Genomic DNA, 57,671 nt, shown 5'->3' with positions numbered 1-57,671 from the left:
TTTTCAGGCTGGAACAGGTCCGCTTCAGGCCCTGTTTTTTTCTTTCCCTTTATAGCAGAAAACAACTGGCCGTCAGAATCGGTCAATTGTTTCTCTTGCTTGCGTTTTTCATCTGCTAATTTTTTCTGATCCTTCTCATTGAAAAGAGACTCAGTCGCATCCAATTGGCCCCCAAGTGTCTTTTCCTGCTCGGTCTCAAGACGTGAGTTGTTGACCTGCAGACGATTATCAATAAAATCATCTGCAGAAACAGCAACTACTGGAATGAGACTAAAGACAAAGAGAAGATACATCATTTTTTTCATAAGCTTGATTCAATTTCCTTTGTTTGAGTAAACTTCTTTGGAATGAAGATATTGGCAACCGCCAAAAGTCCGAAGAAGACCAACAATCCGAAGAAGACGCCGATACCGGCTGTTTGTCCATCAAAGTAACCCGCAAACTGTCCTTCTAAAATAGAAAGGAGGTTAACATTTTTCACCAGTGCTGGAAGGCCTGACAAGGTCGCGGTCGTTCCGATCGCACTTGATAGGTAGACATAGCTGATCAACATGAAGAAGGCCAGTCCCATTCCAATCACACGGAAGTGTTTCAAGAGAAGGTATTGCAGTTGTACCAAGACAAAGCTTGCTAGAACCGCTAAGAATACCCATGAAGGTACATATTCACGACCAACAGAGAGTTGAATACTTGAAATCATTCCGATCACCAGTCCAAGGATGAGAGAAAGTCCCACAAGGACACCGACAGACAAGAGATCTGATTCTTGCAAACGATCCAATTTGAAACGATCCTTAACCTTACGGATGATTGGCTGAGTCGCAAAGAGATAAGCTGTAAAGAGGCTCAAGACTTCCAACATAAAGATCCAGATAAATGGACGGTAGACGTTGATGGTCGCTTTCACAGAAGACGATTTCTCTGCAACTGGATTTGACAAGAAGTCAAGCAAGACTTCATTCGGCACTCCGTTTTCATAGGCATTGTTGAAGACCTTACGGAAGGCTTCGACGAAGTTCCCGTTTTCAGACAATTCCTTGTCGAATTCACCCATCAAACTTTCCGCATTGCTAGACAATTTCTCTGTATTGCCTTGGGCTTTTTCCAATTCTTTGTTCAATTGACTAAAGATTTCATTGGTAGAGTTAGCAGCTTCTACATTGCTACGAGATGAGCTCTTAACGCCTTCTGTCGAGCTCAATAATGACGTGTATTCAGAACCAAGAGCTGACAAATCTGCATCGGTCTTGGTTTGAGCCTGTGTCACTGTTTCCTGCGCTTTTGAGATCTCTTCTAGGCGTTTTTGAAGGTCTGCATACTGCTTCAATTGATCGTTGATATTTTGGGTTAGATCCTTGTTGGTGTTTTCGATTGCTTGAAGATTTGCCTGCAATTGTGGTCCCAAGTCTTGCAACTGTTTAAGTGTACCATCTAACTGGGCTTTCACACTCTTCGTTGCATCCCCAGATTCATCCGTTTCAATACTCTTACGGTAGTCCTTCATGTTACTTGAAACGGCAGCCTTCACGACATCGACCAAAGCATTTGTCAAATCCATATCTTCGATCGGATCATAGAGCGAATGACGATCTCCCTTGTCATCTTTTGGATAGTAAGCATCGATCAATGCTCCCGCGCGTTGATAATCCAGGGCGATTTCACTAGCTTTCGATGCATAGTTAGCGACAGCTGTTTTCAAGTCTTCTGCAGATACAGTCACACTGGTTGAAGAAACTCCATTCACAAGGACTTCAACATCAATCGCGCTTGGCATAGCTCCTCCATCTTCAACAAGGTGAATTTGAATTTGTTTGCCATCTTTCAGTTCGACTTCCTGCTCACCACTGCCTGCATAAGTCTGTCCATCATAGGTCCAAGTATCAACCTTGACCCCTGCAGGGACATGAATACTAACTTTCTGTTTCCCAGATTTAGCATTAAGGACATCCGCAACTGCCGTTAATTTGGCATCCACTTCAGCAGCCAATCGTTTTAATTCATCGGCATTCCCTTTTGCTTGCGCCTTCGTTCCAGCAAAAGCACTATCAAAATCAATCGCTGCGTTGAAATTCCCATACTTATTCAAATTCAGACTAGCAGGATCTAAAGACGGAAGTTTTTCAATTGCTTTACGAATATCTTCATCCGCTTTATTACGTGCTTCACTTAATGTCTTGATACTCGTCTTTCCAAGCAAGGTACGAAGAGTGACTTTGTCTCCTTCTTTTAGACCATAGTAGTCAAGGATCTTCGCTTTTACAGTAGACTCGATGTTCTTTTCGTGCTCATCTAATTTGTCGCGTTCTGCCTTGATCCCTTTTTCGAGGTCTGCCACACGATCATTCACATCTTTTGTCAAGCCTGCATAGGTCTTGGTCCCTGAAGAATCTCCTTCTGTTTCAGTTGGTTGACTCAATTGTTTGGTAATTGCTTCTTGGTTTTGTTGTAGATTCTTATACAACTCTTGGGTCTTTTCACTGACAACAGACTGGTTCATAGACATCAGCTGGTTCATGAACTCTTCATGGCTGATCTTATCCTCAGAGCGTTGCTTGATCAATGTGTCGAAGTTTTGACCGTACTGATCCTGAGATTGGGTCAATTGATCAAAAGCCTGTGTATAAGACTCAAGGACTGTCTTCAAGGCATTGTTCGACTCGACAGAAGACGTAGACAAGCTATAGAGACTTGGGAAGATATTCTTGGAATCTAAAGCTGAATCCAGCAAGTTACTCCGGTATGAACCAATGTTGGTCGATTGGATCTTGTTACTTGTTTCCACGTTCTTCTGAGCTGTATAAAGGTTGCTCAAAATGCTAACCATATACATATCAACCAACTGGCTATTCAAGTCTGAAACGATATCTTTAGCGACTTTATTGGCCTCGTTTTCAACCTGAGAATTTCCAGCCGCATTGACCTTATACGTCACCATGGTCTTCTCTGCATTTACCGCGTTCACTTCCAAGACCTTCTCTGAGAAATCACTTGGAATAACGATCATCAACTGGTACTTGCCATCTGCAAGCCCTGACTCAGCAGCTCCACGAGGGAGTACAGACCAGTTTTGCGAATTATCCCGCTCGATATTCTTTACATAGCTAGCCCCAAGGTTATATTCTTTATCATTCAGTTTAACCGCCTTGTCTTCGTTGACAACTGCAATATTGAGCTTGGTGTTTTCTGTCGTTTGTACGGTCTTGGCTTCGTTTTGCTTTTGGTCCTTTTGAACCGTCGTATAAAGACCCACTACAGATCCCATCAAAAGGAGCACAACCGCACTCTGACCGATGTATTTTAACCATTTTTTATTTTTAACTTCCATACCTTTTCCTTTTTCTAATTCATAGATACAAAATAGGGGTTAGGAATTAAGAATCTAACCCCTATTTTCTATATATCAAAAGACAAAAGGGTGATCTACCTACAAGAAGTAAGATCACCTCCAAGACTATCTTAGTGGATTTGTGCAGCGATATCTTGGTCAGTTTGTTCAACGATATCAGCAACTTTGATCAATTGACCGTTGATGTCTTCCAACAATTGAGCGAATTGTTTGATTTTTGGAGACAATTCGTTGAATTGTGCTTCAAAGCTATCAAATGCAGATCCATCCCAGTTTGCGTCGATGACTTGTTGTTCATGAGTCAAAGTAGTAAGGATTTGATCGATTTCTTGAGAACCTTGTGCATAACGTTGTGCTGAAGCACGTAGGTCTTCTGGAGTTAATTTAATTTGAGCCATATTTTTCTCCTTTTGGGCTGATACCCTTATATTTTTTTCATAAACAATACATTTTAGTACGAATTAGTAAAATGCCAGATAACTGTATATTTTACCTTTTTCTCCCTGTTTGTATTATTTACTTAAAAATATCTTAATGAAATATTGCCAGAATGTCAAGTTTAGAGGGCTAACTGATAAAACATTGTAACTTTGTTACAATTGTGTAACATTTTGTCATAAAAGTGTAACATGTTTCCTGGATTCCTTGCCCCAGTAGTCTCTAACTAGTATTATTTCTGAGAAGAAAAGAAGACACTCTGTCCTTTTATATTAACTCAACACATAGATAAAAATTGTTGATTTTAGGTGTTTTTAAAAGCAAATTTTGAAGATTTTTGTATATTTTTTCATTTTTAAAACTTTTATGGTATAATGAAACCTGTTCAAAACTTGTTTCATACAAGATCGAACACCATTAACCTATAAGGAGTATATATGAAAAAATTTCTACTTGCCTCTGTCTGTCTACTAGCTCTTACCGCTTGTAGCCAAGGCCAACAAGGCAAAGGAACTACTGCCGCTTCTCCCAAGCAAGAGGCCACTCAAAACAAAAAGGAGCAAGTCCAAACAAAAACCTTTGTTAGTGACCTCGGCGATCACCACCAAAACAAAATTCAAATTGGCTACAAGAAAGAGGAAATTGTCTCTTTTACTTTCCTTAGTTTTGAACCCATTTCCTCAGATTTGCAAGACATGGATCTTCCTGAATTAAAGGAAATCTACCAAGAAGAATTAGAACATAGCGATATCTATAAAACCTTAAATGGTAAGCCTGGACTTAGCTTCCGCATTCAAATTTCAAAAGATAAACAATCCTATGCTAAAGTCTTACAGGCTGACTTCTCAAAAATCAAGAAAGATGAGTTTGCTACCATCTACGGAGATCAAGGGGAGGAAGAAAGAGCCGAGTTCAAGAAATACCTCAATGGCAAGCCCCAAGATCTCTTTACCTATTTCAAAGATCAAGGTCTCAAAGAAGAAAAATAAAAAGAGCTTCCTGAGTTTCATCACCACACTGGTGAGGGCTCAGAAAGCTTTTTCTTATTTGTTCAAGATTGAAAGAGTTTCAAGGAGATTGTCCGCATGAACTTCAATGGTATCTCCTGTCGCTTTGATTTTCACTTCAACGATGCCTTCAGCTGCTTTTTTACCAACTGTTACGCGGATTGGAAGTCCAATCAAATCACTATCGCTGAATTTGACACCAGCGCGTTCATTTCGGTCATCCACCAAGACTTCGTAGCCTTTATTCACCAAAGCTTCTTCGATCCGATTAGTCAAAGCAAGGCTTGCTTCATCCTTAACATTGACTGGAATCAAATGCACATCAAATGGCGCCAATTCTTTAGGGAAGTTAATTCCCCAAGCGTAACGGTACTCCCCTTTTGGAGTCTTATTGACAAAGAGGCGAGCATGTTGCTCCATAACGGCTGAAAGAAGACGGCTGACACCGATTCCGTAGCATCCCATGATGATTGGAACCGCACGACCGTTTTCGTCCAAGACATCTGCTCCCATGCTAGCGGAGTAGCGTGTGCCGAGTTTGAAAATGTGACCGATTTCGATCCCTCGTGCAAAGTTCAAGACCCCTTTCCCATCTGGTGAGATTTCGCCTTCACGAACTTCACGGATATCGACGTATTCTGCAGTAAAGTCACGTCCTGGGTTGACACCAGTCAAGTGGTAGCCTGTTTCATTGGCACCGACTACTGCATTGCGGCTGTCTTGGACCTTGCGGTCTGCGATAATCTTAACATTTTCAGGAAGATCTACTGGACCGAGAGAGCCAAAATCAGCTCCTAATAATTCTTTCACTTCCACTTCGGTTGCAGGTTCAAAGAAGTCTGCGCCGAGGTGGTTTTTCAACTTCACTTCATTGAGCTGATCATTACCTACGAGAAGGGCAACAACAGGCTCACCATCTGCGATGTAAACCAAAGTCTTGATAGTAGCTTCTTCTGGAACATTCAAGAATGCAGCTACTTCATCAATCGATTTGACACCTGGTGTTTCCACGCGCTTCACTTCTTCTTCTGCTACGACACGGTTACTTGGCTTGTATTCGTTAGTAGCCATTTCCAAGTTCGCAGCATAGGTTGATTCACTTGAATAGGCAATGGTATCTTCACCAGAGACCATCCATTTGAGCAATTCTGCTTTGATTTCTTCTTGAACTTCTGCTGGGATCTCGTCAAATGATGCAACAGACTTGTCTAACACCACCCAACGGTCAAGGTCTGTACGCGAAGGTGTAATGGCCATAAACTCTTGGCTATCTTTTCCACCCATGGCACCACCATCACCGATGATGGCTTTGTAGTCGATGCCACTGCGTGTGAAGATCCGCTCATAAGCTGCCTTGTATTCATCATAAATAACGTCCAAGCTATCGTAGTTGGCATGGAAACTGTAACCATCTTTCATGATGAATTCACGGGTCCGAAGAAGACCGTTCCGTGGGCGTTTTTCATCGCGGTATTTTGGTTGAATTTGGTAGAGATTCAACGGCAATTGTTTGTAAGATTTTACGGAGTCGCGCACAATAGCGGTAAAGGTTTCTTCGTGAGTTGGACCTAAGATAAAGTCAGATCCTTCACGGTTTTTCAACTTATAGAGGTCTTCCCCGTAAGTTTCGTAACGACCAGATTCACGCCAGAGATCCGCACTCAAAAGGGCTGGAGCAAGCATTTCTACTGCTCCAATTTTTTCAAATTCTTGGCGCATGATGCCTTTTGCTTTTTCAATCACTCGATTTGCTAAGGGCAGATAAGAATAGACACCAGCTGATACTTGGCGAACATAACCTGCACGCAACATCAAAGCATGGCTAATGACTTGGGCATCGCTTGGCATTTCGCGAAGCGTTGGAATCAACATTTTACTTTGTTTCATGGACAATATCCTTTTCTATTTCAAAAATAATTTCATAATATCATTCCAGGTGACAGCAATCATCAAAATAACCATTACAGCTACACCTGCAAGCGTCATATAGGTTTCTACTTCTTGTTTCAGTGGCTTTCTCCGGACGACCTCGATCAAATTGATCAAGATTTTTCCTCCATCCAAAGCTGGAATCGGGATTAGATTGAAGATCCCAATATTAATAGAGAGCATGGCCATAAGAGATAAGACTGCCGGAATCCCTAATTGAGCAGCTTGTGAGCTGGCATTGTAAATGGCAACCGGACCACCCAATTTATTGAGACTAAAGTGGAAAATGATATCTTTCAAAGCTCCCAAAATCCGTGTCGCTGTATTCCAGGTATCTGTAAAACCAGACAAGAGTTTATCCACAAATCCTGTCTTGAGGCCGTTTGTCACACCCAGATAGTAACGATTCCCTGACTTGGTTGGCTTTACTTTAACTTCTTTTTCTTGGCCGTCTGTTTTGACTTTCAGGGTCAATTCAGGAGCCGTCTTGCTGTCCTTGGTTGCTTTCTCAACAGCGTCTGTCAACTCATCCCAGTTGCTAACGGTATCGTTGTTGACTTGAAGGATCTGAACATTGCTTTTGACACCGACCTTAGCCAGCGCCCCATCAGGTGCCACCTGAACATTGTTGCTGTAGTAGTCAATCGCACCACCACGCATAAAGGCTAAAAGTGAGTAGACGACAATACTGAGGATAAAGTTGTTCATAGGACCCGCAAAGTTGGTGATCAAGCGTCCCCAAATGCTGGCATTCTGATACTGAACATCTCTCGGCGCAATCCGCACTTCTGTCCCATCTTCCTCAACGATGGTCGCATCATGATCGACATCATAAGTCTTGGTCTCATCGAGAACCAAGCCCGTAATTTCCAGTTTGTCTTCAAAGTCAAACTGGGTCACATTCATGGGAAGGGCTGTCTGATCCAGATTCTTTCCTGAAAGATTGATCCGGACAACCTTGCCAACCTCATTTAGCGTCAAGCTGACAGGCGTTCCGGTTTTAATCTCAGTTGTATCCTCACCCCAGCCAGCCATACGAACATAGCCACCTAAAGGTAGAATGCGAATGGTATAAGCTGTTCCATCTTGACCAATATGGGCAAAGATCTTGGGACCCATCCCGATCGAGAATTCTCGCACCAGGATGCCCGATTTTTTTGCAAAATAGAAATGACCAAACTCGTGAACGAGAACGATCACTCCAAAAATAACAATAAAGGCAATAAATTGCATCGTTCTATACGTGGTTTCCTTTCTATCTCTTCTGTCTTAGAACAAGCCCAAGAAATGCATCAAGGGAAAGACAAAAATCAAACTATCAAAGCGGTCTAGAACACCACCATGTCCTGGAATAAATTTCCCAGAATCTTTCACACCGAAATGGCGTTTAATCGCGCTCTCTACCAGATCTCCAAACTGACCTGCAATACTAAAGAGGATGGTAAAGAAGATCATAGCAAGAAAACCATGTCCACCTGCCACAGAGCGATCCACGATCATATAGATCACAGTTACCGCAACTGCAGACAAGATCCCCCCAAGACTGCCTTCAATCGTTTTATTAGGAGAAACCGCAGGCATGAGCTTGCGTTTCCCAAATCGGCTTCCTACCAGATAAGCACCTGAATCTGTAGCCCAGACAATAAAGAGGGCCAATAAGACCTTATCAATACCAGCGATTCGCGCATCTACTAAGGAATGGAAACCAAGTCCAACATAAAAGCTGGACGCAATGGGGTAGACCACATCTTCATAATTGTAATTCTGAGCAAGAACAGTTGTCCCCATGAGAATCAAGACAACCAGACCATAGGCAATCATATTGCCATCTGCTGGAAGGTAAGGGAGGTAGTCCTCGATCGGCAAAGTCAGGACGAAGGCCGCTAACATGGCTAGCGCTCCTTCAAAAGTCGCTGTCTCAAGCCCCTTCATCTTGAGCAATTCATGAACCCCTAGCATGGCGATCAAGCCAATCACAATCTGGAAGAACACCCCTCCAACCATTACTGTTGGAATGAAAAAGAGCAGGGCAATTCCTCCAAAAATCACACGTTTTTGTAAATCTTTCGTCATCATCTTCTCCTAAACACCACCAAATCTCCGATGGCGATGGCTATATTCTACTATGGCACTTCGTAGTGCTTCCTCTCCAAAATCTGGCCACATCACATCTGTGAAATACAACTCACTATAGGCCGCCTGCCAAGGAAGGAAATTACTCAAACGGATCTCTCCGCTGGTACGAATAATCAAATCTGGATCCCTTAGGACGCGTGGCAAACTCTCGGTATAGAGAGAATCTGCGATCATCTCTTCTGTGATATCTTCTGGACTGAACTTCGCATCCAAGACTTCTTGGGCGATCTGCTTCACGGCCTGAGTGATCTCAGCACGTCCACCATAATTGAGTGCGAAATTCAGGATCAAGCCTGTATTGAGATGGGTCATCGCTTCTGCTCTTTCCAAAGCCTCCAGCGTTTCTTTTGGTAATTTCTTGGTATCACCGATCATTTGAATCTTGACATTGTTGCGATGCAATTCGGGGACGAAACGATCATAAAACTCGACCGGCAAGTGCATGATGAACTTGACTTCATCTTCAGGGCGTGTCCAGTTTTCGGTCGAAAAGGCATAGACAGTCAGGACCTGAACCCCCATATTTTTTGCTGCAATCGTCACTTCTTGGAGAGCTTCCATCCCCGCCTTATGACCGAAGACGCGCGGTTGCATCCGCTTTTTCGCCCAGCGACCATTGCCATCCATAATGATCCCAATGTGTTTCGGGACTTCTAAAGGTATCTCGATTTTTTCTTTTTTCTTAAAACGAAACATGTTTTTCTACCTATTTCAATATTTATCGCTTCATTATACCATAAATCCCCATAAAATAGGGACTCTGGCCTCTTTTTCGAACCAGCAAGGCTTTCCTTCATCACATCGTCCTATTTGCCCACCAAAAAAGAGGCCTTTGCCTCTTCTTTGATGATTATTCTTCGATGGCTGAATCGGCATCTGAGCTAGCACCTTCTGTAGCAGTAGCTGAGATTCCTTCTGATACAGGAAGAACTGTTTTGATCGCTCCCAATTCAAAGGTCAGGTAGACACCATCAACATCCAAGACAACGGTCTTGCGGTCTGTGTCGACTTCATCGATGGTTCCGTACAAGCCACCAATCGTGATGACTTCATTTCCTTTTTGAAGTTTATTCAAACTTTCCATCCGTTTTTGGTACTGTTTCTTTTGGCTACGGCTCATGAAGTACATCAAACCGACCATAAGAACGAGCATAATTAGCAAACTTCCGCCTTGCATATGTTTCTCCTTTAATTTTCATATATGCTATACTATATCAAATTTCGCCCGTCTTTTCAAGTTTTCCCATCCTCTTCAAGTAAAATCAGACTCCAGTCTCAGAGAGGAGGCAAGTTTTGATGAAAAAGAAAAAAACCACGAAAAGTGGGCTACTGACTAGTCAATCGTAATGCCATACTTTTCATGATTCTCATCATACCAATCAATCAAGGCCAAAGCCGTTTGATAGGTAATATTTTTGATTTTACTCGTTCCCTTCGTCAAAGTCGCCAAGCTCATTTTGCTGATGTTTGTTTCAGTTGCGACACGATAGCTCGTCAAGCGACCGTCAACCATCAGTTGAACAACGGCTTCCACTTTTCTGTATTCGGGAGTTGAGTAGATATCAATTGTATTGCTCATCTTACTTCCATTCCTCAAATTTTATTCTTGTATAGATTATATACTTATTTTCTTTATTTATTAATAATTTTGCTCAAATTGGATTAATTTCACTAATTATTGATGTTTTTTTAGCTCAAATAGGAGGATTTTGGCCTTATACGGCGAATAATTTCCCCCAGGTGGGAAGAAAAAATAAAGACTGCTATATGATAGCAGTCTCTATTTTTCACAAACTAATTCGCCTTAATCTGCTTGTTTATCAGCGTTTTCTTCCTTCTTTGTGTCTTTTTCTCTGATCACAAGGACACCATCTTCCATGTCTGCTTCGAGATGTTTGGCATCCAAGTTATCCAAGTGGAAGTCTGTGACTTTGTCACGGATTTGTTGTTCAACTACCCGACGGAGTGGACGAACACCCATCACTTCATCATAACCTTCTTCAGTCATGTATTCTTTAGCTGCATCGCTCACTGCCAAGTCGATTTCTTTCTTAGAAAGGGTCTTATTGACATCTACCAACATCAAATCAACAATCTTAGAAAGATCTTCCTTGCTCAAGTGTGAGAATTCAATGACAGCGTTGAAACGGTTCAAGAATTCTGGACGGAAGTAAGGTTTCAAACGATCCATGAGTTCTGGTTTATCCGCATCTTCTGTCAAGTTGGCTTCGTAACCAAAGCCAGCGTTTGAAGTGGCGATAATCACAGTGTTCTTGAAGTTGACCGTGTTCCCTTGACCATCTGTCAAACGACCATCATCCAAGACTTGAAGGAGAAGGGTGATCACTTGAGGATCTGCCTTTTCAATTTCGTCAAGAAGGACGATTGAGTAAGGGTTACGGCGAACACGTTCTGTCAAGGTATTGCTGTTATCATCGTAACCAACATAACCAGCTGTTGTACCAATCAATTTAGAAACGGCTGTGCGGTCGCTGTATTCTGACATGTCCAAACGGATGATGGCATCTTTGGTTCCGAACATATCAAGAGCCAATTGTTTAGCCAACTCAGTTTTACCAACACCAGTAGGACCTACAAAGAGGAAGCTACCGATTGGACGGTTCCCTTCGTCAAATCCTGCACGGTTCCGACGGATAGCACGCGCTACTGCTTCAACGGCTTTATCTTGACCGATAACCTTAGTTTGCAAACGGTGACCCATATCTTTCAAACGTTCGATATCAGTTGCACCCATTTGAGACACTGGAATACCCGTCATCCGTTCTACAGATTCAGCCACATCGTTGATTGTTGCTGTTACTTTATGGTCTTCCGTATGATTAGCAATTTTCTTTTCAAGTTCTTCGATTCGAACTTTTGCTTTCAAAGCTGCTTCGTAATCTTCTTTAGCCGCAGCTTCTTCTTGTTTGGTTTTTTCTTCTTCAATTTCATGTTCCACAGCATGAACATCCGTTACTGGATGTTGGGCTGCCAAGTGAGCAGCTGTCACATCGACTAAGTCAATGGCCTTATCAGGCAAGCTACGTTGTGGAATGTATTGGATCGAATAATCAACCGCTGCTTTCAAAACTTCATCTGGCAAGATGACATTGTGGTGTTTTTCATAAAGATCACGGATCCCTTGGAGGATCTTGAAAGTATCTTCGGCTGATGGAGCATTGACTTTCACTTCGTTGAAACGACGAGCAAGAGCCGCATTCTTCAAGATGGTGTTACGGTATTCATCTTGAGTCGTTGCCCCAATGACTGTCAATTCCCCACGTGAAAGAGCAGGTTTGATGATATCCGCAAGACCTTTAGATCCTTGACCATCACCTGTGCTACCTGCACCAAGGATTTGATGGATTTCATCAAAGAAGAGAATAACATTTCCCATAGCCTTGACTTCTTGGATCAGATTTTGAATATTTTCTTCAAAGCTACCACGGTATTGCGTACCAGCTTCTAGACCAGAAATATCAATCGAGATGATTTCTTTGTTCTTGATAGCAGCTGGAACATCCCCGTTCACAATAGCTTGTGCCAAACCTTCTACAACTGCTGTTTTACCAACACCGGCATCCCCTACAAGGACAGGATTGTTCTTGGTACGACGAGACAAGATTTCAGCAGTTTCTTGAATTTCTTTATTACGTCCGATGACTGGATCCAATTTTCCTTCACGAGCTTCTTCGGTCAAGTTGCGACCAAGTTTTGCAAGGATCCCATCTTGTTTCATTCCTTTACCTTGATGGTGTTGCACTTGCTCGCTTCCTTCATTTGGAAGTTGACCGGTTTGACGGTAAATAGCGAATTCTTCAGGTGTCACTTCACGACCGTTGATCATGTAGCGACGGCTTTCAGAACGAAAACCACCCATGTTTCCCATTAGTTGATTGAAAAGATCATCCATATTGTTAAAGTTGTTATTCATATTGTGTACCTCTAATTTACATAATTTTAATTCATTCTTGAAAATTAGCAGACCAATTGACTGCCGTTTGATTGTTTACATAATTTTAATTCATTTATTTAATAATAGCCCTACAGGCTAACAGTTTCTATTTTTCCTTTTATCAATTAGTTGTCTTAATTTTGGAAATAGCATATCACCATCTCCTTTCCACTATTGATCTTGTAAACTAGTAGGTTTTTTCAACCTCTTTTTGTTTACATAAATTATTATAACGCAGACTGATTTCTTTGTCAACACTTTTTTACATAATTTTTTAAATTTATTAAAAAATCTGGATGTCACTCCAGATTCCATATTTAAATAGAAGTTCTTGGCTAGATAGATTTAAATTTACCAGCTTTTTCTTGAATAGCTGTCTGTACATTTTTAGCAAATTGCCCCACCATGGATTGGTCTAGTTGCTTCCCGACCACTTGGACGTCTTCTTCAGCTACTGTTGCAATCGCAGTCAAGCCATCATTGTAACGCTTCTCAACTCCTGCCTTGCAGGTCAATAAAACGGGCGCATAGACAACCCGGATTAAATCTTTTTCAAGTTTCTTTCGGCTTTCGATGATCCTCATCTTATCTTTCATATCTAAATCAAAGAAATCTTTGACTGGACTATCACCCATACTTCCTCCTCTTCTATACTATGAAACTTTATCTTGTGCAAACTCCTCTTCCAGTTGGCGTCTATCTTTCCGGTAGGATTGCCATAAATTCTCTTCCTCGATTTCGATCTGTTTTAAAGCTACTTGTGCAGCTTCTCTAGCTTCGATATCATACTCTTCGATACAGCGATGGAGGGACTCCCATCCACAACTGTTATCAACTTCCTGCTCTTGTAAGAAGGAAGCTGCCATCGCATACTCTTCTTCCAGCATCTGGGTGAAGAGCTGCTGTTTTCTTTCCACTAGGCAACGCTTTTCATCTAGCTCCAAGCGCGCTTTTTGGAACTCTCTTTCCAAGTGATCTAGTTTCTTTTCCTTTTTTGAAAGAGTAGATGAAATTAATAAGCTAGTTGTTCCCACTGGTTCATTTCTCCTGCTATTTTTTGATCTTTTGCTTTTAAGAGCTCAATTCCTGCATTCACTTGCTCGTTTAAAGCATGAAATTCATTCGATAAGGACTGATATGCAGCCAAACGATTGTCGAACCTTTCTCTTACTTGAGTGACAACTGTTTGCCTTGTTGCACCAGCCTGTGCATAGGCCTCTTCTACTTCGGAAAGATTGAGAATGAAGCCTTTCGGAACGGTCTGTAATACTTTCTCCAAAGCTTCTAAATCTGTATCCAGTCGTGCCTTAGATTTCTGAGCTTGCTCCAGCCCTTCATCCACTACTCGAATCAGCTCATCAGAAGCCAAGCGTGCCTGCAAGGCATCGAGATAGATTTGTTCACTCGAACTCAGTCCACCACCTGTTTTTTGTAATTTATCCTTTAGGCGATAGTAAACCTTCATCCGCTCTTCAATGATTTCCTTGCGAGTGATGGCTTCCGTTCCCTTTTCAAGAACCAAATTCCCATCCTTATCATAGATATAACCATGCATCATGTGCTGCAGGCCAGTATTTATCAAATTTTTAGTTTTGAGGTGCTTGACAATCCCACTGGATTCCTTGCTTCCAGAATCCTGATAGCCCAAGCTAACCAAATCTTTATGGTCAATGTGGTTGTAAATTTTGTACTTCAGCGAATCTATACGCGATTTTTGCTCGGGTGTTAAGATGGAATAGGCATTAGGGCCATTGTATAGATGGACAGTCCCAATATGAGAAGCTTCCTCTTCCGTCAAACAGGCAAGCGCATACTGAATATTCATAGACCCCAGAGAGTGACCGTATAGATCGATCTTGGCATTGGGGTATTTTCGGATCACCTCTTTCAAATGAGCTGCAGCATCTTTAAACTGCGGAGGCGGGAAAGTACCGTTTTCATCATTGTATTTTTTTAAAAAAGCAGCTCCCATTAAAGCAGGAAATTTAACCTGTTCTTCGGCTGTTCTTTCTGCAAAAAAGCCGACCGCATCTGATGCTTTTTCCTGTATGAAATTGCTGACAGGATTGTCCATCGCTTTTTGTATGAACCTACCTAAGGGAGTGGCCTCCGGTGGAAGATTAACAGATGTAGGAATAATTGCATCTTCAAAAGCTTCTACAGCATTGTTAAAACCATTTTTAGCCTTATCTCGCGCATAATTCTTCGCATATTCTGTTGCATACTCGCTTGCACCACCAGGGTTCAAAATATTGGAAGCTGCTGGCAAATCTGTCTTTACCCAATCCGTATATGTATCATGGAGTAATTTTTGTGTACTTATTTCAGTTTCAGATCCCTTCATCAAGACAGTCACGTCATGGATTTGGGCACGTTCTTCATCTGAAGCAGTATAGGGGACTGGATCTTGTTCAACACCCTTGCCACTATCCGTTAGTACGAAGACTTGTTCTTCATTGCCATTTACACTATCATAAATGTGAGAAACATTACCAACATATTCACTACCTTCTTTAATTTTTTGATTTTTTCCTAATTTTAATGATCTATATTCAATTAATGATGCTTCTACATGCTGTCTGTCTGAAAAATTTGTGTTATTTACCATATTCATCTCCCCTCAGTAAACGACTTAACTCTGCAGAAATACCATAACTTCCAGCCTCAAATTCTCCCGAATCTTCCATATGAACAGTAGTATCAATAGTTAGTTTTTCATCATTATTGACTTCCAAATATACATTCATCCCACCCATTGGATTGTATTCCAATTGATTTTCCAAGATTTTATACGAGTGTATTTTCCCCTGCGGAGTTAATGCTTCAGGATCAATATCCTTTAACATATTTTCAATCGCTACCTTCATCTTCTTACTCTCCGCGATTTGAATCATTTCTTGTTTCTTGGCAGATTGTCCATTAAAAAAGCTACAGCCTCCTAAGCTCAGGCTAAATACTACCATTATCAACACAATAAATTTACTTTTTTTCATCTTCTTCCCATTCTTTCTTCAGGTTTCTTAGAATTTATTATACAAAATTCTATTCATACCTGAAATGTTACTTTTGTTAAAAAATGTTGCCAAATCGTTACAAGCACTAGCTATTGATGTAACATACCAGCTTTGATCCAGAATTGTTTCTATTTACCTATATTAGGGGTGTTTACCTGAATGAGTTTATTTCCCAGCATCTTCTGCTTCACTTAACAGATCATCTAATCTTGCTGAAATACCATAACAAGCTACTTCGAACTGTCCTGAATCTTCCATTTGAACAGTCGTATCGATCGTTAACTTTTTATCGCCATTGATAACGAGAGAGACATTCATCCCTCCCATTGGATTGTATTCCAATTCACCTTTTATCAGGGTATAGGAGTGAATGACTCCTTCTGAAGTGAAAGCTTTCGGATCGATACTGATTAACAAGTGTTTTATCGCTCGCTCCATTTTCGTACTTTCTGCGATCTGAATCATTTCCTTTCTCTCAGCAGCTTTATCCGTAAAAAGACTGCAACCTCCTAGAAACAAAGTCAGTAAGAATAGTAGTACAAATCGTTGTTTTTTATCAGTCATATTTCCCTCTCACTTATATTATTCGTAATGATTTTTAAAAAATGAGCCAATTTTTAAAAATTTTTTCCAGAACCTAAAAAACACACCCTTACTAGGTGTGTCTCTTGTTAAATCATGTATTCGACGCTATAAGTAGCATCAGATAAAATCCGTGAAAGGAATTGTTTGGTTCGCTCTTCCTTTGGACTATTAAAGAATTCATGCGGTTCATTTTCTTCGATGATGTGTCCGCCATCCATAAAGATAACGTGGTTTGCCACATCACGCGCAAAGCCCATCTCATGGGTTACGACAACCATGGTCACTCCTTCTTGGGCCAATTGCTTCATGACATCTAAGACATCACCGACCAACTCTGGGTCTAGCGCTGAAGTCGGTTCGTCCAGCAAGATCACGTCTGGTTTGACCGCGATAGCACGCGCAATCCCGATCCGTTGCTGCTGACCACCTGACAATTGAGAAGGATAGTAATCCTTATAAGCGAGGAGGCCGACTTTTTCAAGGGCGGATTCTGCCCGTTGGATGGCTTCTTCTTTTGGAATCTTCCGAGCCACAATCAGGCCCTCTAAGATATTTTCAATCGCTGTTTTATTAGCGAAGAGATTGTAATGCTGGAAGACAAAGGCTGTCTTTTGGCGGATTTCTAGAATCTCTTTTTTGCTGAGTTTTGAGAGGTCATACTCTTTTCCACCTAGGGTTAGGTGACCTGTATCTGCCTTTTCCAAGTGATTGAGGCAGCGAAGGAAGGTTGTTTTTCCTGATCCAGATGGCCCCAAAATAACGACGACATCCCCTTGGTTGACCTTGAGATTAACATCCACCAGCACTTGGTGGTCCTTAAATTTTTTCGATACGTGTTCTACTTCTAACATCTTCTTATTTCTCCTTCTTCTATGCGAGTGTCAGGCGTTTTTCTAAGCGATTGAATCCCCACTGAATCACTCCACAAATGACAATATAAAGAATAAAAATCACTAGATAGGATTCAAAATATTGATAGCCATAAGAGGCTTCGACCTTGGCAATTGCGGTAATATCCTTGATGGTCATGACAAAGACAAGGGAAGTTCCTTTGACCAAGTTGATAACCAAGTTACACAAATTAGGAAGGGCTGCACGCAAGGCTTGTGGAAAAACAATGCGGATATAGGCTTGGCGATTGGTCAAACCGATGGCTTGCGCTGCTTCAAGCTGGCCCTTATCCACCGTCAGAATAGCTGACCGTAGAATTTCAGCAAGACTCCCCGTTGTCATCAAGCTAAAGATGATAAAGGCATAGTAAATGGGATTGATCTCAAAGACATTAAAGTGACTGCCAATACTCTTAAAAAAGCTATTTAAGAGGCTGGGAAAGAGACTATAAAAGAAGAGAATCAAGAGAATCGGAGGCGTCGCGCGGATAAAGGCTAAGTAAATCACTGAGAAACTGCGAACACCTTTGACCTTATAGATCTGACCGAGTGCCAAAAAGAGGGCTGGAAAGAAACTCAAAAGAATCGATACGACCATGATCAGAAGGGTCACTGGAACACCACCCAAGGTGGCTAGAAATGCTTTACTAATAAAATTGAAATCCATAAGCTACCTTTCTGTTACACTGAGTCGTTTCTCAAGGAGTTGAGCGGAGAAGGAGATCACAAGGGCAATTGCCCAGTAGATCACTGCTACGGCTGTATACGTCTCAAGGGAATAATTTCCGAGATTGCGGCTGATCAAATTATTTCCTGCTCCCATGATATCGATAAAGCCAATAGTATAAGCCAAAGCGGCGTCGCGCATGAGGTTCAAGATAGCCGTCGTCATATTTGGAAGAGCCACGCGAAAGGCTTGGGGAAGGACAATCCGCCAAATGGTTTGAGCTGGCGTCAAGCCGATACTCAAGCCAGCCTCCATCTGACCTTTGGGAATGGCCAAATAGGCTGCCTTAAAGACCTCAGAAATCATCGCGGCAAAGAGAAGAAACATGGCCACAAGGACAAAGACAAACTTGGACCAGTGGTCAATGTCAATGCCCAACCACCAGTTCAAAAATTGGGGCAGTCCATAAAAGACCAAAAAGAGCAAGACAATTGGAGGGGTACAACGCAAGGTAAAGACATAGCCTTTTGCCAGACTTGCTCCTACCTTCTCTTCTGATACTTGTGCCCAAGTCAAAACCAAGCCAAATGCAGAACCAAGAAGCGTCGTTAACACCATCAAAGCTAAGGTCGCTGGTAGAGCTTGGACCAAGGTTGGAAGAAATGACCAGACCTTGGAAATGTCGTATGAGACCATGTTTCTTTTCCTTTCTGTATCCGGATAGAAATAAGGAAGCTGGGGCTATGCGCACCCAGTTCCATCTTATTTCTCTTTATCTACATAACTGAAGACATCTTCACCGAAATATTTTTTCGACAATTTAGCAAGTGTCCCATCTTTTTCCAATTCTTTGATAGCCTTGCTGTATGCTTCCGCAAATTTTTCGTTTTTCTTATCCTTATGGATCAATGGGTAAGTTGGAATTCCTTTGTAGGCAAACCAGCTAAGTTTGTCCGCGTATTGGTGGTAAGAACCATCTTTATCTGTGACAGCTTTTTCAAAGGAAAGTTTGATGTCAAAGAAGGCATCGTAACGTCCTTCAAGAACCCAAGCATAGGCATCTGCGACTTTGAAAGATTCCGCAGCTGTTAATTCGATTTGTTGGTCCTTATGCTTTTCATTGTATTCTTTAATAACATTCCACTGCGCATTTTGTGGTGAAATTGGAACCAATTTTCCTTTTTCTTTAGCGAAGTCATCGATGTTCTTGTATTTATTCGCATCTTCTTTCCGTACGGTAAATCCGATGATACTTGCTCCAATTGGTTCTTTTGGAATGATAAATTTCTTAGCACGTTCTTCGGTATACCAAGCTCCTTTGGTTCCGATATCGTATTTACCAGATTCTAGACCGATTAAGAGATCGTCATCACTTGTTCCAGTGTACTCAAACTTGTAGTCTGGTAGTTTTTCGTCAATGGCTTTGAGAACGGCTACTTCATAGCCATCTGATTCTCCTTTTTCATCAACGAAATCATACGGTACATAGTTTTGAGTGTGGGCTACTTTCAAGGTTGTTACCTTGTTCGTTCCTGTTGAGCCTTTGCTGTCGTTTGCATGGTTCAAGCTCCGTCCAAGAATGGTTGCACCTGCAATGGCAAGTACTGCTACCCCACCGATAATCCATGTTTTTTTACTCATACTCTGTTCTCCCTTTTCTATTTTCCTTATTCTGCTGCAGCTTCACGAACCCATTCGATTCGTTCTTCATCAATGTCACTTGGAATCGTACAATCCGCACCGATGACCAAGCCTGTGGTTCCGGTTTCTGCGATGATGCGTTTGGTTTCTGCTTGGATCGCAGCCTTATCTCCTGTGTAAAGAAGACCATTTTTACCATTTTCAAAGCCACCAAGAACCGTGCGTCCACCGAAGATTTCGCGTCCTTCTGCTAGGCTGATTCCTTCTGGTCCGACTGCCCAGTTAATGACTTGGGCTGGGTAGTCTGTGAAGAGATAGATATCATTGCGAGCTCCTTCGTAGCCACAGATATGAAGAATATTTACGCCACCGGCTTCATTGGCCGCCTCTAAGACATGGAGTTCACTCGGTGCAATAATGTTTTTATAGACTTCTTGTGTAACCCGCGCATCTTGGATACTTTGAACACTGAGGTAGATCCCGTCTGCTCCTGCTTCTTTAATGATGCGTTGGCTCAAACTTGCAATATCTTGGCCAATTGTATCCAATACTTTTTTAAGAGTTGCTGCATCTTGATCGATAAAGTTGGCGATCAAGTCATCTCCTCCTGAAACTTCTCCGACCAACCATTTGAAGTAGGTCACCGGAGCAAAGATATTGTAGATAGCCACAATGTCTTCTTCAAAACCGGCACGGATTTTTTTAACGAGCTCTACTTGCTCTGTGATCCATGGATGATCTGCTCCGAGTGGTTCAATCCCTGCTAAGTCAGAGATGTTTTCAAGGCCTTTGTGAATGGCTGGATTTGGATAAGCAAAGTAACCATCACTCATGAGTTTGACAAAGTCTGGTTTGACCTTGTGAAGGAAGTTTTTATGGCCATTGAGGTTTTTTTCAATAATTTCCGGATTTGAAAATCCTTTCAACCATTCTTCTTCTGTTGTAAAATGATGCCAAAATCCAACTGGCACACGGTCGACTGCTTCTCCTTTGAAAGCTTTTAACACTAATTCTCTTTTTGATGACATGTTCTTACCTCGTTCTAATCTTTTCTTGTTTGTTATCTTATCACTTCGATAATTGTTTGACTAATATATATTTTTTATCAAGCTCTTCATCTTTTTTTATCACTGATCTTCAAGGAGTAGAATTCCTGCTAGGTCAGATGGGCGGATGAGGGAGAAACTATGAGCTGGAATCTTCTCCAGTCTTGCCATATCTGGATCTTTTTTTGCTTTCCCCTGACTGCTTGCTAGAGCTACTTTACTGAGCCCTAGAAGCAAAAACAAAACGGTTACCAGGATACACCATACATCGATTTTTTTCATCTCCCTCTCCTTTCTTCTTACAATACAGCTGCTTGACGTACCCAATCTAAGCGTTCCAATTGGAAATCATCTGGCACGGTACAGTCTGCTCCAAGAATCAAACCACGGCTTCCGGCTTCAGCCACCAAGCGACGCGTTTCTTGCTCAATAGCTTCTCGTTCCCCTTGGTAGAGCAAACCTTTCTTGCCGTTGACAAAGCCACCCAAAACGGCACGATCGCCGAAAAGTTTACGACCTGCGGCTAGGCTCAGACCTTCATGATGGGTCGCCCAGTTAATGACTTGAGCTGGATAATCCTTGAAGAGCTCCACTTCATTGCTGGCCCCTTCAAAACCACAAATATGAAGGATATTGATGCCTCCAGCTTCATTGGCTGCTTCTAGGACAGCGATGCTGCTAGGCTCAATGAACTTGCGGTATTCTTCATCTGTCACACGCTCATCTTGGATCTGCTGGGTTGAAAAGTAAATACCTTCAATACCTGCTTCTTGGATCAAGCGACGACTTAAAGTAGCGATGTCTCCTGCAATCACGTCAAGGACATGAGCTAAAGTTTCTGGATCTTCCTTGATAAAGTCTGCAATCACTTGGTCTCCACGAGATTGGTCCGTACGGAACCAGCGTTTCAAATAAGAAATGGGCGAGAAGATATTGTAGAAAGAAGCAATCTCTTCATGGAAATGAGAACAAATTTCCTTGACCACCTCGATTTGTTTTTCAATCCATGGATGATGCTCTCCAATCGGTTGAATATCCTTCAATTCTCGGATCGATTGGATCTCTCTCGAATAAAGAGCACTCGGATAGCGGAAGAAGCCATCACTCATGATCTTGACAAAATCAGGTGAAATTTCTTCTACATAGTGTTGGTGGCCCTTAATACTTTTTTCTACTACAGCCGGATTGTCTAGACCCAATTCTTTTTCTTCTTGGGTCACATAATGGAGCCAAAATCCTACAGGGATTCGCTCTACTGTTTCGCCTCGAATGGCACGAAGAACCAATTCTTTTTTACTCATACTGTACATCCTCCTCAATATTTCTCCAACAGAAAGACTGACTGCTTTCCTTCTGGAATTTGTAACCATGATATCACCTCAAAAAGTAGCTGACTAATATATTTTCCCTATCAAGGCCTTAAAATTTCTTTATTGAGAAAGGCATCAAAAAAACGCAAGCCCTTGAAAATAGGGACTTGCGAGTATCTTTCTTTATTGTTTCATTTTAGAAGAAAAGGGATGCTTTGATCTTTTCTTGATCCGGTTATAGCAGAAAACTATATCCCTTCTTTTAAAGGAAAAAATAGCATATGTTGAGGCGAAGAAACCTTTCATAGCAGCGTTTTTCCTTCTTTTTTCTTTTCACCGATTCCTAGACACCTTCTTCTCTTTCTTGTCAGGCAAGATTGAAAGGAGTATAATTTTTATAGAATAATTTTAAGGAGTGTACGGTTTATGAAAACAACAAAAACCACCTTTACCATCGTTTCTGCTCTTGCTTCTGTCATTTTACTGACGAGTTGTGGAAGCAACACCACTAAAACGCAAGAGACAAAAGCAAGTAGCACTAAAAATCAGGTGACGATGACCTATGATCAGCAGCGCTCACAAGAAAATACCATGTCTGTTCTCTGGTACCAAAAGGCAGCAGAAACCAAGGCTTTGTATTTACAAGGCTACAATGTCGCTACTGACCGTTTGAAAGAGATCCTCCAAACTCCTTCTGATAAGCCTTATTCCATCGTCTTGGATTTGGACGAAACTGTTTTAGACAACAGCCCTTACCAAGTTCAAAACGTCAAAGATGGTACGGCCTTCAATCCTAAAGATTGGGATGTTTGGGTGAAAAAAGCAGCCGCAAAAGCGGTGCCAGGTGCCAAAGATTTTCTTCAATATGCGGATCAAAACGGGGTTCAAATCTACTACATTTCTGACCGTACAACCTCTCAAGTAGATGATACCATCAAGAACCTTGAAAAAGAAGGCATTCCTGTTCAAGGACGTGACCACCTCATGTTCTTAGAAGATGGCGTCAAATCAAAAGAAGGCCGTCGCCAAGCTGTACAAGAAAAGACCAATCTTGTCTTGCTCTTCGGGGACAACCTGGTTGACTTTGCAGATTTTTCCAAGACCTCTGAAGCTGATCGCGACAAGAAATTGGACGAATTGCAAAAAGAATTTGGTGAAAAATTCATCATCTTCCCAAATCCAATGTATGGATCATGGGAATCTGCTGTTTACCAAGGTAAAAAACTAGATGCCAAGGGACAAACAGAAGAACGCCTCAAAGCCTTGCAAGGTTTTGACAAATAAAGCAAACATCCTCGCTAGGAAAAACCTAACGAGGATGTTTTTTTCTATATAGATAATTTTATTCAACGGTTACAGACTTAGCAAGGTTTCGTGGTTTATCAACATCGAGCCCACGATGAAGGGTTGCAAAGTAGGCAATCAATTGGGTTGGCACCACCATTGAGATTGGAGAGAGGTAAGGGTGAACCGCTGTCAAGACCAAATCATCTGTCTCTTTAGCGACATTTTCTTCTGCAATGGTTAAAACATGGGCCCCACGTGCTGCCACTTCTTGGATGTTCCCACGTGTGTGGCTGGCTAGGACTGGATCTGACAAGAGGGCGATGACCGGTGTACCCTCTTCGATCAGAGCGATGGTACCGTGTTTCAACTCACCCGCAGCGAAGCCTTCACATTGGATGTAAGAAATTTCTTTTAATTTCAGACTGGCTTCCATGGCAACATAGTAATCTTGGCCACGTCCGATATAGAAAGCATTGCGGGTTGTTTCCAACAAGCCACGAACTTTTTCATCGATCACTTCTTTTTCTGAAAGGGTTGATTCGATCGATTGGGCAACGATAGACAATTCGTGCACCAAATCAAAGGCTTTGGCCTTCTCATTGCCATTAGCTTCCCCAACAGCTTTCGCCAGAAAGGCAAGGGCTGCGATTTGAGCCGTATAAGCCTTAGAAGAAGCTACCGCAATTTCAGGACCAGCATGGAGCAACATGGTCATGTCTGCTTCACGTGAAAGAGTTGAACCTGGAACATTGGTCACTGTCAAGCTTGGAATGCCCATTTCATTGGCTTTGACCAATACTTGGCGGCTATCGGCTGTTTCACCAGATTGGCTGATAAAGATGAAGAGTGGTTTCTTGCTGAGAAGTGGCATACCATACCCCCACTCAGATGAAATACCGAGTTCTACTGGGGTATCCGTCAACTCTTCCAACATTTTTTTAGACGCAAATCCAGCATGGTAAGAGGTACCAGCCGCAAGGATATAGATGCGGTCTGCTTCTTGAACAGCCTTGATAATAGCTGGGTCTACTACTACTTGACCAGATTCATCTGTATAGGCTTGGATCAACTTACGCATGACAGTTGGTTGCTCATCGATTTCCTTGAGCATGTAGTATGGGTAAGTCCCTTTTCCAATATCAGAAAGGTCAAGTTCAGCCGTGTAGCTAGCCCGTTCTTTGACGTTTCCATCATAGTCTTGCACTTCAACGCTATCAGCCTTGACAATGACCAACTCTTGGTCATGGATTTCCATGTATTGGTTGGTTTCACGAATCATGGCCATGGCATCAGAGCAGACCATATTGTAACCATCGCCAAGACCGATCAAGAGTGGTGATTTATTTTTTGCCACATAGATGGTGCTTGGATCTTCCGCATCCATCAAAGCAAAAGCATAGGCCCCACGGATGATGTGGAGGGCTTTTTTGAAGGCTTCGAGCGTAGACAAGCCATCTTCTTCAGCAAATTTTCCGATCAAGTGGGCGGCGATTTCTGTATCTGTTTGCCCCTTGAAATGGTGACCGGCTAGGTATTCTTCCTTGATTTCAAGGTAGTTTTCAATCACCCCATTGTGGACCAACACAAAGCGACCTGTTTCAGAGCGGTGTGGGTGAGCATTGTCCTCAGTTGGTTTTCCATGAGTGGCCCAACGGGTATGTCCAATCCCAGCTGTCCCTTCGACACCTTCCGCCTTAGTTGACAATTCTGCAATACGGCCAACTGCCTTTACCAATTGGCTCTTGCCTTCACTAGCCAGAAAAACACCCGCAGAGTCATAGCCTCGGTATTCGAGTTTTTCAAGTCCTTGAATCAAAATATCAGTAGCATTTGTATTTCCTACAACACCAACGATTCCGCACATAGTTTTTACGATATAGCCTTGCTATACTTTCCCCTTTACTTAGTCAAACGACCCATGGTCGATTTCTCAGTTACTTTAAAATTGGTCTAGTCTAATTTGACCAAAAAGCAACCATCGGAGTCAGTATACAATGCTTCTTCCAGTTTGTCAACTAGGAAATTCAAGAAAATTGGTCTAGTTAAGTTAGAGTTAAGATTAAAGACAAAGTCATTTGAGAAAATTTCCACTGTAAGAAAAATGCCTGAAACATAATGATTTCAGACATTCGGAATAATTGAGAGTCAAACCGTTTGGGGAACTGTTTGACTCCAAGCTTTAAAACGACAATGCAAGGCTCAATACGAATTGAACACAGGCTGCGGATTTTGATTTAGTCTTCAAATCCATTGGCTTGGCTTAGTTCTTTAAACCAATGGCCGGATTTTTTGAGGGTTCGTTTTTGACTTTCGAGGTCCAACTCAACTAAGCCATAGCGGTTCTTGTAGCCATTGAGCCATGACCAACAGTCAATAAAGGTCCAGATCAAATAACCTTTACAGTTAGCACCATCTTGAATAGCCCGGTGGAGCTCACGAAGATGGTCTTTGACAAAGTCAATCCGGTAGTCGTCTTGGATCACTCCATCCTTGCGGAATTTTTCCTCTCCTTCAACCCCCATCCCATTTTCTGTCAGGATCCACTCGATATTGCCATAATTTTCTTTGATATTTTGGGCAATGTCATACAAGCCTTGCTCATAGATTTCCCAACCTCGGTGGGGATTGATCTTGCGGCCTGGCATGACATAGGGTTCATAGAATTGTTCAAAGAGTAGAGGAGATGCTGGATTTGGGGCATAACGAGGAGCTGCCACACGGAGTGGCTGGTAATAGTTAACCCCTAGGTAATCCACCGTATTTTCCTCGATCAAGCGCAATTCAAAGGGATCATAATCCGGTAAGAGATCACGCTCCCGTAGGATCTCCACTAATTCTTCAGGATAATGACCAAGAACAGATGGATCTAAAAAAGATTTGGCTTGAAAGAGCTCGGCAATACGCGCAGCTTTCACATCTTCTGGATGCTGGCTCCGAGGATAGGCTGGTGTCAAATTGAGCACAATCCCGATACGGTAATTAGGATTCACCTCATGACAGGCCTTCACTGCTAGAGAGCTTGCTAACTGGGTGTGGTAGGCTACTTTTACAGCTGCTGCTGCGTCTACCTTATGAGGAAAATGGGCATCATAAAAATAACCAAATTCTACAGGGACAATAGGTTCATTAAAGGTGATCCACTGATCGACCAGATCTCCATAGGTCTTGAAACAAAAACGCGCATATTCCTGGTAAGCATAGGCGGTTTCTTTATTTTCCCAACCATCCCCTTGCTCTTGAAGAGCCATCGGTAAATCAAAATGATAGAGGTTGACCAAGAGGTGAATCCCTTTTTCTTTAATCTTTTCAAAGACACGGCGGTAGAACTCAACACCTGCTTGATTGATTTCCCCTCGTCCTTCTGGGAAAATACGTGACCACTGGATAGAGGTTCGAAAGGCAGTGTGGCCGGTTTCTAACAAGAGGTCCAGATCTTCTTCCCAGTGTTCATAAAAAGTCGATGTTTTCTCTGGTCCTTGCCCTTGATAAAAGCGGTTGGGCTCGATCCTATACCAGTAATCCCAGAGATTGTCTCCCTTTCCATCCTGGGCTAGACGCCCTTCTGTTTGAGGGCCCGAGGTCGAACTCCCCCATAAAAAATCCTTTGGAAATTGATACATGTCCTAATCCTCCTCATTCTACTAGCTCTATTGTAGCGCATCCTCCTCCAAAACCTAGGCACAATTTACAGTCTTTCTTACGCAGATTAAAGAAAAGAGAGTGGGACAGAAATCGGTCATTCGTTAGAATTCGATTTCGTCGTCCCACCTCCGCACAGTTGAGTAGGGCTGTAAAAGCTGATGAAATCAGCGTAGTAGAGCCCACTCAACCACTGCGTCTTGCTCGACAATCAAAAGATAATTGAGAGGCTAGGACTTTTGTCCCAGCCTCGGTCTTCGTTATAAGTCATTCACAACATATTCAAAGAGCTTGCGATCTGCTGGGCTCTTGTCAAAACGCAATTCCGGATGCCACTGAACGCCGAGGAAACGACTCTCATCTGTGGATTGAACGGCTTCTATGATGTCATCTTTAGGATCCCGCGCGATCACTTCTAAACCATCTGCCAAGTCTTTAATACTTTGATGATGGAAAGAATTGATGCGACTGGTCTTACCATAGATCTCTTGCAGGATCGTCTGATCCTTGGTCACCAACTCTTGGCTGGTGTACTGACCTGGATTGTCCTGCCAGTGGTGTTCAATGTCTTGATACAGAGTTCCCCCTAGAGCGACATTATAGAGCTGGGTCCCACGGCAGACGGTAAAGATCGCTTTTTTAGCCGCACGCGCTTCTTCAATCAAAGCCAACTCAAAGAGATCGCGTTTCAAGAGGTAGTCATCACTGTCGATGGTGATTTCTTCTCCGTAAAACTTGGGCAAGACATTTTGTCCACCGGTAATGATGAGCTTATCAATCATCGATATGTAGTCTTTGGCCAAGGCTGCATCTCCAATCGGCAAGATCAAGGGAATCCCTCCTGCTTCTTTGACCGCTTCGACAAAACCAGTCGCCGCATAACTCATGTTCGCGTCTGGATCATCCGGGAAGGGTCTTTCATTTCCTGTAATTCCAATCACTGGTCTTATTTTCATACTTGTTTCCATATACTTTCATTCGTTTTCAAGGCTTATTGTAACACAATTTTAAGCTAGACTCAATGGAGAGTTTTTGAAGAGAAGGTCTCTCCCTCTATAACAAAAGCTTGCTGAAAGGGGTTAAAATTGCTTTCTATCAAAAAATCCTCAAGTGCAAAGACTTGAGAATGGTTTGTTAATTTTTAATAAACCCTTCTTTTACCAAAAAGTCACGCGCCACTTGAGCAGCAGACTTGCCTTCTACTCCGACTTGGTAGTTCATCTGGCTCATTTGCTCTGCTGTGATTTTACCAGCTAACTGATTGAGAACAGCTTCCAATTCAGGGTGTTTCTTAAGAAGAGCTTCTTTCATGAGGGGTGCTCCTTGGTAAGGTGGGAAGAGTTGTTTGTCATCTTCAAGGACCACCAGGTCATAGCGAGCCAGCTCGGCATCTGTTGAGTAGGCATCTGTTATCTGGATATCGCCAGACTGGATAGCTTGGTAGCGAAGGGCTGGTTCCATGGTGGAGACTTGTAGATGAAGACCATAGACCTTCTGCAGGCCCTTGTTTCCGTCTTCTCGGTCGTTAAACTCCAAGGTAAAGCCTGCCTTGAGTTGCCCTTCCACCTTTTTCAAATCTGAAATGGTCTTAAGGCCATACTCCTGGGCAATCTTCCTAGGCACTGCGACAGCGTAGGTGTTTTGATAAGCCATGGGTTTGAGCAAGGCTAGGTCGTCTTGTTGCTTGATCCCATCTCGGGCAGCTTGATAGACCGTTTCTGGATCATGACTGACTTGTGGTGCTGGCTTGAGGAGACTTTCGGTCACCGTACCTGTAAACTCTGGATAGATAGTGATATCCCCTTTTTTCAGGGCTTCATAGAGGAAGGTGGTCTTGCCAAAATTCGGTTTGACGGTCACTGTCATATCTGTATTTTTCTCGATCAAGATCTTATACATATTGGCGAGAATTTCAGGTTCTGGTCCTAACTTTCCAGCGATGACCAGATTTTCTTTCTTCGGTTTTGGAAGAAGACTTGGTGTATAAGAAGCTCCTAATCCAATAACCATCACAGCAAAAGCCGCAAAGATGGTCCGCAATTTGGCCTTTTCCATCCATTTGAGAAGAAGGTTAAATGCGATAGCTAAGAAGGCAGAAGATAGGGCACCGATCAAAATCAGACTGGCATTATTGCGGTCAATCCCTAGGAGGATAAAGGAACCAAGTCCCCCTGCTCCAATCAAGGCAGCTAGGGTAGCTGTCCCAATAATCATCACGGCTGCCGTGCGAATCCCAGACATAATGACGGGCATGGCCAAGGGAATCTCGAACTTCTTGAGTCGCTCCCACTTGGTCATCCCAAAGGCGATTCCTGCTTCTTCAAGGCTTGGATCAATCCCTTGTAAACCGGTAATGGTATTTTGAAGGATGGGGAAAATGGCATAGATGACAAGAGCTGTTAAGGCCGGAAGCGTCCCAATTCCCATAATAGGAATGAAGAGGCCCAAAAGAGCCATGGAAGGAATGGTCTGGAAGATCCCAGCTATCTGTAAAACCCAGTTGCTTGTTCTTTTGTGGATACTCAAATAAATAGCTAATGGAACAGCCAGAAAAATCGCAAGAAGCAAGGTCAGTAATGACAGTTGCAAATGTTGCCCCAGTGCAGTGACCCAGTCGCCAAAGCGTTCTTGAAAGGTTGCAAGTAGTTTAGACATGGTGAGCACCTCCAAACAAATCTGCGACAAAGTCTGTCGCAGGCGCTTGTAAAATTGTTTCAGGGTCCGCCACCTGCACAATCTCTCCTTCCTGTAGCACCGCAATCCGGTCGCCTAATTTCAAAGCCTCGTCTGTGTCATGGGTCACAAAAATAGTGGTCATACCGAATTCTTTGTGCAATTCTTTGGTAAGAGTCTGCAACTGCTTACGGGAGATGGCATCCAAGGCCGAAAAAGGTTCGTCCATCAATAGAATCTTTGGTTCCCCAATGATAGCTCGCACAATGCCAATCCGTTGTTGCTCTCCACCAGATAACTCGCTTGGTAACCGATGAGCATAGTCTGCCGCAGGAAGCCCCACCTTGGTCAAGAGTTCTTCTGTTTTCGAAGCGATTTGCTCCTTGCTCCAGCCCTTCATCTCAGGAATCAGAGCTATATTTTCAGCAACGGTCAAGTTTGGAAATAGGGCAATGGCTTGAAGAACATAGCCAGTACTGAGACGTAACTCCCGTTCATCATAGTCCTTGATTCGTTTCCCATCCATATAGATATTGCCATCAGTCGGCTCCAAGAGACGATTGACCAGCTTGATCATGGTGGTTTTTCCAGATCCTGAAGGACCCACTAGCACCATAAATTCTCCATTTTCAATGCGGAGGTTGACATCTTTTAAAATGTTTTTATCCGTGTAGCGCAAGGCTACATGTTTGTATTCAATCATATTTTTCCTCAATAAGTTTTCTGTCTCTAAGAATATCCAATAAGCTACTTGCTGGATACCCTAGGACTTTTTCGACATCTGTTGAAACACCAGCTTGTTCTCCAGCTTTAATCGCTGTATAGGTACTGACCCAGGCATCATACTCCCAAGTTTGTGCTGGCCATTTTTTCCGTGACTCATAGGCTTCTTCTACTGATTCATCTACATACGCGATGGTTTTACCGCTCTCTTTTGAGAGAAGCGCTACGATTTCTTCCATGGAAAGATCCTCTGGCCCTGTCAAATTCAAGGTTTGATTTTCCCATTTCTTAGCATGTAAAAGAATCTCTGCTGCAACACTAGATGTGTCCTTACGGGCAACTGCTGAAACCTTCCCACTTCCTGCTGGACCACGAATCTCTCCATTTTCAAGCGCCATATCAATCAAGAAGTCCAAGTAAAAATTATCTCTCAAAAAAGTGTAGGTGAACCCCAACTCCTTGATATAGGCTTCCGTCTGGGCATGATCTCGAGACAATGTAAAAGTTGCCTTCTCATCTGCCCCATAAAAGGAGGTATAAACAATATGCTGCACCCCAGCAAGCTTTGCGGCATCTAAAAGACTCTTGTGTTCCTCAACACGCTCTGGATTTTCCCGAGCAGAGACCATCAACAAGATATCGACCCCCTTCAAGGCCTCAACCACCTCTGGTGTATTGGCATACACTATTTTACGAATTTCCGCTGACGCATTGATCTTTGCACGCTCTGGGCTTCGTGCTAGATGGACTGAAGCGATTCCCTTCTTATAGGCAAGATTAGCCACATAAGAACCTAATTTCCCTGTTACCCCTGTAATACCAATCATAACTGTTACTTCCTTTCCTTAGATGTCATTCTCTTTAGCTTTTAGATTTGAGATAATGCGCTCTTGATACTCCTCAAATTCTCGGATTTCTTGATCCGAAAATCCTTGATAGAAAATCTCACCCAGTTCCTTACTAACACGATCCCCAATTTCCTTTTGTGCCCAACCGAGGTCTGTCAAAGAAATATATTTTTTCCTTTTATCCTGCGTACAAGGTTGAATCGTAACCAAGCCTTGTTCTTCCAATTTCTTAACCATGCTGGTCAATGTATTATTGGCTAGACCCGTCGCAAGAGCGATATCGGTCGCAGTAGCGCACCCCAACTCTTGCTTCCACAAAATCGTTAAAATTTTCCCCTGTTTACTTCGGTATTGGGCATCTGGTTCCTTGCTCAAGAGTTTTTGAAAAAGTCGCCCGTTCAACAAGCGTATCTGTAAAGCTTGGTAGCCCCCTTGCATCTTGTCCATTTTGTCTCCTTTTTATTTCTATACCGAAATATCACAGTCATTGTATCACCGTTCGTTACATCTGTCAACTATTTCGATATCGAAATAAAAAATCTAAGAATATGTCCACAGAATCCTTGAGGAACTTCAAAATACCAGATTTTTTAATCCTTTTACACCATCTTCCTTGGAAGAAAAGCAACATTTATACTCCTTTTTGAACGACACTGAGTTTTACATCTCTTCACTATCATGCAGAATGAAATTTGTTAAAAAGCCTCGGTAGGGTTCTTCCTACCGAAGCTTTTTTGATGAAAGAGATAAGGGTTAATGTCCTTTATGCTTGTCTCTTCGTTTTTGCTGTTTGCGTTCAAATTTCTCTTGTTTGAGCAATTGCTTTTGGACACTAGATTGATGTTTTGAAATCTTTTTCCTTTCCTCATACTGCAACTGCAATAGTTCTTTCGACTTGGAAGAAACTTTTTGTTTTACTTGTTTCCTCACCATTCGCTGTAATCGTTTAGGATTCTTGATTTTTACATGTTGCTTAACTGTAGTTTCTGGACTAAAAGATAATTGAGTAAACTGAGTCTGTAAAATCTCTAGAATTTCATCATCTTTTGGCTCCTTACCAAATGTCACACGACAAACTTGATAAGTTTCTCGATACACTTGTTCGAACAAACCATGCCAAAATCCATCTTCAAAATAAACTGTCAATCCAATTGAAATTGTTTCCACGACAGCACCTCCTTAAATCTATCCCTAAGAATGGACAACCAAGGAGGAAGGTTACTGATAGGCTTGCCTACGTCTGGACTACCAACCAGAACTGTGTTTTTATCTTAGTTGGAACTATTATAGCATATTTATAATCTATTTTTATTTCTTCTTCAAATGCCTATCAAAAAAATGAATCGTAGCTAGCCAAGAATCCTTACTCTCTCTCATCAATAAACGCCAATCTTTTCGATAACGGTGATTTGGTTGATAAGCCACTGTCAACATGTGACCTGTTTCATGATATTTTTTAAATGTAATGTGGCGTCCTTTATAATCTGAGACAATATCATCAATTGCTGACGAGGCATCCCATATTTCATCAACAGTACTTCCGAGCAATAAGATTGGTGAATGCATTTGACCGATATCTATCTTAGCAGAACGATCTTTAGGGAAGCTTTTTCTAAAAAGTTTGCTGAACAGATAATCTCCAAGTCGAAACTTTTGATAGGGAAGTTCTTTTTTCAAATTTGTCCAAGAAGAAGTGTGAGAGTTCCATTTCCCTTTTATCCCTTCATATACCACATCAGAGGGTGAATTTAGTACCAAACATTGAACGTCATTAAAAAGGCTCTCCTCAGCTAAAACTAATTCTGCTCCCTTAGACCGTCCATAGATTCCAATTCTTTCACTATCTACTTGAGGATGCTGACGTAGATAATCCTTTGCTTCCACAAGGCACTCTAAAGGAATACGTTCCAAATATTTTGGCAACCCCTCTAAACCAAAGTAGGCAACTGCTAGGCAAATATAACCTCTAGAAGATAGAAGCTGAGCTATATTCTGTGCCTTTTCAATCCTTCCTTCACTGCCGCTCACAATAATCAATGCTGGTGTTTTTATTGCCTTTTGATCATAAAAAAGTCTCCCTTGAAAATGTTCCCCGTAAATATCTTGATGACTAATTTGCGAACTCATGTAATGTCTTGTGAAAGTTCTCTCTGCAATGACAGTATTTCCTTGCATAATTTTGATATCCACAAAAAAATGATCTAATATGGGAATTTCAGAAAGAGAGTTTGGAAGTTTCTTTCTCTGATTGGTCAAGGGCTTGGCATTAAAAAATAGTCCCATTGTTGAAATGCCTTCATAAGAGCCAGAACAAGATGGAGTTTGTGAAATATCAATAATACCATTCTTATCTGATACAAAAGTCCCTGTTGATCTCCATAAAACATCATGAGTTAAAAGCATGGGAGCATTGATACAATAATAATCAGATAGAAACATTTCGACTCGATATGTTTCTCTTGGTTTTAAGCCATCGATGACAATATTAAAAGATGCGTCTGCTAAATCATACTCTGAGATCAGTTCAATTTGTATATTCATATCTTCCTCTTTTTGTTAATACAATTAACAATATAGTCATAAAATTACCGTGATTTTTACCACGGTAATTCTTGCCAAACCTGTTCAACATCATCCATCAATTTCATAATCATTTGAAGATCCTCCTCATTATAGTTTTTTAAAACTGAAAAAATGGCTGTCTCAATATGTTCTTGCTGCTCTTTATGAATGTTAAAAACTTCAACCCCTTTTTTGGATAATATCAGATATTTATTTTTTTCATTATCCGGTGCAAATTCAAAAGCAACGAGGTCTTTCTTGGTTAAACGTCTAACACTCTGAGTAATGGCACTCCTAGACACTTCAAGTAACTCAGATAATTTCACTAGATTCACAGGCTGATTGCGGCCTATCAGGTCGATCAAATGGACTTCATTAATAGTGATTGATTTATCAATACTGTTCCTATGCTGAGCTTTTTTCAACTGTTCAAAAGCTAAAGCAAAGCTGTTAAAACGATTATTAAACTTATGCAGTTCTTTCTTATTCATGGTTTCCTTCTTTTTGTTAACCATATTAACAAAATACCAATTTCTTGTCAAGAAGAGTCAAAAATCCTCCAGAGCTGAACTCTGAAGGATTCATTTTTATTTCACAACAATATTTACAAGCTTGTTCGGTACCGCAATTACTTTCACGATTTCTTTGCCATCAATCTCTGCCTTGACTTTGTCGTCAGCTAGAGCGACTTCTTGCAATTCTTCACGAGAAAGGTCTTTAGCGACCATGAGTTTAGCACGGACTTTTCCTTTGATTTGGACAACGATCTCGATTTCGTCTTCAACCAATTTGCTTTCGTCCCATGTTGGCCAAGCTACATAAGAGATAGACTCACCTGTTTCTACCACAGTTTGCCAGAGTTCTTCTGCCAAGTGAGGGGCAAATGGGGCGATCAATTGGATAAAGCCTTTAGCATAGTCCACATAGAGTTTGTCTTCCTTGTTAGCCGCGTTGACAAAGACCATGAGCTGGGCAATGGCTGTGTTGAATTTCATAGACTCAATTTGCTCTGTGACAGCTTTAACGGTTTCGTTATAAACCTTGTCTAGAGCACCATTGTTTTCCGCAACGATTTCTTTACTTGTGATCAAACGATACACACGGTCGAGGAACTTACGACTTCCTTCCAGACCTTCTTCTGACCAAGCGATTGAAGCATCGAGTGGTCCCATAAACATTTCATAAACACGAAGGGTATCAGCACCGTATTGTTCCACCACATCGTCTGGGTTCACCACGTTCTTGAGGGATTTCGACATCTTAGCTGGTGCTTGCTCCAACTCTTCTCCTGTTTCCACATGGCAGAAGGAACCGTCACGTTTTTCAACCTTGTCAGTTGCCACAAGCGCGCCACGGTGGTCACGATAGCTTGTTCCCAAGATCATTCCTTGGTTAAAGAGTTTTTGGAATGGCTCCTTAGTTGGAACGACACCTAAATCATAGAGGAACTTGTGCCAGAAACGAGCGTAAAGCAAGTGAAGCACGGCATGTTCTGCACCACCTACGTAGATATCGACTGGCAACCATTGTTTGAGGAGGTCCTCATCAGCCAATTTCTCAGTGTTGTGTGGGTCGATATAGCGAAGGTAGTACCAGCTTGAACCCGCCCATTGTGGCATGGTATTGGTTTCACGACGACCTTTCACTCCATCCTCACGAGTCACTTCCAGCCAGTCTGTCAAGTTAGCCAATGGGCTTTCACCTGTACCTGAAGGGCGGATGTCCTTGGTGACTGGCAAGACAAGTGGCAATTCACTTTCTGGAACAGCTGTTGAAGTTCCATCTTCCCAATGAATGATTGGGATTGGTTCACCCCAGTAACGTTGACGGCTAAAGAGCCAGTCGCGGAGACGGTAGGTCACCTTTTCTTGACCAAAGCCTTTTTCTTCTAGCCAAGCCACGATTTTAGCAATCGCTTCTTCTTTGTTGAGACCGTTCAAGAAGTCAGAGTTGACGTGAAGGCCATCTTCTGTGTAAGCAGCCTCTTCAACATTCCCACCTTCAAGTACTTCTACGATTGGAAGTCCAAACTGTTTAGCAAATTCCCAGTCACGCTCATCGTGGGCAGGTACGGCCATAACAGCACCTGTACCGTAGCTAGCAAGAACATAGTCGGCAATCCAGATTGGAATTTCTTTACCATTGACAGGGTTGATAGCATAAGCACCCGTCCAAACCCCTGTTTTTTCCTTGGCAAGGTCTGTACGAGCCAAGTCTGATTTAAGGCTAGCTTGGTGTTTGTAGTCCGCTACAGCTTCAGCTTGTTCAGGTGTCGTGATGGCATCTACTAGTTCATGTTCAGGAGCCAAAACAGTGAAGGTCGCACCGAAAAGAGTATCTGGACGAGTCGTAAAGACGGTAAATTCCTTGTCTGTCCCTTTTACTTTGAAAGTGACATTGGCACCAGTTGATTTCCCAATCCAGTTGCGTTGCATGTCCTTGATAGACTCTGGCCAGTCAAGATCATCCAAGTCAGCCAGCAAACGTTCCGCATAGGCAGTGATTTTAAGCATCCATTGGCGCATTGGTTTGCGGACAACTGGATAGCCCCCACGCTCAGAGGTTCCATCAGGAAGAACTTCTTCGTTGGCGATAGCTGTTCCTAGTTCCTCAACCCAGTTTACTGGCACTTCCGCTTCATAGGCTAAACCTTTTTCGTAAAGCTTGGTGAAGATCCATTGCGTCCACTTGTAGTAGTTCGGATCTGTCGTATTGACTTCACGGTCCCAGTCATAAGAGAAGCCAAGCGCATTGATTTGGCGTTTGAAGTTGGCGATGTTTTCCGCTGTGAATTCCGCTGGGTCATTCCCTGTATCCATAGCGTATTGCTCTGCAGGCAAACCAAAAGCATCCCATCCCATTGGGTGAAGGACATTGTAACCTTGGGCACGTTTGAAACGGCTAAGGATATCAGTCGCTGTGTAGCCTTCTGGGTGTCCTACGTGAAGACCCGCTCCAGATGGGTAAGGGAACATGTCCAAAGCATAAAACTTAGGTTTTGAAGCATCCGTTCCTGTCTTAAAAGTGTGATGGTCAGCCCAGTATTTTTGCCACTTAGGCTCGATTTCTTTATGATTGTAAAAACTCATAGCGTCTCTCCAATTTTCGTGATGCTCCTATTATACCATTTTTAGGCGATTTTTAAAGGTTCAGACAAAGAAAAAGACAGGTCCCATACGGGACCTGTCTCTCCTGTTTTCTTCAAGAAAAGTCTATTTCACATGCTTTTCAAGTTCTTCTTGCGCTTTTTTATTGGATTTTTCTTTTTCTTTCTTCCATTGATCACGCGCTTTGTCGTAGTCTTTAGCCGATACGACCTTGTCTTGAACTTCCAAATATTTATAGTTGAAGGATTGACCCTTGTGGCCTGTCCAAGCAAAGGCTGCGGAGTATGGTACAGTCTTACGAACACCTGGAGAAGCTCCATCTGAATGGATCGGAATCAAGAGTGCACTATCGGTCAACCAAGCTTGAGCGGCAGCATATTTTTCGTAACGCTTGTTCACATCTTTGGTTTCATTGTGCGCATCTTCGATCAATTGATCATATTCATCAAAACCAGCTGCTTTTGCGGCCGCATTATCCGTACCAGCATCGAATCCAAAGTAGGCATTGGCATTTTCGCCAGATTTACCACTAGTGATATCAATGTAAGAAGATGGGTCCGTATAGTCTGGTCCCCAACCCAAGTTATTGTTCAAATCCCAGTCTTGTTGCGATGCATTTTCAGCAAAGTAGGTAACCCGTTGCAGGTCATCATCTGAGATCATTTTCAGATCAATAACAATATTTTCTGCTCCTAAAGTTGACTCGATCGACTGTTTGAAGGATTGGGCTTGTTTGATTCCTTCTGTATAAGTTGAAGAAGTTGGAAGGTCCAAATGAATTGGGAATTCAACTCCTTGAGCCTGCAAATCTGCCTTAGCTTTGGCAAACTCTTCTTTGGCCTTGGTTGGGTTGTAGAGGGTATCTTTTCCATCTGCGACAGAGACCCCTTTCCATTCATCCCCATAAGCTTCCAAGTCTTTTTCTACTGCATCCCCAAATTGTTGGCCATTGATTTGGACAAAGTTTGGTGGCGTAAAGGTATTACGGATGACCTTATTGGCAGCAGCTTCCCCGTTCGCCTGAGCTACATATGCCTTACGGTTGAAGGCAAACATAATGGCTTGACGGAAGTCTTTATTTAAAATTGCTTTCTTAGTTGAAGTCTTTTGAGCATCTGTGGTCTTGGCTGTAATTTCATAAGACTGACGGTCAATGTTGAAGGAAAGGTTGTAGGTTGAGGAACCTTGGTCACTAAAGACGATATCGTCTTTGTGCTTCTTCTCTACACTCTTATAGTTAGAGCCACTTGGGAAGACACGGGCAACCGTATAGTCGCCTTTATCAAATCCACGGATCAAGGATTCTGAATCTTGTCCATCATAATAGGTCAACTTGACTTTACTGATCTTGACATTATCCGCATCCCAATATGTTGGGTTCTTTTCCAAGGTCGCAGAAGATTTAGAAGTGATGGACTTGATCAAATAAGGACCGCAGTAGAGGATACTAGATGGAGAAGTCCCTTGACCATAGTCATCTCCTTTAGATTTCAGGAATTCTTCGTTAACCGGCATCAAGATCCCCATCGTAGTCTTAGAATTCCAGAAACTTTCCGGTTGGCTCAAGGTATATTGAACGGTATAATCATCAATAGCCTTTACTCCAACAGTTGAGAAATCAGATGTCTTCCCTGAAACATAATCATCCAAGCCTTTGACAGATTTTTGGACCAAGTAAATCGCTTGTGATTTCTTGTCTGCCGCGTGTTTGAGGCCTGTGACAAAGTCTTGGGCTTTGACTTCTCCATATTCTTCCCCTTCAGAAGTCATCCATTTGACCCCTTTACGGAGTTTATAAGTATAGGTCAAGCCATCCTTGGAAACAGTCCAGTCTTTAGCAAGCGATGGGATCAAGTTCCCGTACTTGTCCACTTCCAACAAGCCATCTATCGCATTTCCTGTAAACTCGGAAGTCGATTTTTTATTGGAAATCGAGTAGTCTAAGGTATCCGGATCCTGGGTATAGACATAGCTAAATGTCTGACCACCAGAGCTACTAGATTTCCCTCCTGAGCAGGCTGCCAGTACACCAGCTGATAAAAGCAGAGCGCTGGTAGCTAAGAGTACCTTCCCTTTGTTCATATAAATCACCTCATTGTAAAAAATGTTATACTCAATTTAAATTATAGCACTTTCTAGGGAAATGTAAACGCTTTTACTGCGAAATTATTCTATTTTTCCTTTATTTTTTCAATTTCTACTTTTTCTAAAATTTTTTCAAGTTGAATCCCTGGCCTGTATGATATAATGGAATCTATGAATTATGTGAGACATTTACACAAACGACTAAAACACAGCCTCTTGTCCCTCCTTGTAGGAGTCTTGACATTTGGCACTATTTCCACTGCTTTTGCGGACGACATCTACCAGCAAGAAGATGTCATGAAAATCGCAGCTGATGCTGGACTGGTATTGGATGATTTTTACAAGCCTAAGGCTGACATCGTCATCGACGCCAATACTGGAGCTATATTGTACGGAGACAATATCGACACGGTCCGGGACTCAGGAAGCATGGCCAAACTCATGAGTGCCTATGTAGTCTTTCGGGCCCTCAAAGAAGGCAAGATCAAATATGATACCGTGGTTACAGCAACAGAGGCAGACCAAGCCATCTCGGAAAACAATCTGTTAAGTAACTCACCTATTGTAGCTGGTGTGGACTACAAAGTATCTGAATTGATCAAGATGCTCTTTGTTCCATCTTCCAGTGCGGCCGTGATTATGCTGGCCAACGCCGTTACTGACAATGATCCCGATAAGTTTTTGGACTTAATGAATCAGTACGCACAAGAAATGGGGATGAGCCATACCAAATGGCACAATCCAAATGGGGCGATGATTTCGGTCCTTCAGGGCTACTACAATCCTCAGCGCTACGACGTCAATGCCAATAACGAAATCACAGCGCGGGACATGTCTATTCTGGCTTATCACATCGTAAACGACCTGCCAGAAATGTTGGAATACACCAAGCAAGCTCACACTACGATCATGGAAGGAACCCCTTACGAGCAAAGCTACGATAATTACAACACTTCCCTCGAAGGTGGAAAATTCGCCCTTAAAGGAACAGATGGACTCAAAACTGGATCCGGCCCGACTGCTGACTACAACTACACCGCGACAACCAAGCGGGGTAAACAGCGGATTATCGAAGTGATTTTGGGGGTTGGGAACTACGATGTCGAGATCGCCGAAAGCTACCGCAATCAAATCGGGAATACCTTGGCTGAGAAAATGTTCGCAGACTACCAGTATAAAAAAATCCTCTCTGCAGGCGATCATACCATCGACGGGAAGACCATTCAACTGAAGCAAGACTTCTATGCGACCGTTAAGAAGGGGACGAAGCCAGCGCTAAAACTAGAAAATAACCGCCTAGTCGTCCAGAACGGCTTGCAACAGGTATCTCCAAGCATTAAACCGGGAGTGGCCGTCAGTGAGTCTAAAGCAACGACCTCTAGCAGTAAAAGCAAGGGACTCGATGTTATGTGGCTCTTCTGCTTCTTGCCTGCCGGAATTTTATACCTGATCTTTAAACAAACCGATCCAAAAAGAAGAAAATAGGAAAAGAACTCCCATTACCATAAGGTATGGGAGTTCTTGGTTTGTCGACAAAGCCATCTTAGGCCAAACCTTGAACGTAGGCATCTACTGCTACGATGGCTTGGGCAATATCAGAAGCCTTCACTTCAAATGGCATTTGATGGATGGTTTCTCCTTCGATGGTGGCCTGTTGGCCAACCTTGAGAAGATCTTCATAACTTGCAGTTTCAAGATGCATTTCTTTCAGAGTGGTTGGCATACCGATTTGTTGATAGAAACGAATGTATTTATTCAATTCTTCCTTAGGACGGTTTTCTAAGAACAATTGAACTAACGTTCCGTAGGCTACTTTTTCACCGTGAGTCAAATGGTGGATGTCCCCAGTAAGGGCTGTAAAGCCATTATGGATGGCATGGGCAGCTGCTAACCCACCACTTTCAAACCCAATCCCACTAAGAAGGGTATTGGCTTCAATGATGTTTTCAAGAGCAGGGGTTACGACTTTGGCTTCACAAGCAGCCATGGCTTGGAGTCCATCAGCAAATAAGGTTTCTTCACAACGTTGTGCAATGGCGACACCCGCTAAGGTTTGTCGTTGACCCATCATGGTTTTTCCATTGGCTTGCATTACCGCACGCGCTTCGACCCAAGTCGCTAATCCATCTGCGATTCCAGAAGCGAGCAAACGTTTTGGTGCTTGAGAGATGACTTTGCTATCCACCAAGACCAATTCTGGGTTTTTAGAATAGAAAATATAGCGAGCAAAGGCACCTTCATCCGTGTAGATAACTGACAAAGCGGAAACGGGAGCATCTGTAGAGGCAATGGTCGGAGCAATCACAACTGGTGATTTTAAAAGATCGGCAATAGCTTTCGCACTATCGATGGTCTTTCCTCCACCAAGTCCAATGACCAAATCACAGCCATTTTCTTCTGCCAAACTAACCACACGATTGATTTCGTTGTCAGAAGCTTCTCCATTAAAGAAGACTGGCAAAACCGTAAGCCCATTTTGACCAAGGTATTCTTCAAAACGTTTCCCTACGATATCATAAACCACTGAATCACATAGTAAAACAGGGTGAGTCCCTAATTCTGAAATAGATTGCGCATTTTCAAACAAGGCATTTTCCCCTTGAATGTAACGTGACGGACTTGCAAAATTTCTCATAGTCTGCTCCTTTAAAATTTATTTAGTTCACACCCATAGTAGCATTTATTTCTATGAAATTCAAAGAATTATACAAGGCTCCAATCAATTAAATTTATCTGTTCACGCGGTCATTGGAAGCGTTTCATTTTTATTTGATGAATCTTATTATCAAAAATCCCCAAAGCTAGTTTCAGTAGGTTGAAACTTAACTTTGGGGATTTTTATTTTTTTCACGAGCAATCAAGAAAATCAATCAATCGCCTAACTGAAGTCGAGACTACTTCCTTTGGAAAAAAGATAAATCACTATCGCGAAATTGAACTCGCCCTAAAAGCGTCGAGAAAAAGAGAGATTGACTGGTGGGCCTGGCCCACATGGTCAATCTCCTATTTTCTTCTCGCTTTTTTTACGGGCTTAGTATCTTAGACTACCAAATGATCACGCGGTCTTCTGGTGCGCGCCACATGCCATCTCCTTCTTTGACATCAAAGGTTTCAAAGAATTCGTCAAAGTTTGGCAATTGGACATTGGTGCGGAGTTTTCCTGGTGCGTGGACATCGACACTTGCGAGGAGTTGCATGTACTCTGTCCGAGCTTTCATGCGCCAGATGCGAGCAAAGTTGGTGAAGAATTCTTCTGCTGAGAAGTCTGCTTCTTTCTTCGCTGCTTCAAGGGCTGCAGCGATACCACCGAGGTCTGCCACGTTTTCAGAAACGGTCAATTTCCCATTAATCTTGGCACCGTAAGAGTCTTGCCCTTCAAACTGATCGATGACTTTTTGCGTGCGAGCGGTAAAGGCTTCGTAATCTTCTGGCTTCCACCAGTCTTTCAAGCTACCGTGCTCATCAAAGGAAGCACCATTGGTGTCAAAGGCGTGGGAGATTTCATGGGCAATGACTGCACCGATTCCGCCGTAGTTGGCTGATGATGATTGGTGAAGGTCATAGAAAGGTGCTTGTAAAATCGCTGCTGGGAAGACGATTTGGTTCTGTTGCGGATCATAGTAAGCATTGACCAGATGGGCTGGCATGTGCCATTCGCTTCGATCAACCGGTTGGTTCCACTTGCTCCAAGTATGGGCAATGGAAATTTCGTAAAGGGCTTGAGCATTTTCAACCAAGGTCTTGCTTTCGTCGATGATCTTTTTGGCGTATGTTTCTGGTAATTTTTCAGGGTAACCGATATGTGGTGTGATGACATTGAGTTTGACAATAGCTTTTTCACGAGTTTCAGGAGCGAGCCAGCCTGCTTTTTCCAGACGATCCTTGTAGACCTCAATCATGGTCGCTACTTTATGCTCTACGTCTGCTTTTGCTTCTGGTGAGAATTTTTCACCTGCATACCAGAGTCCAAGCGCTTGGCTATATGGTACTTCTGCTAATGACAAGGCCGCCTTTTCTTTTGGACGAGCTTCTGGAATACCCGAAATGGTCCGTCCATATTCACCAGCCAAGACACGAATTTCTTCGGTTAAGAATAAAGTCCAATCTACGGCTGCACTGAGTTTCAATCTTGCATGAATAGTTTCCCAGTTGGCTGCTGAATAGAATGTTGGTGCGAATTCCTTCCAGAAACGCTCTTCTGGAACGATGATTTTATCTGGTGTTTGTCCGATCACTTCTGTAAAGAAAGTATCGAGTGGCAATTCTGGAACCAAGGCCTTGAAATCTGCCCACTTATAAGGATGGTAGAGTTTATTGTACTCGGATCTTTCTTCATTTGATAAGACATACTTAGCCAATTCTGCATCAGCCGCAATGACCTTATCTAGGATATCTTTGATTTCTTCCTCTGAGAAATCGAATTTTGCCAAGAGTTTTTCAACCATTTGACGCCAAACAGCTAATAACTCTGGTCCTTTTTCATTGTCTTCTTCATAGTAGGTTGTATCAGGCAAAATCAAACCGAGTGCTTCTCCCCACAAGACATTCATTTGGGCATTCATAAAGTCTGGTGACACGCTAAATGGCAAGAGATTTGGTTTGCCAGCTAGCTCATAGGTGCCCAACTTGCTGGTATAGTCTTCAAAGGAAGATAAGGCCTTGATTTCGTTGATCAAGGGCATAGCTGGAGCCACACCAGCTGCTTCCCGTGCATCAAAATCTGCCACCATTTTGTGGTATTTGACAAAGTTTTGCAGAATGCTATCTTCAGGCAATTCTTCTCCTCTTTGCCATTTTCCGGTAATATCCAACATCAAGTTTTCGATATCTTGGATCAAGTCCATAAAACCACCGGTTGACGGTTTGTCATCTGGAATCACAGCTGTCTCAGCCCATGCCCCATTGACGTAATCATAAAAATCATCTTGTAAACGTACCATGATCTTCTCGCTTTCATTCTTTTGTAATAACCTTATCAAAAATAGGAACTTTTTTCAATGATTTCAAGAGATTTAAGTTGAATTATTTTAAAAATTAACTTGACTTAACTTTTTATTCGTGTATAATTATTTCAAAAATTAACTTGACTTAATTTTTTTATTCATGTATATTAATGGTAAAGGAGCAAAATCATGATTCAAATTGAACATCTCAGTGTTGCTTACCAGCAAACACTGGCCTTGGAGGATCTTTCCCTCACCATCCAGGGTCCAACCATCCTAGGCATTCTTGGCCCCAATGGGGCTGGAAAATCAACCCTAATCAAGGCCATGCTAGGACTTCTCCCTCATGCGGGAAAGGTCCAGCTCGATCAAAAAGATCTCAGCCAAGTTCTTCAACGGGTGGCCTACGTCGAACAGAAATCCGCTATTGATTTCCACTTTCCCATCACGGTGAGAGAGTGCATCTCACTGGGTCTTTATCCCCACCTTTCTATCTTCAAGAGAAAAAGCAAAGAAGATCTCCAAAAAGTGGAAAATGCCTTGAAACTTGTCAATCTTCTTGATCTAGCGGATCGCCAGATCGGCCAGCTTTCAGGAGGGCAATTCCAACGGGTGCTGATCGCCCGCTGCTTGGTCCAAGAAGCGGATGTCATTTTTTTGGATGAGCCCTTCGCAGGGATTGACTCTGTCAGCGAAGACATCATCATGCAGACCCTCCAGACCTTGAAACAAGAAGGCAAGACCATTCTGATCGTCCATCACGACCTCAGCAAGGTCCCAGCTTATTTCGACCAGGTCCTCCTCCTTCATCGTAAACTGATTGCATTTGGGAAAACAGAGGAAACCTTTACCAAAGAAAATCTGCATGCAGCCTATGGGCATGAACTCTTTATAGGAGGTGGCGTCGGATGATTACAGAATTTATCGATGGATTACAGCAATTCCACTTCTTACAGAATGCCCTGATCACAGCCATCGCCATCGGGATTGTCGCTGGAGCCGTTGGATGCTTCATTATTTTAAGAGGCATGTCTCTCATGGGAGACGCTATCTCACACGCAGTTCTTCCTGGTGTGGCTCTCTCCTTTATCCTGGGCATCAATTTCTTTATTGGCGCTATTGTCTTTGGCCTCCTGGCGTCCGTCCTTATCACCTATATCAAGAGCAACTCCATCATCAAGAGCGACACTGCAATTGGGATTACCTTTTCTTCTTTCCTCGCCTTAGGAGTCATCCTGATTGGAGTCGCTAAAAGTTCCACCGACCTTTTCCACATCCTCTTTGGGAATATCTTGGCCGTCCAAGACCGGGATATGTGGATAACCATCGGTGTTGGTGCTGCGGTCTTGCTGGTGATTGTCCTACTCTTTCGACCCTTACTGCTCACATCTTTTGATCCTGTTCTGGCTCAATCCATGGGCGTCCGGGTCAAGGTCTATCACTACCTCCTTATGGTGCTCTTGACCTTGGTTTCTGTCACTGCTATGCAGAGTGTCGGAACCATTCTCATCGTCGCCATGCTCATTACACCCGCTGCGACGGCCTATCTCTATACCAATAGTCTCTGGTCCATGATGCTCCTTTCATCCGGATTAGGTGCTCTTGCATCCATCCTGGGACTCTTTATTGGCTATAGCTTAAACATCGCCGTCGGGTCTTGTATTGTCCTCACTTCTGCTGTCTTCTTTCTCATCAGCTTCTTTATCGCTCCTAAGCAGAGAAAGAATAAGCACGCTCTTTCATCTCATTAAAGGAGAAACACATGAAAAAAACCGCTTCTATCCTCGCCCTCTTTGTGGCGCTCTTATTTGGTCTGTTGGCCTGTAGCAAAGGCTCTTCTTCTGGAGCTTCTGGTAAATTGAAAGTGGTCACCACCAATTCAATCCTTGCAGATATAACTAAAAATATTGCTGAGGATAAGATCGATCTGCACAGTATCGTTCCTGTCGGCAAAGATCCTCACGAGTACGAACCGCTTCCAGAAGATGTCAAAAAGACTTCGCAAGCAGACCTCATCTTCTACAACGGGATCAACCTCGAAACCGGTGGCAATGCTTGGTTTACTAAATTGGTCAAAAATGCCAATAAAGTTGAAAACAAAGACTATTTCGCAGCTAGCGACGGAGTCGACGTCATCTACTTGGAAGGCCAAAACCAAGCTGGAAAAGAAGACCCTCACGCTTGGCTCAATCTCGAAAACGGGATCCTCTACGCTAAAAACATTGCCAAACAATTGATCGCAAAAGATCCCAAAAATAAGGACTTCTACGAAAAAAATCTAGCAGCCTATACTGAAAAACTTAGTAAGCTCGACCAAGAAGCCAAACAAAAATTCAACAATATCCCAGAAGAGAAGAAGATGATTGTAACCAGTGAAGGCTGCTTCAAGTACTTCTCCAAAGCCTACGGCGTCCCATCTGCCTATATCTGGGAAATCAATACGGAAGAAGAAGGGACACCTGACCAAATCAAAACGCTGGTAGAAAAGCTCCGGCAAACCAAAGTACCGGCCCTCTTTGTCGAATCCAGTGTCGATGAGCGTCCTATGAAAACTGTGTCTAAGGATACCAATATCCCGATCTATGCAAAGATCTTCACTGACTCGATTGCCAAAGAAGGAGAAAAGGGCGATAGCTACTACAGCATGATGAAGTGGAACTTAGACAAGATCGCAGAAGGATTGAGTCAGTAGACCATTCAGATTTCTAAACAAATCAGTGGTCCCTCCACCGGTATTGCGGTACAATAAAAACAAAAAAGGAGTCTTTTTATGGCAACATTTTTAGGAAACCCTGTGACCTTTACCGGATCTCAACTTCAAGTTGGCGATACTGCTCACGATTTTTCACTGATCACTCCAGCTCTTGAGAAGAAATCTTTAGCTGATTTTGCTGGCAAGAAAAAAGTCCTCAGCATTATCCCATCCATCGACACAGGTATCTGTTCGATGCAAACACGTCACTTCAATCAAACCTTATCGGATATGGAAGACACTGTCGTCTTGACGGTCTCTGTCGACCTTCCTTTTGCTCAAGGTAAATGGTGCGCTGCTGAAGGGCTCGACAATGCCATCATGCTCTCAGACTACTACGACCATTCCTTCGGGAAAGCATACGGCCTCTTGATCAATGAATGGCACCTACTCGCACGCGCTGTCTTGGTCTTAGATGCGGATAACAAGGTTACTTACGTTGAATACCTAGACAATATCAACAGCGAACCAAATTACGACGCTGCAATCGAAGCCGTCAATGCGCTTGGATAAATGAAAAAAGAGGTCTGCGACCTCTTTTCCATTGCTATAAAATCCGATGAAGTCCATTCTGTAGGAGGACGCGCCAGCGTAAGCGAGGGATGCCTCTGAGGAAACTCCGCACGCGCTGTGCCACTTGTTGCTTGTAGCTCTTGCCTCCTTGTGCAAAGACTCCTTTTCGACTCCAGTAGCCTTCGACACTGCGATCATTTTTAGGGGCTAGATAGCGAACACCTTGACGATAAAGGACCTGCTTCCGAAAGGCTGGATCCCAAGCTTTGACGGGGTCAATATCTAAGTCCTTATGGATCCGTCCCCTAGCCAGCCCGTAGTTAAAACTAGCCCCATTGACAATGCCATTTTCATAAACTTCTACTGGATCGACTTCATTGAGAAAATGCCCGGCTTGATCGAGAATATACTCCGTATGGAAATTTAACAAGACCTTGAAATTGACTTGTTGGGAGGCCCCTGATGGATAATGAAGGTGACCATCTGGCCCTAGGGAGACCTTATTGTGAAGGCGGGCAGCCGCATAAGCATCCACCGTGACCGCTCTAGCCTTTTGTATGTAAGCTTGTAAGGCCTCCTCGTCAGTCTGTCCAGCTCTGGCCTCATGCGTCCGAATCCACTGGGCTTGGTAACTTGAAAGTAGGTAGCGCAACTGGTGAACCTGGCGTTTCAAGAGCTGATCTCCTGACTGATCTGCTAAGGGATCCTTTTCAAAGGCCACCTGCACGACGCGTGAAAAAGCCTTCCAAAAGTCGGAACCTGGCGGACAATCTGGAGACATCCTACTCAGAAGAAAGGCTGTTTCTTCACAAGTTCCGGACAGGTCACTTGGCATAAGAAGAATTTTCATGACTCCCCTCAGCAAGTCTTGGGCAGCCGTTTCCGTTAGATCTTTGATCTCTTGAAACCACATATTTTGAAACAGAGGACTGGCAAAGAAAAAGACAGACTGGTATTGTTCTTGGTAGGCTTGTACATCTTTGTATTCCTGCAAGTATTTCTCTAAATAGGCTAAACTATTCTCCCTCCACCCTAGTCTCGCCAAGTCCTGTCTGTTCATAATGCCGTCCTTTCTATGCTACTATACTACCATCTTTTGGAGCTTGAGACAATTCTCATTACTCCACTAGCGTTTTTGAGGATTTTTTTGATATACTAGAAGTGAGCGAAGAAAAGAGGAAAGCATGACACCAAACAAAGAAGATTACCTCAAGTGCATTTACGAAATTGGCACAGAAGTAGAAAAAATCAGTAATAAAGAAATTGCCAGTCGCATGCAGGTCTCTCCACCCGCTGTGACCGAGATGATTAAGCGCATGATCTCTGAGGGTCTCTTGGTGAAAGACAAGACCCATGGGTATTTGCTAACAGATCTAGGCTCGCAATTGGTCTCTGATCTCTACCGCAAGCACCGCTTAATCGAAGTATTCCTTCTGAAGAACCTTGACTATACCACCGAGGAAGTCCACGAAGAGGCAGAAGTCCTCGAACATACCGTTTCTGAACATTTCATTGACCAGCTGGATCACATGCTTGGAACTCCTAAGACCTGCCCTCACGGTGGGACAATTCCAAAGAAAGGCGAAAGACTTGTCGAAGCCTACCAAGACCGTCTCAGCGAAGCGACCCAACCTGGTCTGTATATTCTGCAAAGGGTCCATGACACCTATGAATTGTTAAAATTCTTAGACCAGATCCATCTCCAGATTGGGGATACTATCGCATTTCAACGATATGATGACTACACAGGCCTCTATCACTTAGTCATCCATGGACAAGAAATTTCTATCAACCAAGTGATCGCCCAACAACTCTATATTGAAAAACATGCAGTCTAATCCGACTGCATGTTTTCTTACTTATGGATTTTTTGTATCTAACAAAATCGTCACTGGACCATCATTGATCAATTCAATCGCCATATCGGCCCCAAAGATCCCTCGTTTGACAGGGACTTCTTTTTCTAATTGATCATTAAAGGCATCATATAACTGACTGGCCATATCTGGCTTGGCAGCCCCTGTAAAAGCAGGACGGTTGCCTTTTTTGGTATCCGCAAAGAGGGTAAATTGAGAGATCGATAAGATTTCCCCTTGGATATCTTTGACCGAAAGATTCATCTTATCTTCCTCATCTGAGAAAATCCGCATCTGCGATACCTTGCGGACCGCATAATCCAAATCCTTCTGGTCATCCTCAGGCCCCACTCCCACTAGGAGCAACAAGCCTTGCTGGATCGCATTGTAGACTTGACCATCAATGGAAACTGAGGCACTCTTAACCCGTTGAATCACTAATTTCATTTTATTATCCTATTTTATAAATCTATCGAGCATTCACTGCTAACCTTCAAAGAACATCAACTTCAGACAAGGCAGTGCGATACAGGCAGACTAGCTGAAAAGCAACGGCTGTTCAGTTGCTTTTAGAGCAAGGCAGCAAGGCGAGCTAACGAAGCTATAAAAGATAACTGAGTAGCCGATTAGCCGTTGGTACGCTTAACAGAGTATACCTCCGGCACACTCTTAATCTTATCCACAACCGTTGTCAACATAGACAGGTTTGGAATTCCAAAGGAAATGTGGATATTGGCAAATTTCATGTCTTTGGTTGGTTGGGCATTGACGGTTGAGACCATCTTAGCTGTATTGGAGAGGACTTGTAGTACATCGTTCAGAAGTCCGGCACGGTTGAGTCCGTAAATATCGATGTGAGCGATGTAGTCCTTGGTCGTGTTGTTATCTTCCCATTCCACATCAATCAAACGTTGCTCGTAGTTGTCTTGAGCTCGGAGATTCATACAGTCCTGACGGTGAATCGCAACACCGCGTCCTTTGGTGATGTAGCCAACGATTTCATCGCCTGGAACTGGGTTACAGCACTTAGCAATCCGAATCAAGAGCCCAGAAGCGCCTTGGATGACCACGCCACCTTCGTGACGGACCTTCAAGGTGTCTTTTTTATTTTCAACCTTGACCTCGCCACCTTTGACTAGCTCTTCTGCTTCTGCGCGTGCCTTAGCCCGTTCTTCTTCCCGGCGTTCATCCTCCGTCAAGCGGTTAAAGATGGTAATAGCCCCAATCTCTCCAAAACCAATCGCCGCAAACAAGGCTTCTTCTGTCTTGTAACTTGATTTTTGTAGCACTTTGTCCATGTGCTTTTTGTCCATGAACTTATTGGCTACCAAGTCATGCTCGTGGAATTGGGCCATCAAGAGGTCACGGCCACGGTTAATAGACAATTCCTTGTCTTGATTTTTAAAGAATTGACGGATCTTGTTGCGCGCCTTGCTAGTTTTAACAAGGGTCAACCAGTCACGACTCGGACCAAAGGAATTGGCATTGGTGATAATCTCCACCTGATCTCCCGTCCGAAGTTTGGTATTGAGGGGCACCATCCGGCCATTGACCTTAGCACCAATCGCTTTTTCCCCAACTTTGGTGTGGATTTCATAGGCAAAATCGATCGGTCCGGAATCTTTGGGAAGCGAGCGCACAGTTCCATCTGGAGTGAAGACGTAAATCTCTTCTGCCAGGATGTCTTCTTTTACATTTTCCACGAATTCCTTGGCATCGCCTGACTGGTCTTGGAGTTCCATCATCTCCTTGATCCAGTTCATCCCAATAGCAGATTCCTTACTGTTGACTTGACCTTTGATGCCTTTTTTGTAAGCCCAGTGAGCCGCAACCCCGTATTCGGCAACCTCGTGCATCTCCTTGGTTCGGATCTGGAATTCAATCGGTCCTTTAGGGCCATATACAGTCGTATGGATGGACTGGTAGCCATTGGCCTTCCGGTTGGCAATATAGTCCTTAAAACGCCCCGGCATTGGCTTCCAGAGCTCATGGATGTATCCCAGCATGGCATAGACATCGCTTGGAGTATCCAGGATACAGCGAATGGCAATCAAGTCGTAAATTTCATCAAAGCGTTTCTTTTTATCCTGCATCTTGCGATAGATCGAATAGATATGCTTTGGTCGACCATAAATTTTCCCATGCAGATGGCGTTCCCCAGCATAGGTCTCAATCTTGTGGACAACCTCTTCGACCAACTCTTCTCGCTCGCGACGTTTTTCCTTCATCATATGCGAAATCTTGTAGAATTCAACTTCATTCAGATAACGGAAGGACAAATCCTCAAGCTCCCACTTGACGCTGGAAATCCCGAGACGGTGGGCTAGCGGTGCATAGATCTCCATGGTCTCACGCGAAATGCGTTCTTGCTTATCCTTGCGCAAATGCTTGAGGGTACGCATATTATGCAAGCGGTCTGCCAATTTGACCAAAATGACACGGATATCTTGAGACATGGCCATGAGCATCTTGCGATGGTTTTCCGCCAACTGCTCTTCATGGGACTTGTACTTGACCTTCCCGAGCTTGGTCACCCCATCGACAATCACGCGCACATCATGACCAAATTCGCGCTCTAAATCATCTAAAGTCGCATCCGTATCTTCTACGACATCATGCAAAAAGCCGCAGGCGACTGTCACAGCATCCAGTTTCAGCTTGGCAAGGATTCCTGCCACTTGAATTGGGTGGATGATATAAGGCTCGCCAGACTGACGGAATTGCCCATTATGGCAATCAACCGCATAGACCAAAGCCTTTTGCACAAAAGCAACATCTTCAGGTGATAAATATTTTTTTGTAAGGGCAACGACTTGGTCCCCTGTTAAATTCTCTTCTTTCGGCATGTATTTTCTCCAGTTTCTTGGATACTATTTTAACACTTTTAGAAGCAGATGGGAACCAATGAAGCTACTTTAATATACGGATACTTCTCGAAGATCATTCTGGGATCCACCTTGCTTTTCATCATTCGTAAAAGTTTTTTGTAAAAAAATTAACGAAGCGATTCCTTCACTTCGTTAGTTCATTAATTCTGTAACAACACTCACTGCGCTAAGAGCGTAGAGTGGGGCTGTTTCTGCTCGCAGGATGCGAGGTCCAAGTCCTGCTAACACTGCTCCTTTAGCTGTAAAGCTTTCAATTTCTGCAGGGGAGAGGCCTCCCTCTGGCCCAAAGATAAAGAGCAATTTGCTTCCAGCTTCCAATCCGGTCAGAGACTGAAGTAAAGCTGCTGCCTCTCCTTCTTTAGCCGACTCTTCATAAGCCACCACGATCCGATCAAACTGTTCTAACTGATCCAAAAAGTCTGCCTTTTTCTCAAAAAGGGTAATGCTTGGGACCAAATTCCGCTTGCTTTGCTCGGCTGCTCCAAGGGCGATTTTTTCTAGTTTTTCGACCTTTTTACCCAATTTTTTGCCATCCCATTTGGCAACGGACCAGTCTGCAGGAAAGGCCCAGATTTGGCTAGCACCGAGTTCCGTTACTTTTTGAGTGATGAACTCAAGCTTGTCTCCCTTGGGAAAGCCTGATGCAATGGTCACTTGGACTGGCAGTTCCACATTATCAGCTAATTCTTCGATTAGCTCCAATTGACGGGCTTCCACATTGACCACGCGCGCCAAGCGCTTGATCCCATCATCAAAGACTAGAGTAACTTCGTCCCCTTCTTTTAAGCGCATGACCTGAAACATGTGCTTGCTGGTTTCCTTGTCCTCTATGGTGACAGGTGAGCTAGCCAAGCCTTTTACAAAATACTGCTGCATGCTAGCCTCCAATCACACCGGAGACATCCTTGGTCTTCTTGAAGACGCAGGCATTCCATTCCCCTTGGATCATGTGGGTTTCAAGGAAAAATCCAGCTGACTCAGCCGACTCACGCACCATGTCCCACTTGTCCTTGATAATGCCACTCATGATGAGATAACCTTCGTCCTTGACCAAGCGATAAGCATCATCTGTCAGATGAATCAGAATGTCCGCCAAGATGTTGGCCACGATGACATCTGCCTCAATCTCCACACCTTTCAGCAAATCGCCTGGGGCAACATGGATATTTTCCATACCCGGATTGAGCTCAATATTTTCCTGAGCGACACGAACCGCTACATCATCCAAGTCATAGGCAAAGATTTCCTTGGCACCAAGAAGGGAGCTAGCAATGGAGAGGACACCTGAACCAGTTCCCACATCTAGCACCGTTTCGCCACCGCGAAGAACCTGCTCCAAGGCAAAGAGACTCATCTTGGTTGTTGGGTGAGTTCCAGTTCCAAATGCCATACCAGGATCCAACTTGATAATCTTTTCTCCCGCTGTCGACTCATAGTCTGTCCAAGATGGCACGATGGTCAAGTCATGAGTGATACGAGCTGGCTCATAGTATTTCTTCCAGTTGTCGGCCCAGTCTTCCTCAGCCAAGGCAGTCGTGCCAATATTAATCTCTCCTAAGTCCATAAAGTCGGTCAATTCTGAGAGACGAGCCTGCAAATTCGCTTCCACCACTGCTACATCAACCGTTTCCGGGTAGTAGGCCGTCACCACGATTTCTTCCTGTTGCTCGACTTCTGGGAAAATCTCACCGAAGCGGTCCACATTCCCCACATAGTCCATGCTGTCTTCGATTGCTACCCCTTGGGCACCTAACTCAATCAAGAGATTAGAGACCAGCTCCTCCCCCTCACGCTTCACTGTAACTTTTAACTCTTGCCATGTTTCCATCATTAAGATACCAAGCCCGTAAAACACAAAGCCAAAATTGGAAATTCTCTGAAGACGCTTGTGTCTAAGAGAAGTTTATATTTTTGGCACAGTGTTTAGGGCAGGTTCAGTTTAGAAATTTAACCGAACCATCCTTTCTATTTGTCAATCAATTTTTTCATGTAGACCATATCCATACCTTCTTTTTCAGGCTCGATATGAGTTTGACGGTAGCCATTTTTCTCGTAGAAGGCAACCATTCTCGCATCCTGTAATACCGTACACAAATCCCATTGTGTGATGGTTGACAATTCCTCTTCTAGCAATCTCAGTCCCTCAGAACCATACCCTTTTCCCTGATACGGAGGCAAAATCGCTGCGGTCCCTAACCAAGCTTCCGTTAACTCTTCATTGGTCTGAACTCGTAAAAATCCGATGTTTTCTTCATCTTTTTTTACAAAGTAGTAATAGCTATTGGGACGCTCTGCCAGTTTCCATTTGATTCGTTCACGGTCCTCGAGATAAGGGTCATATTCATCATGGTATTTTTCATAAACAGCCTTAAAGCTAGCTCTCTGAATTGCAATAATAGTTTCTAAATCCTCTGCTCCCGCTCGAACAAGTGTTATCATAAACCTTCCTCCAAATAATCCCTCAATCTCCCCTGTAGCTGAGGCACTGCCTGTTTAGACTTCAAAAATTCCTCAATAGGCATCAGTTTATAGGCCTGTCCTTCATTCCCAAAGGTAATATTGTCAAATTGTTCTTGTCTTAGCTGACCAACCATAAAGACCGATTGCTTGTCTTTAAAGATTACGCTAGGATAAATCTTGCTCCAAAGCAGACAGTCTTCATCTAAATGAATTCCCAATTCCTCATAAACTTCACGCGCTGCGCACTCGAAAGGGCTTTCGTTTCCTTCACGACCACCACCTGGCAACTCCCACATGTTGGGACAAGGGATATCGTCCTTGTCATCACGTAAGATAGTCAAGACCTTATCCCCACAAATCAAGGCAATCTTGCAACCTTGGAAATCCATTCTGCTATCCAATAATTCCATGATATTTACTCTTTTCTATGATAACAATTACTCTCTAGGAAAATACGAGCTAGCTTTCTTCGATTACTTTTTGGCACTCTGCATCCCAGTATGCTTGCCATCTGCCATGTTTTTTAGCAAAATAAACCGTAAACTCATCATTTACATAATCTGCAACATAGCGAAGATTAGGCGGGTTTTCCTCAAAACTTAATATCCAAGGATGGAAGTAAAAGGTTTTCTCCCACCTCTTCTGAGTATAGCCTAGATCCTTAGCATACTGAGGGATGGGTTGTTGCAACTCGCTTTCCAAATGGGACTGAATGGCATTGTCAAAACTATTCAAACGAGCTAATAGTTGCTTAAACTGATCTTCCTCCTCAATTTTGAAATCACCTATGAACTCAAATTCTGCAAAGTCTATAGAAAATTCAAATAATGTGATTTTACCATCCTCAACATAGTGCCCATCTTCATCAACACAACAACGAGTTCCTGACTTCAATACTCGCTCAAAATCTAAATTCGCAAAGCGATTGCGGGGCAGAATGCAAACTGATTGCTCAGATTTATCTGACCTTCTCCTGAAAAACTGTTTGACTTTTTCTAGCATAGTTTTCCCCTTCTCCTTGAATCCAGTATTCAAAAAAACACTTAGAATCTTTTCTAATATCTCGGATAGGGATAAAAGGTGCTTTCTTCTAGGCCAACTTTGCCTTCTTCAAAAACTTCTTGGTTCCAGACGATCTCAAAGCTCTCTGCTTCTTCGTCTGCCAAGAAATCCATGAGCTCATCCAAGGCCAGCTCGGCTGTATCTCGAAGGAAAGTCGCAAAATAGGCTAGAAACTCACGAGACAAGCCTTTTTTAGGCTCATAAGGAATCGCTGTTAAATAGGCATCTTCTTCCACATGAGACTTGGCTGGATTGTAGAAGATAACAGCTTCTTCAAAGAAGATATCCTCATCAGATTCTTCGCCAGCTTCATCAACCAGTGCAACCCCTCCCGTATTCTGTGCTTCCAAGAGAAAAGCCACTTCTACCGCATGGTTTTTCTTATCCCAATTGATCTCAAAATCAAAAGGAAAAACCTTGTCCATCTCCTCTTCTAAAACATCCAAAAATCCGTATTTAGACATAGCGTCCTCTTTCTAATTTCCCACTCTTAGAGCGGAATATGATACAATAGTTACTACAATCTTACCATAAAAAACGCCTCTTTGAAAGGAGACAAAGCTAGAAAGGAGAAGGAAATGCCCGACAATCTCGCACTCCGTATGCGACCACGGACGATCGATCAAGTCATCGGTCAACAGCACCTGGTTGGAGAAGGCAAAATCATTCGTCGCATGGTCGAAGCCAATCGTCTGTCTTCTATGATTCTCTATGGACCTCCAGGGATCGGAAAGACCAGTATTGCTTCTGCCATCGCAGGAACAACCAAGTATGCCTTTCGTACCTTTAATGCAACGGTTGACAGTAAAAAACGCCTCCAAGAAATCGCAGAGGAGGCCAAATTTTCTGGTGGCTTGGTCCTGCTCTTGGACGAAATCCATCGCCTCGATAAAACCAAGCAAGATTTTCTCTTGCCTTTGCTCGAAAACGGTCTAGTCATCATGATCGGTGCAACGACTGAAAATCCCTTTTTCTCTGTCACACCCGCTATTCGTAGCCGCGTACAAATCTTTGAGTTGGAACCGTTGACGACGGAGGAGGTCAAGCAAGCTCTGAAAACGGCGCTAGATGATCCCGAGCGTGGCTTTGATTTTCCAGTCGTGCTCGATGAGAACGCTTTGGATTTCATCGCTACCTCAACCAATGGAGATCTTCGTTCCGCCTTTAATTCTCTCGATCTGGCGGTGCTGTCGACCTCTGAAAATGCAGAAGGCATCCGCCATATTACGCTAGAGATCATGGAAAACAGCCTCCAGCGCAGCTACATCACCATGGACAAAGATGGAGACGGCCACTACGATGTGCTCTCTGCCCTGCAAAAATCTATCCGTGGTTCGGATGTCGATGCTAGTCTCCACTACGCCGCTCGTTTGATCGAAGCCGGAGATCTACCCAGCCTAGCACGTCGTTTGACTGTCATCGCTTATGAAGATATCGGTCTGGCCAATCCAGATGCGCAGATTCATACGGTGACGGCGTTGCAAGCAGCTGAGCGCATCGGCTTTCCTGAGGCTCGCATTCTCATCGCCAATATCGTCATCGATCTAGCCCTTTCGCCGAAATCCAACTCAGCCTACGTCGCCATGGACAAGGCGCTGGCTGATCTTAGAAGTTCTGGCAACCTTCCTATTCCTCGCCACCTCCGCGATGGTCATTATGCTGGAAGCAAGGAACTGGGAAATGCGCAAAACTATAAATATCCCCATAACTACCCTGGCAACTGGGTCAATCAGGACTACCTGCCAGACAAACTCAAACACGCCTCCTACTTTATTCCTAATGAAAATGGCAAGTACGAGCGTGCTCTCGGAGCCACCAAGGAGAAGATTGATCAATTTAAGAAAAAGTGACATCGGTTTCAAAAAATTGAGATTTTTCCTTGAAATATTTTCAAAATGTGGTATCATATACATATAGAAACGCTGTGGTGTACGACTTCACACTTAAGTGTTGACCGACTATTTTTTGTATTATTAGGGAAACAAAAGACTTCTGGCAGTATGCAGGCCGTTTCACGCGGAAGCAGCTAAGTCAGAGCGAGTTGCCCACCTGCTTAATTGCGCGGGTTCAATACAAATCGTGAAGTATCGGCACCAATACAGCTTTTTATATTTGCCTCCTTAGCTCAGTTGGTAGAGCAGTAGACTCTTAATCTATGGGTCACAGGTTCGAGCCCTGTAGGGGGCATCTACATACAACAGGAAAAAGCCTTGATAACCAAGGCTTTTTTGTTTGTCTATAACTGATTTGCCCCATCATTTGCCCCACATTTTTTTATGAGCAATCTTTCCAGACATCTCTGATTACGA

The 57,671-nt window shown here is 43.1% G+C and carries 54 protein-coding genes, 1 tRNA gene and 1 other RNA gene (1 of these 56 cut by a window edge); 11 read left to right on the top strand and 45 right to left on the bottom strand.

Features of this window, described 5'->3' with window-relative positions; translation table 11 throughout:
- From essA to I2E70_RS05830, 3 genes are all read right to left on the bottom strand, one after another.
- A protein-coding gene (essA, locus tag I2E70_RS05840; RefSeq protein ID WP_003009984.1) for a type VII secretion protein EssA crosses the window boundary here: on the bottom strand, window positions 1-305 show its 5' portion. Its footprint begins 151 nt before the window's first position; the window shows 305 of its 456 coding nt (coding positions 1-305); the start codon lies at window positions 303-305; its stop codon lies off the left edge, out of view.
- The gene (gene esaA, locus I2E70_RS05835) at window positions 302-3,325 is read right to left on the bottom strand and encodes a type VII secretion protein EsaA (protein ID WP_195423915.1); all 3,024 of its coding nucleotides are present in this window, start codon (window positions 3,323-3,325) and stop codon (window positions 302-304) included. The genes essA and esaA overlap by 4 nt, the downstream gene beginning before the upstream one ends.
- 131 nt (window positions 3,326-3,456) lie before the next feature.
- The gene (locus I2E70_RS05830; RefSeq protein WP_003016069.1) at window positions 3,457-3,744 is read right to left on the bottom strand and encodes a WXG100 family type VII secretion target; all 288 of its coding nucleotides are present in this window, start codon (window positions 3,742-3,744) and stop codon (window positions 3,457-3,459) included.
- Between the two features lie 477 nt (window positions 3,745-4,221).
- Here I2E70_RS05830 and I2E70_RS05825 point away from each other — a divergent pair, with 477 nt between their 5' ends.
- Entirely contained in the window at window positions 4,222-4,773 is a 552-nt protein-coding gene (locus I2E70_RS05825; protein ID WP_195423912.1) for a hypothetical protein, read from the top strand.
- A 54-nt stretch (window positions 4,774-4,827) separates the two neighbouring features.
- Here the strand turns inward: I2E70_RS05825 and I2E70_RS05820 are convergent, their stop codons facing one another.
- From I2E70_RS05820 to I2E70_RS05730, 19 genes are all read right to left on the bottom strand, one after another.
- A complete protein-coding gene (locus I2E70_RS05820; protein WP_070594771.1) occupies window positions 4,828-6,678 on the bottom strand; it encodes a proline--tRNA ligase in 1,851 nt (616 codons plus the stop codon).
- A 15-nt stretch (window positions 6,679-6,693) separates the two neighbouring features.
- On the bottom strand, window positions 6,694-7,953 hold the full coding sequence (gene rseP, locus I2E70_RS05815; protein WP_070594770.1) for an RIP metalloprotease RseP: 1,260 nt from the start codon (window positions 7,951-7,953) through the stop codon (window positions 6,694-6,696).
- Window positions 7,954-7,989: 36 nt separating this feature from the next.
- Entirely contained in the window at window positions 7,990-8,793 is an 804-nt protein-coding gene (locus I2E70_RS05810) for a phosphatidate cytidylyltransferase (protein WP_023919527.1), read from the bottom strand.
- Window positions 8,794-8,802: 9 nt separating this feature from the next.
- On the bottom strand, window positions 8,803-9,552 hold the full coding sequence (locus I2E70_RS05805; RefSeq protein WP_003009971.1) for an isoprenyl transferase: 750 nt from the start codon (window positions 9,550-9,552) through the stop codon (window positions 8,803-8,805).
- 154 nt (window positions 9,553-9,706) lie between these two features.
- Complete coding sequence (gene yajC, locus I2E70_RS05800) at window positions 9,707-10,033, bottom strand: preprotein translocase subunit YajC (RefSeq protein ID WP_003004444.1); 327 nt, start codon at window positions 10,031-10,033, stop codon at window positions 9,707-9,709.
- Between the two features lie 156 nt (window positions 10,034-10,189).
- Entirely contained in the window at window positions 10,190-10,435 is a 246-nt protein-coding gene (locus tag I2E70_RS05795) for a hypothetical protein (RefSeq protein WP_003009969.1), read from the bottom strand.
- 225 nt (window positions 10,436-10,660) lie between these two features.
- Window positions 10,661-12,790 carry an AAA family ATPase gene (locus tag I2E70_RS05790; RefSeq protein WP_195423909.1) on the bottom strand — a complete coding sequence of 710 codons (2,130 nt, stop codon included), beginning with the start codon at window positions 12,788-12,790 and terminating at the stop codon, window positions 10,661-10,663.
- 356 nt (window positions 12,791-13,146) lie between these two features.
- Window positions 13,147-13,446 carry a hypothetical protein gene (locus I2E70_RS05785; RefSeq protein ID WP_070586354.1) on the bottom strand — a complete coding sequence of 100 codons (300 nt, stop codon included), beginning with the start codon at window positions 13,444-13,446 and terminating at the stop codon, window positions 13,147-13,149.
- 18 nt (window positions 13,447-13,464) lie between these two features.
- A complete protein-coding gene (locus I2E70_RS05780) occupies window positions 13,465-13,845 on the bottom strand; it encodes a hypothetical protein (protein WP_021154366.1) in 381 nt (126 codons plus the stop codon).
- Window positions 13,824-15,419 (bottom strand): hypothetical protein, encoded by a 1,596-nt coding sequence (locus I2E70_RS05775; protein WP_195423906.1) that lies wholly within the window; start codon window positions 15,417-15,419, stop codon window positions 13,824-13,826. The genes I2E70_RS05780 and I2E70_RS05775 overlap by 22 nt, the downstream gene beginning before the upstream one ends.
- Entirely contained in the window at window positions 15,409-15,804 is a 396-nt protein-coding gene (locus I2E70_RS05770; RefSeq protein WP_155200103.1) for a DUF1310 family protein, read from the bottom strand. The genes I2E70_RS05775 and I2E70_RS05770 overlap by 11 nt, the downstream gene beginning before the upstream one ends.
- Window positions 15,805-15,990: 186 nt before the next feature.
- Window positions 15,991-16,389, bottom strand: coding sequence for a DUF1310 family protein (locus I2E70_RS05765; protein ID WP_195423903.1), 399 nt, complete (start codon window positions 16,387-16,389; stop codon window positions 15,991-15,993).
- A gap of 107 nt (window positions 16,390-16,496) precedes the next feature.
- Entirely contained in the window at window positions 16,497-17,261 is a 765-nt protein-coding gene (locus tag I2E70_RS05760) for an amino acid ABC transporter ATP-binding protein (RefSeq protein WP_155200102.1), read from the bottom strand.
- Window positions 17,262-17,280: 19 nt separating this feature from the next.
- A complete protein-coding gene (locus I2E70_RS05755; protein WP_024056362.1) occupies window positions 17,281-17,967 on the bottom strand; it encodes an amino acid ABC transporter permease in 687 nt (228 codons plus the stop codon).
- 3 nt (window positions 17,968-17,970) lie between these two features.
- The gene (locus I2E70_RS05750) at window positions 17,971-18,663 is read right to left on the bottom strand and encodes an amino acid ABC transporter permease (RefSeq protein ID WP_155200101.1); all 693 of its coding nucleotides are present in this window, start codon (window positions 18,661-18,663) and stop codon (window positions 17,971-17,973) included.
- A 66-nt stretch (window positions 18,664-18,729) separates the two neighbouring features.
- Window positions 18,730-19,608, bottom strand: coding sequence for a transporter substrate-binding domain-containing protein (locus I2E70_RS05745; RefSeq protein WP_023919545.1), 879 nt, complete (start codon window positions 19,606-19,608; stop codon window positions 18,730-18,732).
- A gap of 26 nt (window positions 19,609-19,634) precedes the next feature.
- On the bottom strand, window positions 19,635-20,636 hold the full coding sequence (locus I2E70_RS05740; protein WP_023919547.1) for a uroporphyrinogen decarboxylase family protein: 1,002 nt from the start codon (window positions 20,634-20,636) through the stop codon (window positions 19,635-19,637).
- 99 nt (window positions 20,637-20,735) lie between these two features.
- Window positions 20,736-20,936 (bottom strand): hypothetical protein, encoded by a 201-nt coding sequence (locus I2E70_RS05735; protein WP_023919548.1) that lies wholly within the window; start codon window positions 20,934-20,936, stop codon window positions 20,736-20,738.
- A gap of 17 nt (window positions 20,937-20,953) precedes the next feature.
- Window positions 20,954-21,955 carry a uroporphyrinogen decarboxylase family protein gene (locus tag I2E70_RS05730; protein WP_023919550.1) on the bottom strand — a complete coding sequence of 334 codons (1,002 nt, stop codon included), beginning with the start codon at window positions 21,953-21,955 and terminating at the stop codon, window positions 20,954-20,956.
- A gap of 435 nt (window positions 21,956-22,390) precedes the next feature.
- On the opposite strand from I2E70_RS05730, the gene I2E70_RS05725 reads away from it, so the two are divergent.
- Window positions 22,391-23,248, top strand: coding sequence for a 5'-nucleotidase, lipoprotein e(P4) family (locus I2E70_RS05725; RefSeq protein ID WP_003004374.1), 858 nt, complete (start codon window positions 22,391-22,393; stop codon window positions 23,246-23,248).
- A 58-nt stretch (window positions 23,249-23,306) separates the two neighbouring features.
- Here I2E70_RS05725 and glmS read toward each other — a convergent pair whose 3' ends face one another.
- The 12 genes from glmS to I2E70_RS05665 all read right to left on the bottom strand — a co-directional run bounded on the left by glmS (window position 23,307) and on the right by I2E70_RS05665 (window position 38,885).
- On the bottom strand, window positions 23,307-25,115 hold the full coding sequence (gene glmS / locus I2E70_RS05720) for a glutamine--fructose-6-phosphate transaminase (isomerizing) (RefSeq protein ID WP_155169344.1): 1,809 nt from the start codon (window positions 25,113-25,115) through the stop codon (window positions 23,307-23,309).
- Window positions 25,116-25,485: 370 nt separating this feature from the next.
- Window positions 25,486-26,871 carry a glycoside hydrolase family 1 protein gene (locus I2E70_RS05715; RefSeq protein WP_195423901.1) on the bottom strand — a complete coding sequence of 462 codons (1,386 nt, stop codon included), beginning with the start codon at window positions 26,869-26,871 and terminating at the stop codon, window positions 25,486-25,488.
- Window positions 26,872-27,150: 279 nt separating this feature from the next.
- The gene (locus I2E70_RS05710) at window positions 27,151-27,846 is read right to left on the bottom strand and encodes a gamma-glutamyl-gamma-aminobutyrate hydrolase family protein (RefSeq protein WP_049507550.1); all 696 of its coding nucleotides are present in this window, start codon (window positions 27,844-27,846) and stop codon (window positions 27,151-27,153) included.
- Window positions 27,847-28,024: 178 nt separating this feature from the next.
- Window positions 28,025-29,545, bottom strand: coding sequence for an ABC transporter permease/substrate-binding protein (locus I2E70_RS05705; RefSeq protein WP_195423897.1), 1,521 nt, complete (start codon window positions 29,543-29,545; stop codon window positions 28,025-28,027).
- Window positions 29,538-30,266 (bottom strand): ABC transporter ATP-binding protein, encoded by a 729-nt coding sequence (locus I2E70_RS05700; protein WP_195423892.1) that lies wholly within the window; start codon window positions 30,264-30,266, stop codon window positions 29,538-29,540. Before I2E70_RS05700 ends, I2E70_RS05705 begins: the two co-directional genes overlap by 8 nt.
- The gene (locus I2E70_RS05695) at window positions 30,259-31,113 is read right to left on the bottom strand and encodes an SDR family oxidoreductase (RefSeq protein WP_195423889.1); all 855 of its coding nucleotides are present in this window, start codon (window positions 31,111-31,113) and stop codon (window positions 30,259-30,261) included. Before I2E70_RS05695 ends, I2E70_RS05700 begins: the two co-directional genes overlap by 8 nt.
- A gap of 18 nt (window positions 31,114-31,131) precedes the next feature.
- Window positions 31,132-31,581 carry a MarR family winged helix-turn-helix transcriptional regulator gene (locus I2E70_RS05690; protein ID WP_195423886.1) on the bottom strand — a complete coding sequence of 150 codons (450 nt, stop codon included), beginning with the start codon at window positions 31,579-31,581 and terminating at the stop codon, window positions 31,132-31,134.
- A gap of 306 nt (window positions 31,582-31,887) precedes the next feature.
- The gene (locus tag I2E70_RS05685; protein ID WP_070674722.1) at window positions 31,888-32,301 is read right to left on the bottom strand and encodes a YjdF family protein; all 414 of its coding nucleotides are present in this window, start codon (window positions 32,299-32,301) and stop codon (window positions 31,888-31,890) included.
- A 141-nt stretch (window positions 32,302-32,442) separates the two neighbouring features.
- On the bottom strand, window positions 32,443-33,675 hold the full coding sequence (locus I2E70_RS05680; RefSeq protein ID WP_173018886.1) for an acyl-CoA thioesterase/bile acid-CoA:amino acid N-acyltransferase family protein: 1,233 nt from the start codon (window positions 33,673-33,675) through the stop codon (window positions 32,443-32,445).
- A gap of 56 nt (window positions 33,676-33,731) precedes the next feature.
- Window positions 33,732-34,187, bottom strand: coding sequence for a MarR family winged helix-turn-helix transcriptional regulator (locus tag I2E70_RS05675; RefSeq protein WP_070674717.1), 456 nt, complete (start codon window positions 34,185-34,187; stop codon window positions 33,732-33,734).
- Window positions 34,188-34,283: 96 nt separating this feature from the next.
- On the bottom strand, window positions 34,284-36,785 hold the full coding sequence (gene leuS, locus I2E70_RS05670; protein ID WP_195423883.1) for a leucine--tRNA ligase: 2,502 nt from the start codon (window positions 36,783-36,785) through the stop codon (window positions 34,284-34,286).
- A 123-nt stretch (window positions 36,786-36,908) separates the two neighbouring features.
- Window positions 36,909-38,885, bottom strand: a complete 1,977-nt coding sequence (locus tag I2E70_RS05665; RefSeq protein WP_070505340.1) for a peptide ABC transporter substrate-binding protein — start codon at window positions 38,883-38,885, stop codon at window positions 36,909-36,911.
- 165 nt (window positions 38,886-39,050) lie between these two features.
- Here I2E70_RS05665 and I2E70_RS05660 point away from each other — a divergent pair, with 165 nt between their 5' ends.
- Window positions 39,051-40,373 carry a DUF1958 domain-containing protein gene (locus I2E70_RS05660; RefSeq protein WP_195423880.1) on the top strand — a complete coding sequence of 441 codons (1,323 nt, stop codon included), beginning with the start codon at window positions 39,051-39,053 and terminating at the stop codon, window positions 40,371-40,373.
- A 58-nt stretch (window positions 40,374-40,431) separates the two neighbouring features.
- Here the strand turns inward: I2E70_RS05660 and I2E70_RS05655 are convergent, their stop codons facing one another.
- Window positions 40,432-41,523 (bottom strand): glycerol dehydrogenase, encoded by a 1,092-nt coding sequence (locus tag I2E70_RS05655; protein WP_195423878.1) that lies wholly within the window; start codon window positions 41,521-41,523, stop codon window positions 40,432-40,434.
- A gap of 409 nt (window positions 41,524-41,932) precedes the next feature.
- Entirely contained in the window at window positions 41,933-43,828 is a 1,896-nt protein-coding gene (locus tag I2E70_RS05650; RefSeq protein ID WP_195423876.1) for a M13 family metallopeptidase, read from the bottom strand.
- A gap of 192 nt (window positions 43,829-44,020) precedes the next feature.
- Here I2E70_RS05650 and I2E70_RS05645 point away from each other — a divergent pair, with 192 nt between their 5' ends.
- The 4 genes from I2E70_RS05645 to tpx all read left to right on the top strand — a co-directional run bounded on the left by I2E70_RS05645 (window position 44,021) and on the right by tpx (window position 47,096).
- On the top strand, window positions 44,021-44,743 hold the full coding sequence (locus I2E70_RS05645; RefSeq protein ID WP_023919584.1) for a metal ABC transporter ATP-binding protein: 723 nt from the start codon (window positions 44,021-44,023) through the stop codon (window positions 44,741-44,743).
- A complete protein-coding gene (locus I2E70_RS05640; RefSeq protein WP_003004302.1) occupies window positions 44,740-45,582 on the top strand; it encodes a metal ABC transporter permease in 843 nt (280 codons plus the stop codon). The genes I2E70_RS05645 and I2E70_RS05640 overlap by 4 nt, the downstream gene beginning before the upstream one ends.
- A gap of 11 nt (window positions 45,583-45,593) precedes the next feature.
- Window positions 45,594-46,523, top strand: a complete 930-nt coding sequence (gene fimA / locus I2E70_RS05635; protein WP_023919586.1) for a metal ABC transporter substrate-binding lipoprotein/fibrin-binding adhesin FimA — start codon at window positions 45,594-45,596, stop codon at window positions 46,521-46,523.
- 78 nt (window positions 46,524-46,601) lie between these two features.
- The gene (tpx, locus tag I2E70_RS05630) at window positions 46,602-47,096 is read left to right on the top strand and encodes a thiol peroxidase (RefSeq protein WP_195423874.1); all 495 of its coding nucleotides are present in this window, start codon (window positions 46,602-46,604) and stop codon (window positions 47,094-47,096) included.
- 34 nt (window positions 47,097-47,130) lie between these two features.
- On the opposite strand, the gene I2E70_RS05625 is transcribed toward tpx, so the two are convergent.
- The gene (locus I2E70_RS05625; protein ID WP_021154332.1) at window positions 47,131-48,156 is read right to left on the bottom strand and encodes a DUF3114 domain-containing protein; all 1,026 of its coding nucleotides are present in this window, start codon (window positions 48,154-48,156) and stop codon (window positions 47,131-47,133) included.
- A 124-nt stretch (window positions 48,157-48,280) separates the two neighbouring features.
- On the opposite strand from I2E70_RS05625, the gene I2E70_RS05620 reads away from it, so the two are divergent.
- The gene (locus I2E70_RS05620; protein WP_195423872.1) at window positions 48,281-48,934 is read left to right on the top strand and encodes a metal-dependent transcriptional regulator; all 654 of its coding nucleotides are present in this window, start codon (window positions 48,281-48,283) and stop codon (window positions 48,932-48,934) included.
- Between the two features lie 21 nt (window positions 48,935-48,955).
- On the opposite strand, the gene dtd is transcribed toward I2E70_RS05620, so the two are convergent.
- The 8 genes from dtd to I2E70_RS05580 all read right to left on the bottom strand — a co-directional run bounded on the left by dtd (window position 48,956) and on the right by I2E70_RS05580 (window position 55,826).
- Window positions 48,956-49,399, bottom strand: a complete 444-nt coding sequence (dtd, locus tag I2E70_RS05615; RefSeq protein ID WP_049486459.1) for a D-aminoacyl-tRNA deacylase — start codon at window positions 49,397-49,399, stop codon at window positions 48,956-48,958.
- Window positions 49,400-49,578: 179 nt separating this feature from the next.
- A complete protein-coding gene (locus tag I2E70_RS05610) occupies window positions 49,579-51,798 on the bottom strand; it encodes a RelA/SpoT family protein (protein WP_003013723.1) in 2,220 nt (739 codons plus the stop codon).
- A 174-nt stretch (window positions 51,799-51,972) separates the two neighbouring features.
- A complete protein-coding gene (locus I2E70_RS05605) occupies window positions 51,973-52,716 on the bottom strand; it encodes a 16S rRNA (uracil(1498)-N(3))-methyltransferase (RefSeq protein ID WP_070594747.1) in 744 nt (247 codons plus the stop codon).
- 1 nt (window position 52,717) lies between these two features.
- On the bottom strand, window positions 52,718-53,668 hold the full coding sequence (gene prmA, locus I2E70_RS05600) for a 50S ribosomal protein L11 methyltransferase (protein WP_155125092.1): 951 nt from the start codon (window positions 53,666-53,668) through the stop codon (window positions 52,718-52,720).
- 137 nt (window positions 53,669-53,805) lie between these two features.
- Window positions 53,806-54,279 carry a GNAT family N-acetyltransferase gene (locus tag I2E70_RS05595; RefSeq protein ID WP_031574866.1) on the bottom strand — a complete coding sequence of 158 codons (474 nt, stop codon included), beginning with the start codon at window positions 54,277-54,279 and terminating at the stop codon, window positions 53,806-53,808.
- Window positions 54,276-54,710, bottom strand: a complete 435-nt coding sequence (locus I2E70_RS05590) for an NUDIX hydrolase (protein WP_031574864.1) — start codon at window positions 54,708-54,710, stop codon at window positions 54,276-54,278. The genes I2E70_RS05595 and I2E70_RS05590 overlap by 4 nt, the downstream gene beginning before the upstream one ends.
- Window positions 54,711-54,759: 49 nt before the next feature.
- Window positions 54,760-55,302: a hypothetical protein gene (locus I2E70_RS05585; protein ID WP_031574862.1), complete on the bottom strand. Its 543-nt coding sequence runs from the start codon at window positions 55,300-55,302 to the stop codon at window positions 54,760-54,762.
- Between the two features lie 53 nt (window positions 55,303-55,355).
- Window positions 55,356-55,826, bottom strand: a complete 471-nt coding sequence (locus tag I2E70_RS05580) for a DUF3013 family protein (RefSeq protein WP_003014200.1) — start codon at window positions 55,824-55,826, stop codon at window positions 55,356-55,358.
- 114 nt (window positions 55,827-55,940) lie between these two features.
- Here I2E70_RS05580 and I2E70_RS05575 point away from each other — a divergent pair, with 114 nt between their 5' ends.
- From I2E70_RS05575 to I2E70_RS05565, 3 genes are all read left to right on the top strand, one after another.
- Window positions 55,941-57,212 carry a replication-associated recombination protein A gene (locus I2E70_RS05575; protein WP_031574853.1) on the top strand — a complete coding sequence of 424 codons (1,272 nt, stop codon included), beginning with the start codon at window positions 55,941-55,943 and terminating at the stop codon, window positions 57,210-57,212.
- A 66-nt stretch (window positions 57,213-57,278) separates the two neighbouring features.
- Window positions 57,279-57,471: non-coding RNA, 6S RNA (ssrS, locus tag I2E70_RS05570), on the top strand.
- A 5-nt stretch (window positions 57,472-57,476) separates the two neighbouring features.
- Window positions 57,477-57,549, top strand: a tRNA-Lys gene (locus tag I2E70_RS05565).
- The last annotated feature ends 122 nt before the right edge of the window (window positions 57,550-57,671 follow it).

The organism is Streptococcus parasanguinis (assembly GCF_015556095.1).
Lineage (GTDB): Bacteria > Bacillota > Bacilli > Lactobacillales > Streptococcaceae > Streptococcus > Streptococcus parasanguinis_Q.
This window is presented reverse-complemented; position numbering and strand designations above follow the sequence as displayed.

Bases quoted from the DNA above. Each gene is read 5' to 3' on its own strand.
- esaA (WP_195423915.1), bottom strand. From the start codon at position 3,325: ATGGAAGTTAAAAATAAAAAATGGTTAAAATACATCGGTCAGAGTGCG.
- I2E70_RS05830 (WP_003016069.1), bottom strand. From the start codon at position 3,744: ATGGCTCAAATTAAATTAACTCCAGAAGACCTACGTGCTTCAGCACAA.
- I2E70_RS05825 (WP_195423912.1), top strand. From the start codon at position 4,222: ATGAAAAAATTTCTACTTGCCTCTGTCTGTCTACTAGCTCTTACCGCT.
- I2E70_RS05820 (WP_070594771.1), bottom strand. From the start codon at position 6,678: ATGAAACAAAGTAAAATGTTGATTCCAACGCTTCGCGAAATGCCAAGC.
- rseP (WP_070594770.1), bottom strand. From the start codon at position 7,953: ATGCAATTTATTGCCTTTATTGTTATTTTTGGAGTGATCGTTCTCGTT.
- I2E70_RS05810 (WP_023919527.1), bottom strand. From the start codon at position 8,793: ATGACGAAAGATTTACAAAAACGTGTGATTTTTGGAGGAATTGCCCTG.
- I2E70_RS05805 (WP_003009971.1), bottom strand. From the start codon at position 9,552: ATGTTTCGTTTTAAGAAAAAAGAAAAAATCGAGATACCTTTAGAAGTC.
- yajC (WP_003004444.1), bottom strand. From the start codon at position 10,033: ATGCAAGGCGGAAGTTTGCTAATTATGCTCGTTCTTATGGTCGGTTTG.
- I2E70_RS05795 (WP_003009969.1), bottom strand. From the start codon at position 10,435: ATGAGCAATACAATTGATATCTACTCAACTCCCGAATACAGAAAAGTG.
- I2E70_RS05790 (WP_195423909.1), bottom strand. From the start codon at position 12,790: ATGAATAACAACTTTAACAATATGGATGATCTTTTCAATCAACTAATG.
- I2E70_RS05785 (WP_070586354.1), bottom strand. From the start codon at position 13,446: ATGGGTGATAGTCCAGTCAAAGATTTCTTTGATTTAGATATGAAAGAT.
- I2E70_RS05775 (WP_195423906.1), bottom strand. From the start codon at position 15,419: ATGGTAAATAACACAAATTTTTCAGACAGACAGCATGTAGAAGCATCA.
- I2E70_RS05770 (WP_155200103.1), bottom strand. From the start codon at position 15,804: ATGAAAAAAAGTAAATTTATTGTGTTGATAATGGTAGTATTTAGCCTG.
- I2E70_RS05765 (WP_195423903.1), bottom strand. From the start codon at position 16,389: ATGACTGATAAAAAACAACGATTTGTACTACTATTCTTACTGACTTTG.
- I2E70_RS05760 (WP_155200102.1), bottom strand. From the start codon at position 17,261: ATGTTAGAAGTAGAACACGTATCGAAAAAATTTAAGGACCACCAAGTG.
- I2E70_RS05755 (WP_024056362.1), bottom strand. From the start codon at position 17,967: ATGGATTTCAATTTTATTAGTAAAGCATTTCTAGCCACCTTGGGTGGT.
- I2E70_RS05750 (WP_155200101.1), bottom strand. From the start codon at position 18,663: ATGGTCTCATACGACATTTCCAAGGTCTGGTCATTTCTTCCAACCTTG.
- I2E70_RS05745 (WP_023919545.1), bottom strand. From the start codon at position 19,608: ATGAGTAAAAAAACATGGATTATCGGTGGGGTAGCAGTACTTGCCATT.
- I2E70_RS05740 (WP_023919547.1), bottom strand. From the start codon at position 20,636: ATGTCATCAAAAAGAGAATTAGTGTTAAAAGCTTTCAAAGGAGAAGCA.
- I2E70_RS05735 (WP_023919548.1), bottom strand. From the start codon at position 20,936: ATGAAAAAAATCGATGTATGGTGTATCCTGGTAACCGTTTTGTTTTTG.
- I2E70_RS05730 (WP_023919550.1), bottom strand. From the start codon at position 21,955: ATGAGTAAAAAAGAATTGGTTCTTCGTGCCATTCGAGGCGAAACAGTA.
- I2E70_RS05725 (WP_003004374.1), top strand. From the start codon at position 22,391: ATGAAAACAACAAAAACCACCTTTACCATCGTTTCTGCTCTTGCTTCT.
- glmS (WP_155169344.1), bottom strand. From the start codon at position 25,115: ATGTGCGGAATCGTTGGTGTTGTAGGAAATACAAATGCTACTGATATT.
- I2E70_RS05715 (WP_195423901.1), bottom strand. From the start codon at position 26,871: ATGTATCAATTTCCAAAGGATTTTTTATGGGGGAGTTCGACCTCGGGC.
- I2E70_RS05710 (WP_049507550.1), bottom strand. From the start codon at position 27,846: ATGAAAATAAGACCAGTGATTGGAATTACAGGAAATGAAAGACCCTTC.
- I2E70_RS05705 (WP_195423897.1), bottom strand. From the start codon at position 29,545: ATGTCTAAACTACTTGCAACCTTTCAAGAACGCTTTGGCGACTGGGTC.
- I2E70_RS05700 (WP_195423892.1), bottom strand. From the start codon at position 30,266: ATGATTGAATACAAACATGTAGCCTTGCGCTACACGGATAAAAACATT.
- I2E70_RS05695 (WP_195423889.1), bottom strand. From the start codon at position 31,113: ATGATTGGTATTACAGGGGTAACAGGGAAATTAGGTTCTTATGTGGCT.
- I2E70_RS05690 (WP_195423886.1), bottom strand. From the start codon at position 31,581: ATGGACAAGATGCAAGGGGGCTACCAAGCTTTACAGATACGCTTGTTG.
- I2E70_RS05680 (WP_173018886.1), bottom strand. From the start codon at position 33,675: ATGAATATACAAATTGAACTGATCTCAGAGTATGATTTAGCAGACGCA.
- I2E70_RS05675 (WP_070674717.1), bottom strand. From the start codon at position 34,187: ATGAATAAGAAAGAACTGCATAAGTTTAATAATCGTTTTAACAGCTTT.
- leuS (WP_195423883.1), bottom strand. From the start codon at position 36,785: ATGAGTTTTTACAATCATAAAGAAATCGAGCCTAAGTGGCAAAAATAC.
- I2E70_RS05665 (WP_070505340.1), bottom strand. From the start codon at position 38,885: ATGAACAAAGGGAAGGTACTCTTAGCTACCAGCGCTCTGCTTTTATCA.
- I2E70_RS05660 (WP_195423880.1), top strand. From the start codon at position 39,051: ATGGAATCTATGAATTATGTGAGACATTTACACAAACGACTAAAACAC.
- I2E70_RS05655 (WP_195423878.1), bottom strand. From the start codon at position 41,523: ATGAGAAATTTTGCAAGTCCGTCACGTTACATTCAAGGGGAAAATGCC.
- I2E70_RS05650 (WP_195423876.1), bottom strand. From the start codon at position 43,828: ATGGTACGTTTACAAGATGATTTTTATGATTACGTCAATGGGGCATGG.
- I2E70_RS05645 (WP_023919584.1), top strand. From the start codon at position 44,021: ATGATTCAAATTGAACATCTCAGTGTTGCTTACCAGCAAACACTGGCC.
- I2E70_RS05640 (WP_003004302.1), top strand. From the start codon at position 44,740: ATGATTACAGAATTTATCGATGGATTACAGCAATTCCACTTCTTACAG.
- fimA (WP_023919586.1), top strand. From the start codon at position 45,594: ATGAAAAAAACCGCTTCTATCCTCGCCCTCTTTGTGGCGCTCTTATTT.
- tpx (WP_195423874.1), top strand. From the start codon at position 46,602: ATGGCAACATTTTTAGGAAACCCTGTGACCTTTACCGGATCTCAACTT.
- I2E70_RS05625 (WP_021154332.1), bottom strand. From the start codon at position 48,156: ATGAACAGACAGGACTTGGCGAGACTAGGGTGGAGGGAGAATAGTTTA.
- I2E70_RS05620 (WP_195423872.1), top strand. From the start codon at position 48,281: ATGACACCAAACAAAGAAGATTACCTCAAGTGCATTTACGAAATTGGC.
- dtd (WP_049486459.1), bottom strand. From the start codon at position 49,399: ATGAAATTAGTGATTCAACGGGTTAAGAGTGCCTCAGTTTCCATTGAT.
- I2E70_RS05610 (WP_003013723.1), bottom strand. From the start codon at position 51,798: ATGCCGAAAGAAGAGAATTTAACAGGGGACCAAGTCGTTGCCCTTACA.
- I2E70_RS05605 (WP_070594747.1), bottom strand. From the start codon at position 52,716: ATGCAGCAGTATTTTGTAAAAGGCTTGGCTAGCTCACCTGTCACCATA.
- prmA (WP_155125092.1), bottom strand. From the start codon at position 53,668: ATGGAAACATGGCAAGAGTTAAAAGTTACAGTGAAGCGTGAGGGGGAG.
- I2E70_RS05595 (WP_031574866.1), bottom strand. From the start codon at position 54,279: ATGATAACACTTGTTCGAGCGGGAGCAGAGGATTTAGAAACTATTATT.
- I2E70_RS05590 (WP_031574864.1), bottom strand. From the start codon at position 54,710: ATGGAATTATTGGATAGCAGAATGGATTTCCAAGGTTGCAAGATTGCC.
- I2E70_RS05585 (WP_031574862.1), bottom strand. From the start codon at position 55,302: ATGCTAGAAAAAGTCAAACAGTTTTTCAGGAGAAGGTCAGATAAATCT.
- I2E70_RS05580 (WP_003014200.1), bottom strand. From the start codon at position 55,826: ATGTCTAAATACGGATTTTTGGATGTTTTAGAAGAGGAGATGGACAAG.
- I2E70_RS05575 (WP_031574853.1), top strand. From the start codon at position 55,941: ATGCCCGACAATCTCGCACTCCGTATGCGACCACGGACGATCGATCAA.